Genomic DNA, 57,671 nt, shown 5'->3' with positions numbered 1-57,671 from the left:
AGGGAAAGTTACATCGATAACTTTCTCTTCGCCTTTCTTCATACCAACGATACCGTCTTCGAAGCCAGGGATCATACGACCAGAACCAAGAACGAGTTTAAAGTCTTCAGCAGCGCCGCCTTCAAACTTCTCGCCATCAACAGTACCTTCAAAGTCGAAAGTTACTTGCATGTCTTTTTTAGCCATGCCTTTAGTTTCAACCCATGAAGCGCGTTGTTTTTGAAGATTTTCAATCATCTTCTCAACGTCTTTGTCGTCAACTGAAGTTGCTTTACGTTCAACTTCTAGGCCTTCGAACTTAACTTCAACTTCTGGATAAACTTCTACAGTTGCTTCATAAACTAAAGCATCATCTTTCATTTCAGTTTTTTCAATGTTTGGCATACCAACAGCATTGATTTTTTCTTGTTGGATCGCTTCGAATACTGTGTCACGAATGATGTCGTTTACAACTTCTTGATAGATACCAGCACCGTATTCACGACGAACAACGGTTACAGGTACTTTACCTGGACGGAAGCCGTTGATCTTCACAGTTTTGGCAGTGCGTTTCAAGCGAGCTTCAAACTGCTCGTTAATACGGCTCGTCGGTACAGATACATTTAAACGACGGGCAACGCCCGAAACCGCTTCAGAAGTTACTTGCATGGCTTCCTCGATAATTTGTTAGTTAAAACAGTTTTAAAAAAAAGTGCCACATTATATGACAACAATTAAAGATATACAAAAATGGATTATAACACTATAAATTCAGGCATGGATGCCCTTCTTATTTTTAGAATTTTTCAGCTTTTCTTGAATAAATATTGATTATTTTTTAATTCATCATTGCAAATGAGAAACTTTCTCACTATTATTCTTAATGCTACATTTTTTTAATTTATTTTCATATATTTATCTCGTCCATATTTGGAATTCTTTTATGAGTAATTTTAATCTCAATCCACTTTCCGCTGCTTTAATTGGGGCAATTGTAACCACTGCGAGTTTCACACATGCTGAAACGGCTGAATCTCAAGCTCAACAGATGGAGACCATTGTTGTTTCTGCAGCGGGCTTTGAACAAAAGATCAAGAATGCTCCTGCTTCAATCAGTGTTGTTACAAAAGCAGACATAGAAAAGAAAAATGCTTCTAGCATTGCAGATTTACTAGCTGACATTCCGGGCATTGATATTCGTGACGGTATTGGTAAAACATCCGGCTTAAACGTAAAAATGCGTGGTCTAGGTAATGACTATAGTTTGATTTTAATTGATGGACGTCGCCAAACAACATCTTCTGACGTAACTCCAAATGGTTTCGGTGAATCATCAAATGGTTACTTACCACCTCTTGCTGCTATTGAGCGTATTGAGGTCATTCGTGGTCCTATGGCTACTCGCTATGGCTCAGAGGCAATGGGTGGTGTAATCAACATTATTACTAAAAAAGTGTCTGATACATGGACTGGTAACGTTACTGTAAGTGGCAACCTCATGGAACATAATGGGGAAGCCGACTCAGCAAAAACTAGTTTTGTTTTAAATGGCCCTCTTATAAGCGAACGCTTAGGGATGCAGCTACGCGGTTCTTATTTAGACCGTCAAAAATCTGAACGTATTCCAGGTACATCTGGCCGTGACCCACGCCCAAGTGAAGCAGATAATTTTGATTTTGGTGGTAAATTATCCTTTAACTTAGATGATAAAAATAGTTTCTGGTTAGATGGCTTCCATTCAAGTCAAAACTATAAAAATGATGATGATCGACTGGGCACTCAAGACACACCGAGCCGTGCTAATGGTTATAAAGATGAACTAGAATTTAACCGTGATCAAATTTCTGCTGGACATGAAGGTAACTATGATTTTGGTAAATGGTCGTCTTACGTAAGCCATACAACCACTGAAACCGTAGGCCGGACTATTCCACGAAACACATTCCCATTAAATGCATTTGCAGGTACAGATCGTACATTAGAAAACACTGACTTTGTTGCTGATACACATATCGTCATGCCTATTGCAGATCATAAAATCACAGTAGGTGCCGAATATAAAGAAGCAGAAATTGCCGACGATATTGCGGGAATGGGCTCAAAATTCAAAAAAGACTCATTATCTTTCTACGCTGAAGATGAATGGCGCCTTTTAGATTCAGTTGCTTTAACTTTAGGTGGACGTTATGAAGATCATTCAGGTTTTGGTGGTCACTTCAGCCCACGAGCATATTTAGTTTGGAATACTAATGAAAATCTAACACTGAAAGGTGGCGTAAGTACGGGTTACAAAGCACCTTCTGCAAAGGCATTACACAATGGCGTGATTAGTGTTAGTGGTCAAGGTGCAGCTTTTGGTGTCGGCTCTCCTAATCTTAAACCTGAAGAATCCACTAACTATGAATTAGGCTTTAATTACAACAAAGGTAGCTTTGACTTAACGACAACGGCATTCTTTAATAAAATTGAAGACCTGATAACTGATGGAGCTGACCTTTGGAACTGTTACTCTGAAACAAATCCAAACCAAGCAGGTTGTGTAAGCTACGGTTCACATATCACTCAAGATAGTTTTTCACAAAGTATTAATGCCAATGAAGCAGAAACTAAGGGCGTTGAAGTTAGCTTGAAATATAGCATTATCCCTGAATGGGATATTAAAGCTGCATATACCTATATGGAAAGTGAGATCACAAAAGGTGAAAATAAAGGCTCGTACCTAAATAACGTACCCAAAAATGCCTTTAATATGACATCTACTTGGCATATTAATCCTTCACTCGATGTTTGGTTACAACATGAGTATAAATCTGATCGTAAACGCTATAGTACAGTCCAAACTGCTGGTGATGCTGGCATCATTTACGCTGCAACAGGTAATAAGTTGAAGGGGTATAATTTATTTAACCTCGGTACAAGTTATAGCCTTAATGACAATATTCGTATCAATGGTTCTGTAAATAACTTATTAGATAAAGACTTCACAAGCAATGGAACTTATATCAATAGCCAAAATGTAGAGGCGTCTTACTATGACTACATGACTATAGGTTCTTCAATGGCTGGAACTTACTTAGCTGGTCGCAACTACTGGTTATCCATTTCTTATGATTTCTAACTTTTAGTACTTATAAAAGACAAAACTAAAAAACCTGCTTCGGCAGGTTTTTTTGCATCAACACTTTACGATTTATTCTTATTTAATTCACAATCATGTCTATATTTATAATCTCAATTAAACATAAAAAAACAATACATTTTATCAATAACTAATAAAAACATGGTCTTAATTAATACTTGTTATATCATTACATTAAATAGGGCTATCACGATACGATTATTTATCGTCATTTACAATTACATAAAGATGTAAGAACAAATAAGAATCATTATTATTCGCATACAAACTCACTACTCCGAATCGGGTTCGAAATGGCCTTCATTAAAACACGTAAGAAAATTGTTTCTACAGCGATAGCTTCATCACTTTCAATCATTGCAGGCAATGTAATGGCTGAAGAAAAAGCAGTCCAACTTGAGACGATTAATCAAACTGTAAACAAAGAGAACTATAAAGTAGAAAAAGCGTCATCAGATAAGTTTACGCAATCTCAACTAAATACGACTCAGACCATGGCCATTATCCCTGAGAAAGTATTAAAAGAACAAAATGCTACGACCCTAACAGAAGCACTACGAAACGTACCTGGTGTAGGCACATTCTCCCTAGGTGAGAACGGACGAATGAATACTGGTGATGCTGTTACCATGCGTGGATTTGATACAGCAAATAGTATCTTCATCGATGGAGTACGTGACTTAGGTAACGTTACTCGAGACATGTTCAATTACGAACAAATTGAAGTGTTTAAAGGCCCTGCTGGTACTGATAATGGCCGTACTGCCGCTTCAGGTTCAATTAATTTATCAACAAAAGAAGCAAAACTTCAAGACGCTAACAATGCAACTCTTGGTTTCGGCTCAGATGAATATTACCGAGCGACTGCTGATATCAATAAAGCAATAAACGATACAACTGCCATCCGTTTTAATGCCATGGGTGAAAACTCAGACGGTATTGGTCGTGACGGTGTTGAAAATGAAAAATGGGCTGCTGCACTTTCAGCAGGCTTTGGTTTAGGCACAGATCTTCGCTTTTTCTTAGACTATCTACATATTGAACAAGACAATGTCTTGGATGGTGGTATCCCAACTGTAGGTTTACCAGGGTTTGATGCAAATAAAAGTACGAATGCAAGTATTAAAAGTCTTGCGCCATATCTAAATAGCCATAAAGTTGATACTTCAAATTATTATGGTGCACCTGAAGATTTTGATGATGTCACTGCGGACATGGCAACTGCTCGTTTAGAGTATGATTTATCAGAAAATACGAAAATCAAAAATACTTCTCGTTGGGGCAAAACAGAGCATCAATATTTAACGACATTCTCAGGTAATGCCTTCACTACAACGTCAACTGACCTGAATGATCCTACTGCGATGCGCGTTTCAGGCAGTGCAAATAATAGTGATACTGAAAATGAAATTATAACTAACCAAACTAGCTTGGTTACAAGTTTCAATACAGGTCGCTTAAAACATGATGTCAGTACAGGGGTTGAATTTACACGTGAAGAAATGAAAACGCGTGGTTGGACTGCTACAGTTACCGGTACAAGTTCACTTTATAATCCACAAGGCACTGTACATACAGCTTTAGTCAGAAATACCAATGGTAAGGATGATTCTGAAGCGCAAATGGATACTTACTCTATCTTTGCCTTCGATACTATTGAAATTTCACCACAATTTTCTGTGAATGGTGGCGTCCGCCTAGACCGCTATAAACTTGATGCTGATACATTTGTAAATCAGGGTACATCAAGTCAACCAGACTATGTTGCTCAAAATTTTAAAGATGACGGCAACCTATTCAACTGGAAAGTTGGGGCACTATATAAACCAACTGAAAACGGTAGCTTGTATGCTAACTACGCCATCCAACAACAAGCACCGGGTACTATTACAGGTGGTGACGGTATTGGTAATGCCAATGCATTTGCCCCATCTGGTTCAGCAAGCAGTAACAATAACTTAGATCTTGATCCTCAAGAAATTGAAACCATTGAAGTTGGTGCTAAATGGGAATTTTTTGACAACCGTTTACTCTTAACAGGTGCACTTTTCCAAACTGAACTCACAAATGAGTTGGAAAAAGATGGTGAAGAATACTACCAAACTGGTGAAAAATCAGTTAAAGGTGTTGAACTTGGCGTGATTGGTAACTTAAATGACAATTGGCAAGTTATTGCTGGTTATACACATCAAAAAACAGACATTAAAAATGTAACCCAAGCTGCGAGTAACCAGCAAGTTTCAGCAGATGGTTCAAGTAATATGCCATTTACGCCTTCTGATGCATTCACATTGTGGACGACCTACAATATGGATAAATGGAGCATTGGTAGCGGCGCGCGTTACAATGGTGAAATGACTAAAAACAAAGATGGCAATCAGGTCGGTCCTGCTGTCATCCCTGACTACTGGGTATTTGACTCAATGGTTAGTTACCAAGCAACACCAAATGTAGGGATTCAATTCAACATCAACAATTTATTTGATGAAGACTACATTAACAGCATCAACCGTGGTGGATTACGTTACATCGCAGGTGCTGAACGTAACTATCGCTTAACATTTAATTTTAAGTTCTAAATTAAATATTCTAAAAAAAGCCTTAATCTTGTATTAAGGCTTTTTTATTTATGCTTATCTTATGTAGATTTGATTAAAATTAGATTAAGGTTAAATTATGCTTCTTCATGTCCCTCATGTCCTTTCAAAGCAACACGTTCAAAGCATCAGACAAGCGATGAACCAAGATAATCAGTGGGTTGCAGGAAAAAGTTCGGCCGGAGCACAAGCTCAAAACATCAAAAAAAATTTACAAATCAATTCAAACAGTCAGCTCTATCAGCAGTTAAGTCAGCAAGTATTACCGCAAATTAAAGAAAGTCTGCTCATTCAATCTTTTGCATTACCTAAAGAAATCTTGCCTCCGCTTTTCAATTGCTACCAAGATACCGGTCACTACGGTAATCATGTCGATAATGCAATCCATTACTATCATGAAAAAAATATAACTGTGCGTACAGATGTCTCAATGACCATTTTTTTATCAGAACCCGATGAATATGAAGGTGGTGAACTGATCATTGAGGATACTTATGGTGAACATGAAGTTAAGTTAGATGCTGGCGATGCAATTATTTATCCAGCGACCAGTCTACATCGTGTTGAACCTGTGACTTCAGGCTCCCGTATAGCAGCTTGTACTTGGGTACAAAGCATGGTCAAAGATGATTGGCAAAGAAGCATGCTTTTTAATTTAGATCAGACCATTATGCAATTACGACAAAATTTAGGCGATAGCAAAGAAATATTACAACTGACGAATCACTACCATAATCTTTTACGTCAATGGGCAGTTCTATGAGTCAACATTCTCCATTGCAACCACTGACTCAGATTCCTGCTCATTTACAAACCATTGCCGATTACGAAAAACAGGCTGAACTGCACCTGTCACACATGGTGTGGCAATACCTACAAGGTGGTTCTATGGATGAACACAGTGTACGTGGCAATTTGTCTCAGTTTGAACAGATACAACTTCTACCACGTATGCTCAGAGATCTGACCCAAGGTCATACCCAAATCGAAATCTTAGGGCAACGTTTCCCGCACCCTATTTTTGTTGCCCCGATCGGACATCAACAACAATTTCATCCTGATGCTGAAGCTGCAACAGCCCTCGCCGCCGAAGTCCTTGGCAGCAATATGATCCTCAGTACGTTTACCAATACAGATATGCGTGAGTTAAAGCAGGGCAATCCATTCAAATGGTTCCAATTGTATTGGCAAGGTGAGCGCGAAAAGTCATTATCACTGGTCAAAATGGCAGAAGCACATGGTTTTAAAGCGATTGTGGTGACCGTTGATTCTCCACATTCAGGAATTCGTGACCGAGAGAGACATGCGTTTTTTGAACTTCCTAAGTATGAACCGCAGCCTCATCATTTTATTCAACAACCTCAAAGCAAGCAAAATGAACACCCATTATTTCAAGGTCTGATGAAAATCGCGCCGACATGGGCGGATATCCTTTGGCTCAGTCAAAACACCTCATTACCGATTATTTTAAAGGGCATTGTTAGTCCACATGATGCTGAACTTGCCCTGCAACACGGCGTACAGGGCATTATTGTGTCGAATCATGGTGGTCGAGTACTGGATGGTTGCATTCCCCCACTCATCGCCTTAGAACTGATTAAAAAAGTTGTGCCTCAGGATTTCCCAGTTTTATATGATGGTGGTATTCGTCGAGGTTCAGATGTGTTTAAAGCGATAGCCTTGGGTGCATCTGCCGTATTAGTTGGACGTCCTTGCATTTATGGTTTAGCGACTGCGGGGGCTTTAGGCGTTGCCCATGTACTCAAAATATTGAAAGAAGAATTTGAGATTACGATGGCATTGATGGGAACAGCCACCGTCGATGAGATCAATAAAGATTATATTTTTCAAAAAAGCTAATTTTATAGAAAAATATTTTCCAGTAATGGCATCTTGACGCAAAAATAGGAAATTATTTCCGGAATATATGGACTAATATTTAGTTATACATTTACGAGCTTACGGTAAAGCTAAGTCATGTGAATCTTTACAGATTTATTTCGACTTTCGACTAAAGACTCCGATATTAAACTTGTAAATTGCTAGAATAGACACAATCTATATAAGTAGTACCTTGCCGTTTATCCACGACATTTATCCACGGTGCTATAAGGAGTTTTCACATGATGTTGGCAGATCCAAGCAAAAAATACCGTCGCATGTACCAACGTGTAGACTTACCAGACCGTCAATGGCCAAATAACGAAATCAATAAAGCGCCGATCTGGATGAGTACCGACCTTCGTGACGGTAACCAAGCGATCTTCGAGCCAATGAACATTGAACAAAAGTTCAAAATGTTCCAAATGCTTGTGAAAATTGGTTTCAAACACATTGAAATCGGCTTCCCTTCTGCATCACAAATCGACTTTGATTTCACGCGTTTGTTGATCGAAGGCGGTCATATTCCTGATGATGTGTACATCGAAGTTTTGGTTCAAGCACGTGATCATTTGATTCAACGTACATTTGAATCATTACAAGGTGCGAAACGTGCCATCGTGCATATCTACAACTCAAACTCTCCAACTTTCCGCAATAAAGTGTTGAATGTTGATGTTGCTGGTGCAAAACAATTAGCAATTAACGCCGCAACGAAAGTCAAAGAATACGCTGCAAAACAGCCTGAAACTGAATTTGTATTCCAATACAGTCCAGAGTGTTTTACTGCAACAGAATTAGAAGTTGCTAAAGATGTCTGTGATGCGGTCACTGAAATTTGGGAAGCATCTCCAGAGAACAAAGTGATTTTAAACTTGCCTGCAACGGTTGAAGTTTCAGGTCCGAACGTCTATGCAGACCAAGTGGAATGGATGCACCGCAACATTCAACGCCGTGACGGTGTGATTATTTCTGTACACTGTCATAACGACCGTGGCTGTGGTATTGCCGCTTCTGAGTTGGCGATTATGGCTGGTGCTGACCGTGTCGAAGGTTGTGTGTTTGGTAACGGTGAACGTACAGGTAACGTGGACGTTGCAGCGATTGCATTGAACATGTATACCCAAGGTGTTGCACCAAACTTAGATTTCTCAAACATTAACGAAATCATTTCAATCATTGAAGAATGCACAGGCTTGCCGGTACACCCTCGTCATCCGTATGCTGGTGATTTGGTCTTCACCGCGTTCTCTGGCTCACACCAAGATGCCATTAAAAAAGGTTTCGAGTTCCAAAAGAACGAAGAAATGTGGGATATGCCTTATTTGCCAATCGACCCGAAAGACTTGGGCCGCGACTATGATGCCGTGATTCGTGTCAACTCACAGTCTGGTAAAGGCGGTATTGCGTACTTGTTAGAATCAAATTACAACGTGGTGTTGCCTCGTCGTATTCAAATTGAGTTCTCGCAAATCGTACAGCAAAAAACAGATGAAGACGGTACTGAGATTTCTGCGCAAGCGATCTGGTCATTGTTTAAAGACACTTATGTGGCTGCCAAAGATACGCATTATGCGGCGAAAAACTACCGCTTACATGATGAAAATGGCAAACAAGTCATTGAGCTTGATGTCGAAGTGAACGGTGAGATCCAGCAATTACGTGGTGAAGGCAACGGCCCAATTTCTGCTATCTTAAATGCATTGCAGTTGCCGATTGATGTCTTGAACTATGAAGAACGTAGTATCAGTTCTGGTGCGCATGCCAAAGCATTAGCTTTAATTGAACTTCAAGTGAAAGGTACAGGTAAGTCTGCATTCGGCGCAGGTGTACATGACAACATCGTGACTGCATCCATCGAAGCGATTATTGCCAGCACTAACCGTTTAATTGAACAAGGTGTTTTAAGTACTGAACAAGTGATTGCTGCTGCAGTCTAATTCAATGCTATAAATATCAAATAGCAATAAAATGACTTTAGAAGGATACCCTCAAGTGGTATCCTTTTATTATTCATACTAAAGATTTAAGGCGAATTATTCCTGTGTCTTTTCCAGCTGACTCAGTGGGCTTAGTTACCCCACAAAAGTTTATTTTTGAAGAGCCGTTAGAGCTCGAATGCGATCGCATACTCCCACGTTTTGAGCTCATGGTTGAAACTTATGGCGAACTGAATGCAGACAAATCTAATGCAATTTTGATTTGTCATGCACTGTCAGGCCATCACCATGCTGCAGGTTATCATCATGAAGATGACCGTAAACCGGGTTGGTGGGACGCATGTATTGGACCAGGCAAAGCCATTGATACGTCAAAATTCTTTGTCGTAGCATTAAATAATATTGGCGGCTGTAGCGGTTCTACTGGACCGACCTCTCCAAATCCTGAAAATGACAATCGCCCTTATGGTCCTGATTTCCCATTAGTGACTGTCCGTGACTGGGTCAAAACCCAAGCCATGTTGTCTGATCGTTTAGAAATTCAGCAGTGGTATGCGGTGATTGGCGGCTCTTTAGGCGGTATGCAAGCTCTACAATGGTCTGTGGACTATCCAGATCGTTTACAAAAGTGCGTGATTATTGCCAGTACACCAAAACTGTCTGCGCAAAACATTGCCTTTAACGAAGTGGCGCGTCAGTCGATTTTGTCTGACCCTGATTTCCATGATGGTCGCTATTTAGAAAATGATAGTTATCCTAAGCGAGGTTTGATCTTGGCCCGTATGGTCGGTCATATCACTTACCTCTCTGAAGAAGCCATGAAACAAAAATTTGGCCGTGACTTAAAGTCAGGTAAATTTATGTATGGCTTTGACGTCGAATTCCAAGTCGAAAGTTATTTGCGTTATCAAGGTGAGCAATTTAGCCGTAACTTTGATGCCAATACCTATTTGATCATGACCAAGGCTTTAGATTATTTCGATCCATCACGTGAATATGAGCAATCATTAAAAACCGCGATGTCTAAAACCAAGTGTCAATTTTTAGTTGTTTCGTTTACAACGGACTGGCGTTTTGCCCCTGCTCGTTCGCAAGAAATTGTAGATGCATTAATTAGCAATCATAAGCCTGTGAGCTATGTCGATATTGATGCTGAACAAGGTCATGACTCTTTCTTGTTCCCGATTCCGTTATATGTGAAAAGCTTACGTGCATTCCTTGGTGGTGTAAAACACCTGCAAGAAACACCGAAGGAGACCAACTAATGCGTATTGATCATCAACTGGCTGAACGTTGGATTAAACCAAATTCAAGCGTGCTCGATTTAGGGTGTGGTGACGGTGAACTGCTTGCACATATGAGCAAAAAGCACAATATTCGTGCATATGGCTTAGAAATTGATCAAGAAAAGATTGCAATTGCAGTCAGTCGCGGGTTAAATATCATCCAACAGGACTTGAACTTAGGTTTAAGTCGCTTTGCCGACCAGTCTTTTGACTATGTGGTTATGGCACAAGCCTTGCAAGCTGTAGATGCACCAGATGTTCTCTTAAGAGACATGGTGCGTGTGGGGAAACAGGCTATTATTACCTTTCCAAACTTTGCACATTGGAAGACCCGTTCTTTCCTTGCATTAAAAGGAATGATGCCCGTTTCAGACGCGTTACCCTATATGTGGTATAACACGCCCAATATTCATTTATGTACTTTCCGTGATTTTGAAGCGCTGTGTGCTGAAAATAACATCCGGATTATTAACCGACTTGCCGTGAATGGGGATCAACAAGACAGTTTACTCAGTAAACGTCTCCCAAATCTATTTGGTGAAGTCGCAATTTATCGAGTGAGCGCTCTATGAAAAAATTATTATTAAGCACGACGCTACTGATTGGACTTTTTAGCATACAAGCCCATGCGGATTATGTTGCTCCATCATCTTCAGTTTCTAGCCAAGCTGCTCAATATTCAATTATGGATATTCACAGCTTAAGTAAAGCTGCTAAAGCAGGTCAGCCCGGTGCTCAGTTTTACTTAGGCACTAAATATCAACAAGGTAAAGACGTTGCCAAAGATGAACGTCAAGCTTTTGCATGGTATAAGGCTGCTGCTGATCAAGGTTTATCTGCAGCACAGCTTAATGTAGGTCGTATGCTCGCTGATGGCATTGGGACTAAAAAAGATGAAGCGCTTGCTCGTCAATATTTCGAAAAAGCAGCCAGCCGTGGTGATAACCGCGCAAGCTTTAACTTAGCCATGATGGAAGAGCAAAAGAAAAACTACATGGGTGCATACCAATGGTATGAGCTTTCTACTCGTGATGGCATGCTCGACAACAAAGTGATTAGCTTGTCTGAAGGTAAGAAAACCGCTTTGGCAGCCAACTTAAGCCAAGACCAAATTCGTCAAGCACGTGACCGTGCAGACAAATGGATTCAAGCGCAATAAGTTTTTTGAATCTTAAAAAGCACCTTCGGGTGCTTTTTTATTGCCTGTCAACCACAGCATCTTGTTAAAATAGCCTCAAATCTTGTTTTATGGTGAATATTCACATGGCTTCAACTGATTGGTTATCTCAAGGCACTTTGGTGCTTGCAAGTAATAACAAAGGCAAAATTGCAGAATTTGAAAAAATGTTTGCCGAGCTTAATCTTCCTGTTGAAGTGATTCCACAAGGTCAGTTGAACATTGAAGATGCCATCGAAGACGGCCTAAGCTTTGTTGAAAATGCCATTATCAAAGCGCGTCACGCATCGAAAATTTCAGGCAAGCCAGCCATTGCAGATGATTCTGGCATTTGCGTTCCTGTACTCGGTGGCGCACCAGGGATTTACTCTGCGCGCTATGCAGGTGAACATGGCAATGATGCCGCTAACAATGCCAAGTTGCTTGCTGACCTCAAACCACTCCGTAAAGAGGGTGAAGCCATCGAAGGGATGTTTGTATGTGTCTTGGCTTTGGTCCAACATGCAGAAGACCCACTCCCACAAATTTTCCAAGGGATTTGGCGCGGTGAAGTGATGGAAGCAGCACGTGGTGAAAATGGCTTTGGCTATGACCCACTGTTTTGGCTGCCTGAACTAAACGTTTCTAGCGCTGAATTATCAAAAGAAGAAAAAAATAAAATCAGCCATCGTGGTCAGGCGATGAAATTATTTAAAGCAAGTTTGAAATAATTCGAATTGGAGTTAATCTTAATGCCAAAGATTAACTCCAATCCCTGAATAAAAATAGAATAATTATGGCACTTCAACCGATACAGATCATATGCAACGCTTGCCATCATACTTCAACTGAAATCCCAACACGCTCATTTCTTGGTTTTCAAAAACTAAGCTGCCCTCATTGCCATGCGCAACTAACCTACCCGCTCACCTCAGGCTTTCGTACCACTTACGTTATTTTTGCAGTGTTGATCGTACTGTCGATCATGCTTAATCTGTCGCAAGGTCAGGTTGGATTTCCAGGCCTGATAGGTATCGCGATGATATATGCCCTCGTGCGAGATTGGCAGATTCGAAAACAGCTCAAGTAATCACTGTTTTGGGCATTTATAATTAACTTTTCATTTTAAAGCGAAAAAAGATGCAAAATTAACCCATAAAAACTGACGACGATGCAGCTCATAATCGTGCCTGAAGCAATATAACGTGCCGAAGTGCCTGTTCCTTGATAATGTGTTTCTAAAGCCACAATATTGGCTGCAGGGGGTAAGCAGAACAGCATGAACATCACCCCAATATATTTCTCGATCTGAGGAATCGGTAGAAAGGCATAACTCAAACTACAGATCACCGCGCCAACGGTGAGTTTCATCGCATAAATACGACTACTGTTAATCAGATCACGCCACTGTACCTTAGTTTGGCGCAGCCACATGCCTAAGACACACATTCCTGTGAAACTCATTCCAATTTTTGCAGCCTGATACAGCCAATCTAAGATCTGATGTTCTTCTAAATGTTGTAATCCAACTATTCGACAGACACCTGCAATCATCAAGGCAAATACAGGCGGTGACATCGCCACTTTTTGAATCACGCTCGACCATGGTAGTTGGGCTGAACTGACGGCTGTAACAGCCCACATATTGCCAAAGATAGAACCACCGACATACAAAGCCACCATCGCTGCACTAATTTCAGGGCCGAACAATGCTAATGCAAAAGGAAAACCCAGCCAAGCCAAGTTCAAATAACTGACACACAAGGCACGTAAACTATCTTTTAACAGCCAGCGAAATAAATAAAACATCAGCACGGCAACACTAAAGCTAAAGAGCATCAGCGCTAAACTGCCTGCTTGATAGAACACCATGTTGTAGATGATTACGGCTGGAATAAAACAGCGTGCAAGTAAGCTAGAAAAAATCGATTTGAGCGATGCGGTTCCTGATAATGATGCCAATCCGAGGCCACTTAAAAAACCCAATATCGGAAGAAGAAACGCCACTACACCACCCTCACTGCTCAATCCATGCATAGTAACACTGAACATAAGCTTCGCGGTTGTCTTTAAACTGCAACATCTTGGTCACTTCACTGTCATCTACAACTGCTGAAATGTTGTGCAAACCAACAAGAGGATAACAAGATGGCTGGACTATCGATTTGGCATGTACTGATTTTTGCAATTGTGGTGATTTTACTCTTTGGTACCTCTAAGCTAAAAAACTTGGGTAAAGATGTCGGCGGCGCGGTCAAAGATTTCAAAAAATCGATGCGTGATGAAGACGCAGCAAATACGCAGCTTAATGAGCCTCGCACGCTAGAGCATGAAGCTCAAAATAAAACCAACTCCTCAGTTCAAAGCTAAGGAGTTGTCATAATGCTTAATATTGGTATTAGCGAATTACTGGTGTTCAGCATTATTGCGCTGATCGTACTCGGCCCAGAAAAACTGCCTGAAGGTATCCGCTTTGCAGGTAAATGGTACGGGAAAGTTAAACGACTGATCAGTAACGTGCAAACAGATATTGACCGTGAACTTCGCATGTCCGAACTTCGTGAAGAAATGCAAAAAGAAATGCAACGTATTCAACAGCTCGAAGCGCGTATGCAGGCGCAGATGAATGAATTGCAACAAACGCAACACCCCATAGAACAGACTGCGCAAAAACAACAAGAAGCCGTCCTACCTGACAATAAAAATTTATCCCCACGTTATCAGTACATCGAACGTGGTCAGAGCACGATCTTTGCCGTGGCTACACCCCAAATGAAAAAAAAGCACGAGATTAAAACAGACCAAGCTCCTACATTAAGTTCGACCGATGCATTAGCAGAATATCAGGTGGCCGTATGACAGATCTTTCACTGAATAATTCACAGAACACTGTGCCTGATTTGGAAGAAATGCCAATCACCAAACATTTGGTGATTTTGCGTCGGCATTTGATCAAAATTACAGGACTCATTTTGATTCTGTTCTTTTGTTTATTGCCCTTTGCCAATCAAAGCTATCAATTGATGTCAGAGCCTCTGCGTGCGCAGTTGCCGATGACCTCATCCATGATCGCAACGGATGTGACCGCCACGTTTATGGCGCCGTTTAAGCTGAATTTCTTTGTCGCGCTAATGCTCGCGATGCCCTTCGTGATTTATCAACTTTGGGCCTTCATCAAACCTGCACTGTATGAAAAAGAGCGGTATTTAGCGATGCCCTTATTATTCGGCAGCATCGTCCTCTTCTATGTCGGTATTGCCTTTGCCTATTGGGTTGCCCTGCCGTCCATCCTACATTTTTTTATGAGTGTTTCGCCTGAAACGGTCGCCCCGATGACGGACATCAATAGTTATTTAAGTTTTTGCTTAAAGCTTTTTTTGGTGTTTGGATTGACCTTTGAAATTCCGATCATCACATTAATTTTGATTTTGATCGGGGTGGTGTCTACTCAAACCTTGGTGGAGAAGCGTCGTTTTATTATCGTTGGCTGTTTTTTTGTCGCCATGTTTGCCACGCCACCCGATGCACTTTCGATGATCATGTTGGCCATACCCATGTGGATGCTGTTTGAACTAGGTTTATTTTTTGGCAAGCTGATTGAAAAACGACGTACATCTGCAACTTAAATAGACATATGTTTCGACAATTTTGGTGAGTTTTACACCTAAGAGGCTGAGATAGCCTCTTTTTTTATGCGCCCATTTAATGTTTTGCAATTTTCAAGCAGCGAAATCTAAACACCTATTTCATCAGTTTGCAACATTAGCTTCAAAGCACTGTCATATTTTATCGATAGTTTTATGTGATCAACTTTTACCCAGCACACCTTTGCCAGGATTTAAATTCATGACAAACATGCCATATAACGAAGATCAAGAACTTGATAACAACACTTCGGATAACCTTCATTTTCGTGACATTTTAGAACAACGCATCAGCCGTCGTAGCTTGATTACCAAGACTGCGAGTGGTGCAGTCGCACTTGCATTGGCATCTTCATTAACGGGGTGTAATGATGACAATGACTCAGATTCAAATAGCAATACCAAACCACCAGTTACCGATCCAAATCAAAAACCGACTAAATTCAATTTCACACCAGTGAAAAAGAATTTAGACGATATCGTGACCGTTCCTGAAGGCTATCAAGCGCATGTGCTATATGCGATGGGTGACTCGATTAACCCTGCATACCCAGCGTGGGATGATAACAATGTTCCTTCTGGCCCGAGCTTCCAATTCCGCTCTGGTGACTGCCATGACGGTATGAGCTTCTTTGGTTTAAATACCACCTCTGGACGTTATGATGCCAAGCAGTCTGACCAAGGTTTGTTGGTGATGAACCATGAATACATCAATCCGACCTTCTTGCACCCGCAAGGCCCAACCAAAGTAGAAGGTCGTCGCCCTGAAGATGAAGTCATCCGTGAAGTCAATGCACACGGTGTTTCTATCATTCAAATTGAAAAAGACAGTAAGACTCAAGCTGTCAAACTGGTACAAAACTCACCTTTCAACCGTCGTATCACAGCATCGACCGTAATGGACTTTAAAGGCCCTGTTGCAGGCTCAAGCTTAGTTAGTACGAAATTTTCAACCAATAGCCAGCAAACCCGTGGTACACACAACAACTGTGGTAATGGTTATACCCCTTGGGGCACTTACCTGACGACAGAAGAAAACTTCATTGGTTACTTCGCTCGTGCAAAAGAAGATGATGCCAAACGTAGTCCTGCTGAAATTGTGGCACTCAACCGTTATGGCCTAAAAGCGGGTGCAAACTCACGCTATGGTTGGGAAACAGCGATTGGAAGTAATGAGTCTCAAGATTTATATGACCGTTGGTCAGCGAATGTTACCGGTACTCAGGCAGCAGAAGATTATCGTAATGGTCCAAACACCTTTGGTTGGATTGTCGAAATTGATCCATTTGACCGCCGTGAAAACCCCGTAAAACGTACTGCACTGGGTCGCTTTGCACATGAAGACTGCCGTGCAAGTCGCTTACGTGAAGATGATAACCTTGCGTTTTATATGGGTGATGACTCACGCGGCGAATACATCTATAAATTTGTATCCGACCAAAAATGGAATAAAAAAGATGTCAACGGTGGCTATGCTGCAGGTGACAAATACATGAACAACGGTAAGTTATACGTTGCCAAATTTAACAATGACGGCAAAGGTCAATGGATTGAATTGAGCTATAACGTCAATGGTTTAAACCAAAGCAACAGCGTGTATCCGTTTAGTTCACAAGCAGATGTTCTGACCTTCGCACGTCTTGCTGCAGATGCTGTCGGTGCCACCAAAATGGACCGTCCTGAATGGGTCGCTGTGCATCCAGACAATGGTGAAGTCTATGTGACCCTCACCAATAACTCGAACCGTGGTACGACGCATGCACTAGATGCTGCCAACCCACGTAACTACACTGACCCTGAAGGTGGTAAAGGCAACGTCAACGGTCATATTATCCGTTTCCGTGAAGATGGTGATACAACCACAGCACTCAGCTTTACTTGGGATATTTACCTGTTTGGTGCTGAAGCAAAAATGGCGAGCAACATTAACTTATCAGGTCTCAATGACAACAACGACTTGTCTTCACCCGATGGGATGTGGTTCGACCCACGTGGTGTGTTATGGATTCAAACCGATGACGGTGCTTATACCGATACCACCAACTGTATGATGCTTGCTGCGCTACCAGGTCAAGTTGGTGATGGCACAAAAGCCACGACATCATCGGGTCAAGAAACCATTGTGGGTGCAAAACTGAATGATGAAAACTTACGTCGCTTCCTGACTGGGCCTAAAGAGTGTGAAATCACAGGTGTGACGATGACACCTGACTACAAAGCGATTTTTATCAATGTGCAACATCCCGGCGAAGATTCAGCATCCTATGCTGAACCGACCAGCCACTGGCCTGCATCACAAACCAATGCTGCAGCGACCTCACGCCCACGTTCTGCAACCGTTGTCATCACCCGTAAAGATGGTGGTGTGATAGCTGGCGAAGCGGTAGAACAAGCTCAGCCAACGCAAAAAACCGCATAAAAAAACTCTAAAAAATAAGCCGACGAATCGTCGGCTTTTTTTATTGCTTTAAATGCACTTCTATCTGTGTGATCTGTCCTTGTTGCTCACCCTGCTGCTGTTTTTCCTGCCAATGCCACTGTGAATCCCGCATACACAATAAATTTGAACAACGTGTGCCATACACCGGACTTTGAATAAAGGTTGAAGACAGCAAATGTTCCATTTCTGTCTGAATCCCAGTATTGGGTAACAGCGCTGGAATGATTTTTCGCTCATCTTCCAAAATATCCCACGCAGCAGCGTCTATGTCCGCCTGTGGTTGCTGGCTTTGTAGCATCGGCAAAAATTCTTGAGTGAACCGTTTACGTAAATGTCGGGTCTTTTCCCAATGTTCAGTCATTAAACCATTAGATGTGACATACACCCCTTTAGCTAAGACTTGTGGCGCTTCACCGCGATTACTCATATAAACGGCTTGAGTGGCGTCGCCAACGAATAAATTAAAGCCGGCATAATTACATTGGACTTGTTCAAGTGCTTGCGCAAAACGAATGGGTGTTTGCTCTGATTCTAAAAATTGCTGAATCAAAGCGCCGCGTGAAGTGGGATATGTGGTCTGATCACGGCCATCACGAAAATTGGTCACAATCGCCCAACGCCCTTGAGCGGTTATCCCCATCCATGTTCCACCAGACTGTAAGTCCTGCCCTGCAATAATCGGACTATCTACCCATTGCTTTAGGCCTGCCGTCGGTCGATGATAAAACTCATCACGATTCGAAATCAGGCAGAGTGGCATGTCATCCAAGACCTGCCAAGCAAAAGCCACAATGCACATATTCAACTCTCAATATCTTTACACATTGAATGTACAACATTTTTCAGCGCATTCAGCTAAAATCTGTGCAAAACATAATGACAAGGAACAGCAATGCTGACATATCCAAATATCGACCCTGTGGCGATATCACTGGGGCCACTACAAGTTCACTGGTATGGTCTGATGTATTTATTGGCCTTTTTATTTGCATGGGGCTTGGCAACCTACCGTGCAAAACAACGTGACGGCTGGAACGCAGAAATGGTCTCTGACCTGATTTTCTACGGTGCATTGGGTGTCGTGATTGGTGGACGCTTTGGCTACGTCTTCTTTTATGGTTTCGATCAATTCCTTGCCAACCCACTGTGGCTATTCCAAGTTTGGACAGGTGGCATGAGCTTCCATGGCGGTTTCCTTGGGGTCATGATTGCCATGTTACTGTGGTGCAAGAAATATAAAATGACCTGGTTCCAGACCCTCGACTTTATTGCACCCTGCGTTCCGACAGGCTTGATGTTTGGTCGTATTGGTAACTTTATTGGTGGCGAACTGTATGGTCGTGCAGTGACCGATCCTAATTTTGCTTTCGGCATGATCTTCCCGACCGATCCACTTCAGTTGGTGCGCCATCCGTCGCAACTCTATCAAGCCCTCTGTGAAGGTTTAATTCTGTTTATCGTGCTGTGGTGGTTTAGTTCAAAACCTCGTCCACGTTATGCCGTTTCAGCCTTGTTCCTCATCGGATATGGAATCGCACGCTTCACCGTTGAATTCTTCCGTGAGCCGGACAATGGTCAACTGTTCATCGGATGGATGAGTAAAGGTCAGTTCCTGACAGTTCCGATGATTCTGATTGGACTATGGATGATGTGGTATGCCTACCAGAAAAAAATCTATGACTGGGGTCCACAAAAAAATCATTAATATTTTATAATTGTCTTTAAGCAAGCGAGGTCTAAGCCTCGCTTTTTTATGCGCTGAAATTTATCCCTTCATACGTATTTACTGCACATGAAGTGACTGAATTAGACAACTGATCTGTGCTAAAGTTTATTCAGCTTATTTTTAAACTATCGATCCATGCTTGAATTTTGGTTTAACCCCAGCGTTTCTGTACTTAAAAAAATCTTGTTTTTTATTGCGATGGTCGTACTGACCAGTGTTCTGTATTGGATGGAACCCCTAACACTTCAAGCCATTCTAATGTTCATGGGTACAGGCGTCATTTTCCTGATTTGTCGTTATTGCAAGATTCATTTTGCAGCAAAAAACCCAACAGGTTTGCTCTATCGTTTATTGACCTGGATACCGATTGCACTGCTGTTAGCATTGGTTTTTATCAACATGAATAAGGGTGAAATTTTGATTCCGGGTGCTCAAGGCATTGGCTTTATGGCTTTGGCGATCTGCCTGCTCTCCCCGATTTCTCTACTGAATAAAAACGAGAAAACTTCACCCCAAGGTAAAGTTTAAATGCTGACGTTTTGGTACTCTGAGCGCTGTAACCGACAAATCAAGCTCTTCATTTGTATCAGTACCTGTGTGCTTATTTTTCTATGCGCTGAACAAAAACAACTTGATCCCCGCTTTGCGGGCATAAGTTTAGCCATTGGTTTGATGATTGATCTGCTTTATAAGCTCAGACAAGACAAACTAAAAACACTGTCTCCGTCATTAAAATGGGGTTTGGCTAGTTTGCCAATTTTATGTTTAGTGTGCTTAATTTATTTTCTACCCAATGAGCAACGCTGGATTTTAGCGCTGCAATGTATGGGCTTTGCGGCAATTGGATTATTTATCGTCTCGATCTACAGTCAGCGTGCAAAAAGGTTTGAAGACTAACCTTTTTGCAGCCATGGGCTGTTAATCCGCTAAGCGGTAATAGCTGTATTTCACATTTGGAGTTCGATAGACCGCATAACCCGCTTGACGATAATCAGACACCCAATCCTTACCTGAATATGCTGCGATATGACCATAACGGCTACTTTGATTGCGGTCGATAATATAAATATCGCCTTTCTTTGGTCGATCAAACGCTAAATTAATTTTTTGATAACCAATTTTTTGTAATGTGCTGCCCCAATCTGCTGCGGCAACGGGGTGACCGTTAAAACGTGCCCCTGCGGACTCAAGTGCTAAACGAACACTGCGGGCACATTTCTGAGTACTTCTTTGGCGGGTAATGCCTTGTAAAAATCCAGTCAAACGATCGATATCGATACGCTGACCATTGCGGGATACCACATTTTTAGTCGCTGCTTTTTGAGTGGTATTGGACTTGCCCGTATTTTTACTCGCCTGAGAACGAATTATGATATTTGCCTGAACTGGAGCATGCACTTCACTCAAGTTTACATTGTGATCATAAGCCATTCTTTAACCCACACTCCCGCCTGTATTTAGGCATTCAAAAATTTTAACGAGGGTGATAGTACCGCGTAAATTATGTTTTTTCATGTAAAAAATGTAAGATTTCTTAAACAAATCTTCACATTTAAATACGATCGTCTATTTTTAATTCAATTGGATTTATTTTTGATATCAAACTCTTAATCAAAAATAGCAGCCCAAAACCACCTCTTTAAAATGAGAAAAATCACGTGTATTTTTTTAATCAAACTTATCTGTATTTTTTTCAACGCTGCGAATGTAACATCGCTCAATATATAAACAATAGAGCTTAAGTTTTCTAATTTCATTCTTGATTTAACAGACATATTGTCTCGTTAACACTTGATGTAATTGTTATAAATAGGCGTCTTCAGCCCAGACAACTCAGCGCTTGTTGCCTGCAAAATTTGGTCATCACCCAATAAACACCGTATGTTTTGGATTTTTTAAACCTGACTATATTCAAGCGCCCATCACAGTTCCTTCCACACGCAAAACAAGCTAATATGTGCCACAAGAAATTTAGCAAATTATGAGAGAGACATGCGCCAGTATTTAGACCTTTTACAACACATTCTCGACAACGGCGGCGACAAGGGCGACCGTACGGGTACGGGAACACGTTCTGTATTTGGTCATCAAATGCGCTTCGATCTTTCTCAAGGTTTCCCTTTACTCACCACCAAGAAAGTTCATTTCCGCTCTATCGTGATTGAACTGTTGTGGTTCCTTAAAGGCGATACCAATGTTCAATATTTGCAAGACAACAAAGTCTCGATTTGGGATGAATGGTCTACAGCAGAACAAACTGCGCGTTTTGGTCGTCCTGCTGGCGAATTAGGTCCTGTTTACGGTCATCAATGGCGTAATTTCGGTGCAACCAAAAAAGCCGATGGCCTATATGAACAAGATGGTTTTGACCAAATTAAATGGTTGGTCAATGAAATCAAAACCAATCCTAACTCTCGTCGTCTAATCGTGTCGGGTTGGAACCCAAATGAGGCAGGTAATGTTGCATTGCCACCATGCCATACCTTGTTCCAATTTTTTGTCCAAAACGGAAAATTATCCTGCCAATTATATCAACGCAGTGCTGACGTTTTTTTGGGTGTGCCGTTTAACATTGCCAGCTATGCCCTGTTAACACACATGATTGCGCAAGTTTGTGGTCTAGGTGTAGGCGACTTCGTTTGGACCGGTGGGGATACACATTTATATGCCAACCATTTCGAACAAGCGCAGTTGCAATTGACACGTGAACCAATGGGTCTGTGCCAATTAAAACTCAATCCTGAAATTACCGATCTTTTCGATTTTAAATTTGAAGATATTGAAATCGTAGGTTATGAATCACATCCTGCGATTAAAGCCCCTGTTGCGGTTTAATTTCAGAAATCCCAAGTGAAAAGCAAAATCCCGCTTTACCTCAAGCGGGATTTTGCATTCTAATAGACGACAAATAATTCGGCTATTTGAGTTCAAACTATGGCATTTCAAAATTTAGAAATCGTGCACGTTGTCGCTATGGATCAGCAGCGCTGCATTGGTAAAGGTAATGATTTGCCGTGGCATATTTCTGCCGATTTACAGCACTTTAAAGCCATCACCCAAGGCGGTGTGGTGGTCATGGGACGCAAAACCTTAGAGTCTATGGGACGTACCCTACCAAAACGTGTCAATTGGGTCATTACACGAGATAACACTTGGTCATTTGAAGGTACTAAAGTCGCATATAGTATCGATGAGGCGTTAACGCAAGCAGTTGCTGATGTCGCAAGTTCCGAAAAACCAACGAGTTTGTTTATTATTGGTGGTGGTGAAATTTTTAAGCAAACCATCGGCATCGCAGACCGTTTAGAACTCACGCATGTTGAACTGGATGTTCAAGGTGATGCGCATTATCCTGAAATTCCTGCGGACTTTCAAAAAGTGGCGTCAGAACAACATATCGACGACAAAACTGGGATTGCTTTTGAGTTCGCAACTTACCGAAAATAAAGAAAAATCTTAAGCTAAAAGAAAAATATGCAACAGAGTGACCAACAAGCAATGTTCAAAAAAATAGGGCGAAGTATTCTTCATGCTCTATTTAGTGTGTTTGTCCTCTGTTCTTCGATTTGGCTCTGTGCCGCCTTGTGGATACAGCAACCGGCAGGCTGGTTAGGCAGCCGCATTATCATTGGAATCTGGATTGCTTTTGCCCTGAGCATTTTAGGCATCTATATTACCCAACACTTTTTTAGCCGTCGTAAAGATGTCTTGATTTATATTGTGGGCTTTATCTGTGGTCTATTTTGGTATTTTGGCATGGAAGCGCGTCAAGATCGTGAATGGAATCCTGAAGTAGCTGAAATTCTACATTATGAAAAGCAAGGTAATCTCGTCACCTTACACAATGTGCGTAATTTCGACTGGCATACCGATGGTAGCTTTACCCCGCGTTGGGAAACTCGCCAATATGACCTGAGTCAAATCAATGGCGTCAACATCATTACCTCGTATTGGATGGGGCCGCAAATTGCCCATACACTGGTCACTTTTGATTTTGCTGACCGACCACCGCTGACGTTTTCGATTGAAATTCGCAAAGAGAAAAATGAAGAATTCTCTGCGATTGGTGGTTTTTTCCGTAAATATGAACTGAGCCTCATTGCATCAGATGAAAAAGATATTATCTATACCCGCAGCAATACACGCGGAGAACAGGTCTATTTCTTCCCCGTAAACATGCCAAAATCTGAAATGCAGGCGCTGTTTATTGAATATCTACATAAAGCCGATGAACTGCAGACTCAACCCAAATGGTACAACACACTCACTAGTAATTGTACAACACTGGTGTTTGACATGATTCAAGCGGTTTCCAAACATCAACTTCCAACCGATTACCGCTTATTTGCATCCGGTTATTTGCCGAATTATTTGCACGACCTCCATGCCATAGACCAAAATTGGGATATGAAAACATGGTATCAAAAAGCCCATGTTAACCCCCGCGTCTCTCAAATTAAGCAACTGAGCAGTGAACAATATTCGAAGTTAATCCGACAAGGTTTGCCGCATTCACAGTCTAATCCAAGCGCCAATCAATTGTAATTCTTAAATATTGATACAAATATGGCTAGCTTATCTGTGCGATATTTGCTTAGATAGTTGAAATGCCTCCACGGGGAAATTCCGATGCTAAAACAAATATTTGTTGCTGCAACTTTGGTTTCAACTTTAGTGGTGACAGGCTGTGAAACAATGCCTGCACAAGACAACACCATAACTGAAAATTTAAACCTATTACAAAACCGTACTTGGATTGCCACTCAAATTGGTAACACCCCAATTAAAACATCACCCAATGCGCATAATATTCCAAGCATTCAATTCGATGCGGCTTCAAAACGTGTCTCAGGTGCAGACGGCTGTAATCGTATAATGGGCGGCTATAATGCTGGCAAAGACACCATAACGTTTGGCCCGATTGCAGCGACACAGATGGCTTGTCTCAATAACAATGGGCTAGACCGACAGTACCATGCAGCACTCGAAAAGGTAACGCATTATCAAGTTTTTGGAAAAACTTTGAAATTACTAGACCGTCATGGCAATTTATTAATTCAATATGAAAGCGCCGTTCAACCGCGTTAAATCATTTTAAAAGTCTGCTTCGGCAGACTTTTTTATTCACTGTTCAGTCATGCCAGAGACATTTAATGCACATAAACTTGTGATTAATATACAGACGTACATTGCAGTTTTTAGCTATAACCCCATATTAAACATCAGGGAACAAGATAGGATTTCACTATGCAACAAGCGGTATTTGGTGGTGGATGCTTTTGGTGTGTAGAAGCAGTTTTTCTACAACTTCAGGGCGTGCAAACAGTTGTCAGTGGTTATGCAGGGGGAATTACTCAGCATCCAAGCTATGAGCAAATCTGTGAGGGAAATACCCAACATGCAGAAGTCATTCAGATCAATTTTGATGACAGCCAAATCAGTTTTAGCCAATTGCTGGATGTATTTTTCGCAACCCACGATCCCACTACGCTGAACCGTCAAGGCAATGATGTCGGTACACAGTATCGCTCAGTGATTTTCTATCAAGACGAATCACAAAAGCAAATCGCTGAACAACGTATTGAAGAATTAAAAGCTGAAGGCATCAATATCGTGACTGAACTCAGTCCAATGCCGACCTTCTACCCTGCCGAAGAATATCATCAGAACTTCTTTGCGCGTAACCCAAACCAAGGCTACTGTAATTTTTCAATACCACCTAAACTCATGAAATTACGTAGCAAATTTCAAGACCTACTCAAATCTGAGTGATCTATTTGTACGACATTTTTTCAAAATAGAGACATAAAAAAAGCGACATTTCAGTCGCTTTTTTTAGTTATCTTTGCTCAATGCTTAGTTATCACTGGCAAAGGCGATATCGCTGAGTCCGGCTCCACTCGCACGCGACATCACTTGCGCAACTGTGTCATAACGTGATTCTTTATCGGCTTTTAATACCAATGCAGGCTTACGTTCTTGCTGACCAGCTGTATTAAGACGACTTTCTAAATCTTCGAGCGTGACAATATCACCATTCCAAGCGATATCACCCGCTGAGTTAATACTGATGGTTACGCTTTCAGGCGGCAGATCAATCACTTCTGCAGTCGTTTGTGGCAAGGTTAATGGAATTGATGGGTTGGCAACAGTCGCAGTCACCAAGAAGATGATCATCAATACCAACATAATATCGATGAGCGGAATGAGGTTCATCTCATTCATGCCAGCATCGTTGTCTTCACCCAATTGAAAAGCCATTAAGCTTGACCTCCAGCTAAACTTTGCTGTGCAGTTTTCACGTCTTCTTTCTTCGCTGCAGATTCTTGTTGCAACATAGTATCAATCAATAAACCATGCGCTTGATCTTGCAATTCATTCGACAGTGTACGGTTAAAACGAACACAGATGTTATAAGCCAAAACCGCAGGAATCGCCACAGCCAAACCAAGACCGGTCATGATCAAAGCTTCACCGACTGGAGTTGCCACTTGCGCTAAACCCGCTTGACCGCTTTTACCCACTGCTACAAGGGCATGGAAAATACCCCATACTGTACCGAACAAACCTACGAACGGTGCAATTGAAGCAATCGTACCCAATACAGATACGCCTTTTTCAGCATTAGCTTTTTCTACCGAAATTTGACGTAGTAATGCTTGTTCTGCCACAGCCTTACGTTGTTCAAAAGCCAAAGGAGCAAATTTCGCTTTCAGTTTGCTTAGTGCATCTGCAAGGTGGTTATACGCCACTTGTTTGAGCTGACGTGTGCCCATAATACGAAGAACGAAGATCGTCCAAGTCGCAATCGACATTGCAAGTAACACGAAATACAGTGTTTTGCTGACTGCATCTGCATGTTGCCAATAAACTGAAAAGTTCATATTCGAACTCCTAATGGGTTAGCCGGAATCTTAATTAAGTTTAAAGTTGAATGGTTGATCAACTCGCGTCGGAGTTGCCACACCATTATCAATATATTTGGATAAACGTGCACGTTTCACTGCATCAGTCACTTTACGGTTTACAGCAGCGCCACAAGTCGAGTTTTTAATCGTTGCTGATTCGACTTTACCTTCAGCACTTGCAGCAATCGCAACTTCAACTGTACACGACGCTTTTAATTCACCATTTTCAAATTGAACATTCGGTTTCTTAATCCAACTGACACCATTACCAATGCTCACAGTTTTAGGTGTCGGTGGCGCAGGTGGTGCTGGAGGCGCAGGTGGTGGTGCAACAGGTGCCGGAGGTGTTGGTTCAACACGAACGACTTTCGTTTCAGAAACCACAGTTGAAACAACAGGTGTTGGTGGTACGTTTTTGACCGCTTCAACAGTTGGTTTCGGCGCATCTTTCTTTTTCACCTGTTCCACTTTTTCCACTTTCTTCGGTGGAGGTGGTAAAGGCTTATCTACAATTTTAACTTCTTTTGGCTTTGGTGGCTCTTTCTTCGGTTCTGGTTTTGGCTTTGGAGGTTCAGGTTTTTTCTCTTCAACAATCTTCACAAAGCGAACTTTAATCGGATCTTTTTCGATCGGTTTAAGTTCTGGTGCTTTCATATTGCTGACCGCCCACAATACCCCCATATGCCCTACCACAACAGCGAGAAGCGCAGTAATGATTTTCTTTTTCATCGGGTTAGGTGATTGCATCATTGGAGCGGGAGATTGACTCATTAAACTCAGTTACCTTGAAGAAGCGATTGCATTTATTTTGTCAAAAATACAATCATGTTCATCGGTTAGCACAATTAAAGTACGGCAATAATAAATGAGAAGTGTTTTCATTTGCAACTATTAATTCGTCAGTTTTAATGACTTTTTTTAATCATAATATAAAAAAGGCATACCTAAAGTATGCCCTTTTATTCAAAAATTCATCTCGTTTTATTGAAATACAACAGTTTTATTACCATCGACAATAATACGATCTTCAAGATGCCATTTGACTGCACGTGCGAGCACATTACGTTCTACGTCCTGACCTAACTCACGCAATTGTTCAACAGTAAAGTCGTGGCTTACACGCTCTACGTCTTGCTCAATAATCGGCCCTTGGTCAAGATCAGCAGTCACATAATGCGCTGTCGCACCAATCAACTTCACACCTTTTTCATGCGCTTGCTTATATGGGTTCGCACCAACAAAGGCTGGGAGGAATGAATGGTGAATGTTGATCACTTTCATTTCCCATTTTTGAACAAATTCTTCGTCTAAAATTTGCATATAACGAGCAAGAACCAATAAATCATTGCCTTGCATCAATTGATCAATTTGCTCATAAGCTTCACGTTTGTTTTCTTTGTTCACGGGAACCACTTCAAACGGAATACCGAAATTTTCTACAGATTCACGTAAAGCATCGTGATTAGACACGACTTTGGTGATTTCACATGGCAAACCACCACGTGCATGACGCCATAACAGCTCAAGCAATGCATGGTCAACTTTAGATACCAAGATACCGACTTTCTTCACATCACTGACTAAAGCTAAACGCCAGTGCATGTTGTAACGCTCAGCAACATTGCTCGCAAATGTTTGAGTTAGACTTTCTTTACGGCTTTGTAAATTGTCCAATTCGAACTCAACACGCATGAAGTATCGCCCCCCTTGAGCTTCAGTCGCGTATTGATCAAGTGCGGTAATATTTGCTCCCTGATGATACAAAAAGCTCGATACAGCTTGCACAATCCCCGGTTTATCTTCACAGGTAATGAGTAAGCGTGCTGTGTTAGCGGTCGACATATTCATGTTGGTTTATATCACTAATCAGTTAAATTGAAAAAAGAGCCGAGTATTCTAACGCTTTTTAAAGCCAGACTAAATAGTCTTATTCAGTAACCTGATGCTTTGCGTTTGAAAGACTTGCAAATAAGTCCGACGGCCCTAAAGTTTCGAGCAATCGCTCATAGGTTTCACGGCTTTCACCACGTAGATATGCACCTTCTAAGAACACCATTTGTCGTAGTGCTTGCCACACCCACTTTTCTTCCAAAGTGTTTGAGTCAGTAATATGGCCAGACATATAAAGGAAGTTGGTCCAGTTGGTCAGCACGATCCACAAGTTAATGGTTAAGGCCTCAATTTCAGAATCGGTCATCTGCATTAAGCCTGCGTCAACAAAGGCACGATAAATTTTCTGCCCTTGTTGCATGACTTGACCGGCAAAACGTGGATACATTTTGCGGAAATCTTCATTATTTTCGACCAAGTGATAAACATCACGATGTAAAAAGCGATAAGCCCATAATTGGCTACTTAACACTTGGAAATAGCGAATTTTATCATTGGCATCAAGCTGACGATCATCAGGAAGCGCTAACATTTCTAGCGTTTCATGCTGATATTGCTCCATTAATTCCTTAATAATTTCACTTTTATTTCGGAAATGGTAATACAAGTTACCTGGGCTCATTCCCAGTTCAGCAGCAATATGATTGGTTGTCACTGAACGCTCGCTACGCTCATTAAACAACTGCAAACTCAGCTGCAAAATACGTTCTTTCGTTTTTAAGGTTTTGGTGTGAGACATCCTAAAACAACCATTTATTTCAAAGCATTAGAACACTAACACATAAAGTAACTTGACTATTTAGAGTATTTACTCTAAAAATTAATTAATCGCTAATTTGGATATGGTCGTGCGACATGAATAGTCAGACAAAAACAACTTCAATGACACCACATTCTTTTGATCACCAGCATCTCAACAATATGTTGGAACAGCAGAAACAAGCGTATTTACGTTACCCATTGCCTACAGCGAAGGAACGTATTGATCGTTTGGCTCGGCTTAAGCGTATCTTAGTTAAGTATCAAGATCAATTTGCTGATGCAATTAATCAAGACTATGGTAACCGTTCTATTGGTGAAACCAAGATTGGTGAGTTACTTACATGTCTTGAACACATTAAATATTATAGCAAGCATTTGACAGACTGGATGAAACCATCCAAACGCCATGTCGGAATTATTCACCAACCTGCAAAAGCATGGGTGCAATATCAACCGCTTGGTGTCGTCGGCATTATTACGCCATGGAACTACCCACTGCTTCTTTCTATAGGCCCACTGATTTGTGCTTTGGCTGCGGGCAACCATGCCATGATCAAAATTTCGAGTGCCTCTGCGGCATTCGGTGATGTGCTAGAAAAAGCTCTCGCAGAAGCATTTCCTCAAGAATTGGTCGCAGTCGTCAACGGTGGTGGCCCAATTTCAGATGCGTTTAGTCACCTTGCCTTCGACAAAATGATTTTTACTGGCTCGACCAATGTCGGTAAAACCGTCATGGCGGCAGCGTCTGAAAACTTAGTTCCGGTGATTTTAGAATTAGGCGGAAAGTCACCTGTATTGGTTCATCCGTCTATTGACCTTGCAGATGTCGCACAGCGTCTTGCGGTTGGTAAACTTTGGAATGCAGGTCAAACTTGTGTTGCACCTGACTATGTGTTCTTACCTCGTGGTAAAACAGCTGAATTTTTAGATCACTATAAAGTGTGCGTTGAAGCCATGTACCCAAGTATTGCCCAAAATCAGGACTACACCTCGATTATTAATGACAAGCAGTACAACCGCCTACAAGGTTATTTAGAAGATGCGCGTGATCAAGGCGCACAAATCATCAGTTTTAACCCACAAAATGAAGATGTGGACGCTGTACGTAAAATTGCACCGACTGTTTTAACGGGTGTCACTCCAGACATGCAAATTATGCAGCATGAAATCTTCGGTCCGATCCTTCCGATCATGGAATATGATCAAATTGACGAGGTTATTGCTTTTATTAATAGCCGTCCTCGTCCACTTGCTTTATACTATTTCGACTTTGATCAGGCACGTGCCGACTATGTCGCAACACGTACCCATTCAGGACATTTCGGACAAAACACGGTATTAACCCATGTTGCTCAAGATGACCTGCCGTTTGGCGGTGTGGGGGCTTCGGGTATGGGGAAATATCATGGTCCAGAAGGTTTCTTCAGTTTGTCGCATGAACGCTCGGTGATGTCGAATCCAAAACTCTATAGTTTGAAATTCATTCTTCCACCGTTCAATAAGCCGATCCACAAACTGATTTCGAAGACACTTCTTCGATAAACGATCAAGGCATGAACGATCACACTAGGTGATCGTTCGTTTTATGCAAAATCGCTTGTCTTTTAAGCGCATTTTTGATATAAAACGCCCCTTGAATGAATTCAATGTTTTTTTTGACTGGCCATACAGATTTGCTGTTGGCTAAATCAATGGAGTTACACCATGTCTAAGGTTTGCCAAGTTACCGGCAAGCGTCCAGTCGTTGGTAACAACGTCTCACACGCCAACAACAAAACTAAACGCCGGTTCGAGCCGAACCTGCATCACCACCGTTTTTGGTTAGAAAGCGAAAAACGTTTCGTACGTCTTCGTCTAACTACTAAAGGTATGCGTATTATCGACAAATTGGGCATCGAAAAGGTTGTTGCTGACCTACGTGCTCAAGGTCAAAAGATCTAAGGAGCTACGAACATGCGTGATAAAATTCGCCTAGTTTCTTCTGCTGGTACAGGTTATTTCTACACTACCACTAAGAACAAACGTACTATGCCGGAAAAAATGGAAATCAAAAAATTTGATCCAAAAATCCGTCAACACGTAATCTTCAAAGAAGCTAAAATCAAATAATTTTAGTTTTTTGAAAAAAACGACCTGCTTAGGTCGTTTTTTTTTGCATTTTTTTTATTCGAATTGCTAAACTTTCAAAATGCTTTTTGGCACTTTTTGTGCTTGTCTTTTTTACCCTTAACTTAGGCTTAAGGAGTTTTTAGTGCCTCATGATGTAGAACTCATAATATTACTTGCTGTTGGCTTTGGTTTTGCCTTAATTTTTGGCTATATTGCTGCACGCCTGCGACTTCCTCCCCTCATCGGCTATCTAATTGCCGGTATTATTATTAGCCCAAACACACCTGGGGTAGTTGGCGATATCCATCTCGCTAACCAGCTGGCCGAACTCGGTGTCATGTTCCTGATGTTTGGCGTGGGTATGCACTTTTCACTCAATGATTTGATGCAAGTCCGTCGTATTGCCCTGCCCGGTGCCATTTTACAAATTGCAGTGGCGACCTTACTCGGTATGGGAATTTCCATGCTTTGGGGCTGGAGCATGGGCTCAGCCTTAGTGTTTGGCTTAAGTTTGTCGTGTGCAAGTACTGTCGTTCTACTCAAAGCCTTAGGTGATCGCGGTTTACTCAACTCCGTCAATGGTAAAATTGCCGTGGGTTGGCTCTTGGTTGAAGACTTGGTGATGGTTTTGGTCCTGGTCCTTCTGCCTGCTACTGCCGTACTGCTTGGCGGCCAACCGCTCACAGAAAGCAGTGCTGATGAAAATATTTGGCTCACCCTTGGTATTACCTTACTCAAAGTGGCAGGTTTTATTGCCTTCATGCTGATCATTGGTAAACGCTTAGTGCCAATGATTATGCAAGTGGTTGCGCGCTTAGGCTCACGTGAATTATTCACGCTCACCGTGGTTGCAGCAGCCGTGTCTATTGCCTTTGGTGCCTACAAGGTATTTGGTGTATCCATGGCACTGGGCGCATTTTTTGCTGGGATGGTAGTCAAAGAATCGGACTTTAGTCACCGTGCAGAAGAAGAAACCCTTCCGCTTCGTGAAATTTTTTCGATTCTGTTTTTCGTCTCCGTCGGCATGCTGTTTGATCCACGGATCTTGATTGAACAACCGCTTCATGTCTTAGCTGTGGTCGGTATTATCATGATTGGTAAGACCATCGCTGCAATGGCATTGGTATTGTTCTTCCGCTACCCCATCAATACCGCATTAACCGTTGGGGCGAGTTTGGCGCAGATTGGTGAGTTCTCATTTATTTTGGCAACCTTAGGTGTATCTCTAAATCTCCTTTCAATGGAAGGTCAAAATCTGATACTGGCAGGCGCTTTAATCTCGATTACGCTGAATTCATTTATATTTTCTGCAATCGAGCCTATGCAGCGACTCATCCGTGAGCGCTCGAATTTGGCCCGTTTACTGGAACGTAGTAGTGACCCATTGGCCATGTTGCCGGATGAGGTCTCACAGGATTATCTGCGTGATCAGGTGGTGCTGATTGGTCATGGTGAAGTCGGTCGCCGTATTACCCGCGAATTAATGAATGAAAACATTAAAGTGGTTATTGCTGAAGAAAACCGTGAAATCGTGGAAAACTTGCGGGAAAAAGGCATCGCTGCGGTATCTGGTGTGGCAACAGAACCCGGCGTTTTAATTCAAGCCCATATTCAACACGCACGCCTTTTGGTCATTTCCCCCATGGATATTTTAGATATTCATAAAATTGTCGACATTGCCAAAATGCTGAATCCATCCATCCAAGTATTGGTGTGTGCGGAAAGCAAAGAAGAAGCTGAAGTCATTCGTCGCGACAATGTCGGTGAGGTTTATTATGCCAAAGAGGAAATGGCGAAAAATATGAGCAATCATATTTTAAATCAAATCCAAATTGCCCATCACCAAACACCGACACACTAAGTGCCTAAATAAAGCGCTTAGGATGGCTACCAAAAAGGCGGTGCATTTAAGCATCGCCTTTTTTTAAACAGATAAAATTCCGTAATATTAAAATCACAAATAATTGAATTTAAAAAATATATTGATAAAATTAGCACCAAACAAAGCATCATTTTAAAAACTTCAAACAAGATACGAGATAAACATGTTCATTCTCTATTTAGGCTTTGCCATTATTTTAATTGGCGGTCTGGGCTTTCTCATCGCTGCATTTAAAACCAGTATTTTATGGGGACTGGGCTGTCTATTGTTTTATCCCATTTCCATCGTCTTTCTAATTCTGTATTGGCAAGATGCCAAAAATCCATTTTTCTTACAGCTCATCGGGGTCTTCATTGTATTTTTAGGTTCGATACTGATCTCACCTGCTGAATTGGGCAAAGTCTAAGTGCCATTTTTGGTATAAAAAAACGCACCAAAAGGTGCGTTTTCATCATGATCTAAAAATCAGTGCCTATATGATTAGCTCATATATTTAGGCTTTTCATCGACCACTTCGGCATGCCATTCATCCACTTGTTTTTCTAACAAACCAAACAGTGCAGCCTGAATCATTTGCTGAGCGATCACATTCATTTGATCGCCCAAAATATTGCGCAATTCTTCATTGAATTGGATAGTCACCAAAGGTTCTTTTTCTGAGCCTGCATTACGCAATGCCAACTCACCACCTTCCAATTGAACCAGCTCTAAAATCGCTTCCTGGTTCCCAAAGAGTTCTTTCAACTGTTCTATAGACATATATCCCTCCATGCGCAACATGGTGACAAAGGCATCTGCACTTTGTATTACTTAGATAATCTTATATCGGGTTAAATGAATTTATTTCAAGTACCAATAGTCCGATTAGAACTCCACCATCTCGTTACGAAATCCATCAATCAATTGGGTTAGATCACGATGCCATTCACGCAAAATAGCGGTATCTGGCAACCATGCTTGCGGTGTTTGAGTGACTTTAATAATTAAATTTGAAGATGTTTCACCTTCTGGCTCTGGTGCAGATGGTTCAGGTGCATACTGACACATACGATGTGCACGTTTCAGCTCTGCAATAAAACCCTGCTTGGCCAATTGCTGCATAACAGTCACTTCAGGTGATACCTGACCTTTTTCAGCCATCAGTGTTTCAATCGACTTTAACGTGGGTGCAGGATCATTTAAACGATAGTAACGCACCAACTCTTGTAAAAACGCAAGTACTGCACCATGTAAATGAAAAACCGCTGCTTCGCGATAAGCCTGAGCTTGTTGAACATGATCGGTCTGCTCGGCTTGCTGACATGCAAGACGGCTAAAATATAACTTTTGATTGGTACGATCAGCATGAAAGCGAGCAACACGAGACATGAACAATTCCCTAAATTTTGGCGTTTTTCTACATGAATAAGCTTAAACGGATTTTTAGGAAATTCACAATAAATATTATGGATGATCGATTTCAATTAAATAAATGTCACGCTTTGCAGGAACAGGCATATCCCAATCAATCATCCTGATATTTTCCAGACGCCAAGCCCAGTACCCTGCGGCCCAATAGGTCGCCTGCGCTTGCTCTACCTCTGTTTCAGTCCATGCATGAACGTCATAGACATCGACCATCGCCACTGCACGTCCAATATCTTCATCTCCGCTTTCATGTAAGTAGCGTTGATTTTCCACGATCACTAAATCTTTTAAAGGCAAATGTTCGGGCTGCCATGAGCGGACTCCAAGCGTTTTAAGCCCACACGCAATGTTCGAACTAGATGGCGCAACAATGGACAAAGCCGAGTAGCGTTTTTTCATAGATCACCGATAAAAAAAGGAGCGTTACGCTCCTTTTTGAATTTATGCTTTAGGCTTATCTTCAGCCGCTTTTACTCGAATACCTGCACCTTTGACTTTCAAAGTATTCAGGCCTTTAATTGCTTTCACAGCTTCACGACCATTTGGCATTTCGACAAAACCAAACCCTTTCGATTTACCTGTGCTTGCATCCATAACAACAACAGCAGACTCTACTGCGCCAAATGGTTTAAACAGTTCAACCAATTCTGCTTCAGTAACTGAACGCTCTAAGTTACGTACTAAAATTTTCATTCAATCTTCCAAATAGACAGCATCATCAAAAAGCATTTGTCTATTTTGCTTTTTAACTCGCGTGTAAATCACGTCAAAAATCTATTTTAATCGAGATCGATACCAAAATCTAAATTAATCGATTTTCTTTCGATTAACGCACTTTTTACAGTCTGTTGACGGGTTTTATAGTGTGTTTCCAAACTACATAAATTTCGAGTTAAATCATTCATAAAGTAACTTTCTACTTTACGCCCTTGCTCATCGACAGTTTCACGTGCCCAGTGGTTCAAGTTTTGCTTGGTCAAAATCAATTCATTTTGCGCACGTGTCAGCGCCACATATAACACGCGGCGCTCTTCTTCCACTTCATCGAAATTGCCTTGGGCACGTGCATGCGGGTATTGCCCTGGTGTGACATTCGCCACATAACAGACTTTTTGCTCCGTTCCTTTTGCCGAATGAATGGTAATTAAGGTCACGACATCACTATCAGATTGGCGTTCAATTTCAGAAATGGAAACTGGGTCAAGCACATATTCTTCTAAGAATTCACTCAACTGCGTATGTTTGGATGCCAGTTGTTTCACCAGATCAAAATCCCCGACACGGCGGTTCCAATCTTTTTTATAGTTTTCTTCCAGCTGCTCAGAAATCGCTTGAACAGCCAAGCTTACACATTCTTTGACCTGATCTTTCAACACCGACATTTGCTTCATCATCAGAATTGCTTGGTCAGGTACTTTGCCAAATTTTTCCAACTTGGTTGCAATGGCTTGCATTTCTGGCTCAAGTAAAATCTGCTGCGATAACTTACTCGCACCGACATCACCCACACCATTCCACAAGGTTAAAAAGCGCATCCACGCGATATCATCTAAAGGATTGGCCACTACACGCAGCACACTGAGCAAGTCTTTTACATGGGCTGTTTCAAGTAATTTCATTCCGCCGATAAAGCGATACGGCACGTTTGCGGCAATACAGGCTGCTTCAATATGACGAGCGGCAAAGCTTGAACGCACAAGCACCATATGATCCGACCATTTGCTGCCTTCGAGGTAATGACGCTCTTTGATATCAATGGCAATCCATTTGGCTTCATCAAACTCATTCGGGAAAATATGCATTTTCGGCTTAATACCTTCACCACGATAGGCATCTAGGCGTTTGTCATATTTAATTTCGCTTTCATCCAACAACCAATTTGACAGATCTAAAATTTCTTGGGTTGAACGATAATTTTTTTCGAGTTTGAAAATCTGTACGTCGGGTACACGCTCTTTGAAATGATGAATATTTTCAAAGTCTGCACCACGGAAGCCGTAAATGGACTGTGCATCATCGCCGACACAGAACAAGCTGGCACGGTCCTTTAGTGGCTCAAGTAACGCCCATTGCAGCGGATTGGTATCCTGCATTTCATCAACCAACATGTGGCGACAAATCGAAGCAACATAATCGACCAGTCCATCTGATTCTGCCAAGGCTTTCGCCACAATCGCCAAGATATCGTCATAATCTAAAAAACTACGCGCACGTTTACGGGCTTCGTATTCTTTCATGATATCCGCGATTTGATCTTTCAACGCAAAGTACTCTGGCATTTGCTTTTCCATGGCAATGCTAAGTTTTTGGCGCGTATTCCGCGCAAAGGAATACAGATCACAGAGTTCTTTCGGCTTGGGCAAGTGATTGGGGTTTTTCTTATCATCACGGCCACGAATCAGGCGGAACATCATGAGCTGATCATCACGATCAATAATCGAAAACTGTTCTAGACCAAAAGCTTTTGGAATGCGGCGCAATAGGTACATACAAAAGGTATGAAAGGTTGATGCACGTAGCCCTTTAGCTTGCTCACCCAGAGCCAACTCCACACGAGCGACAATTTCACTGGCCGCACGGCGAGTAAAAGTCAAAATTTGAATTTGATTAGCAGGCACGCCTTGATCAATTAAATAAGCTGCACGCGCCACGATGGTTTTGGTTTTACCACAACCTGCTCCTGCCAAAACCAAGCTATGCTGTGCTTCTGTTGTTGCGGCTTGTTTTTGTTGAGGATTTAATTCATCAATCAGGTTGGCTAAACTCATATGTACTCATCATTTCATGGATAGGTATAGTTTAGCAGATTGAAAAAAAATACATGCTAATGTAGGATCAAAATTACAACTAGAAAAAGATAAGTTTATGAAAAATTTTAAGCTAATTAGCCATTTCCTTCAGCCAGTTTTATTACTTTTAATATTTACAAATCATCCATCTTACGCAAAAAAAATTGACTCAAACTGAATTTGATCACTTGATAAGTAAAAATAATCAGAAAGGAATTCAACTCCATGATGATCTAGCTGTAGCTCTAATTTCTGGCAATCATAAGCTTATATCCGATAATTTATGTGCAACTTATAAAATGAGTAAAGCACAATATGAAATTGCTTCAGAGAATTCTGAATTATTAAAAGCGAAACGGGCAAAAGAAAATGCAATAGAAAATATAAAAAACATTGAAAATATAATTCCAAAAAATCAAAAACCAATGGAAAAATATTGCAAAGATTCTCAACCAAATTAATCATATTTTCTAACTATGATTATCTTAAAACTCGCTAAATGCATTCATAAATTTTACCTTGATTTTTATTTCAAACATCTCATCACATTTCGACAGCAATGTTCCAAATTTAGTTCCGCATTTTTTAATGCATCTTCCAACTTACAATCTGGTGGATTAATCCCAACAATCTGTGTGAAACCTAAATCATAGAGTTCTGCTATCCCCTCACCCACTAGACCAGTAAAGGCGATCACAGGTTTATTAAACTTTTTTGCAACTTGCGCCACACCAAATGGCGTTTTACCGAACTTAGTTTGATGATCAATTTTCCCTTCACCTGTCAGCACATAATCTGCCTGTGCTATTTTTTCATTCAACTGACATTGTTCAATGACCAATTCCACACCTGATTGCATCGATGCACCCGCAAAAGCCATCAACCCAAAACCTAATCCACCTGCAGCACCTGCACCTGCGACATCACGTAAAGTACAACCCAGTGTCGCTTCAACGACATTGGCATAATGATTGAGGTTCCGATCTAACTGACGCACCATCTCCTGCGTTGCTCCTTTTTGCGGGCCAAAAATATGGGATGCGCCATTTTCACCACATAATGGATTCATGACGTCGCTAGCAATGATGATCTCTGTGTGCGTTAAACGTGAGTCGAGCTGCGTCAAATCAAGACTGTTAATTTGATCCAGACAACCACCACAAACTGCTATTTCCAAGCCATTTTCATCTAAAAATTGTGCCCCCAAGGCCTGCGCCATACCTGCACCGCCATCATTGGTCACACTCCCGCCCAAGCCAATAATAATTTTACTTACTCCGAAGTCTAGAGCAGCCTGGATCATTTCGCCCGTACCATAAGTTGACGTCAGTAAAGGATTTCGCTGAGCAATATCGACAAGATGAATTCCATTGGCTTTTGCCATTTCAATCACCGCAGTTTTTCCACCGTCGATCAAACCGAAATACGTCGTCACAGCTTGATTGGGCAAAGGACCTGTAAGCGCTATCGTCACTTTTTGGCCGTCGCAAGCACTGAGTAACGCATCTACAGTTCCCTCACCACCATCTGCTATTGGCACAGCGATGACATTGGCGTCAGGTATGAGCTTTAAAATTGCACGCTGCATCGCGTCACAGGCTTGTTGAGCACTCATACTTTCTTTAAATGAATCTGGCGCAAGAACAAAAGTGGTCATCTAAATGCTCAAAATAAAATTTATCCTCAACCATAACGGTTTTAAAATAGCAGGTATATCTAAAAACATCAGAAAGGTTCGAAATGTCACGAATCAACCTAGGTCAGTCTGCACCTGAGCTATATAAAAAAGTTGCAGAACTTGATGCACTGGCAATGCAAAAAATAAATGAAGCTGGCCTAAGTGAAGGATTAGCTCATTTACTCAAATTACGTGCATCCCAAATCAACGAATGTGCCTTCTATATTCGTATGCATGCACACGATGCACTGAAAACAGGTGAAAGCATTGAACGTATTAGCCTACTGAATGCATGGCGTGAAACTGCGTACTACGATGAAAAAGAACGTGCAGCTTTGAGCTTGATCGAAGCGATCACGTTAATTGCTGAAGGCCAAGTTCCCGATGCAGTTTATGAAGATGCTTTGCCCTTTTTAACAGATGAACAAATCAGTGCGATTGAGTGGCTCGCGATTGTCATCAACACATGGAACCGAATTGCAATTAGTAGCCGCTATAGCGTTAAACCTTAACGGGTTGTACACATTAAAAGTGAATAAAAAAAGAGTACCTCAGCACTCTTTTTTTATTTATCGGAGACGCAAGCAGCTTACTGCTCTGCCGAGCTTTTCGGCACTTCACGTCGAATATAAGAAGCCAAAGTAAGGTAGTTGACCCCTTGGAATAAAATATCAACCGCCAAGAATAATCCTAATACCCAAAATGGCGCATCAGGCGACATCAAAATGATCACACCCGTAATCAAGGTCAATAGACCTGAAAATAGCGTCCATCCCCAGCCTTGAAATGCTCGAAATAGCACAGCATTAAAGATACGGATGACTCCTGCAATGATCAAAATAATCGCCAATAAATTGGTCAGGACAATGGCCGTTTTGACAGGCGTTGAAAATGCATAATAGCCTGCGACCAAATACAGCACACCAAATAGTGCCCAGAACCAGCGGTAACCGCCTTCAAAAATTTTAAATGCTGCAATGAAATGGATTACGCCACCTAACATCATCAGCACACCAAAAATATAAATCACCGTAAGTGTCGCAAATGGCAAAGCTGCCAAAAGGACCAATCCGAAGACCACCAATAAAGCACCTAAACCGAGATACCACTTACGGTTTTCATGGAGCTGACTGCGAATTAAATCGTTGCCTACTGTTCTCATGTTTTTTCTCAAGTTATTCGTTATTCAATGGATTATGCAACTTCATGATGAAGAAAAATGAAAGAAAAGTCCAAATCTTATCCACACTGCCAATTGAAACTGTGGATAAAATACGCTTTATCCACATTATTTTTTCCATCCCACTTCAATCGCTGTGACGTCATTCACCACAGTATCAGCTAAATCTTCAGGCATTTTACTTTGCGTCTGTGAGGTAGGAATATGCCCTGCCATCAGTTCAGCTTTGCTTTGCGGAAACAAAGGCTGCCTTTGGGGTTCTGCATAACCGACAGGGAAGATTGGCTGACCTGTAGCCAAATCATACTTATCAGTTGCACCAAAAGCGTGTAATAACTCATGGGCTAAAACGATTTTGTTCTGCGCTGTCTGTTTATTCGATGCAAATAAATTCACCGATCCAATTCGACCATTTTCCAAGGCTGTGGAATGTTTAAGTTCTTTGGTTTGGGTCGGATCGTAATAATTTAAAAATAGCGTGACACTCGAAACACCATCTACATTTTCATGCTGCTGCCAAGCATAGTAGCGGAATTTCAAACTCCATAAGATAACGTCCAACATGCCAGCATCATTAGGTACTTTGGGAGGTAAAACTTTCAACTCGCGGCCTAACTTAAAATACACATAAGTCGGTTGCCCTCGGTATTTCTGTGCTGTCGCTTGTAAATATTGTTGAACATCGTTTAAATCATTGACAGAGAGCTGCTGTATATAAGCTTGTGTGCTCTCTCGACCATCTGCATTAATTGGATGTAACAATACAAAGATCGGTTTACTCCAGTCTTGATTTTTGTCTTTATAGGCATTGACTGCAACAACCAATAAAATCAGCAATAAGCACAGTACCCGAATTTTTTTCCACATTCCCCAAGATCTCAATTAATTTTTAGCGTTTATTTTCAGAATTAAAACAGAACATTCGTAGAATGTCTTGGTCAATTTAAAAGCTCAATCGATTACTTACTTTAAAAAAAGCCTTGATCAAAAGACATAAAAAATGCCGACCGAAGTCAGCATTTTATTGGTTTTAAAGCTTAAGCCTCAACCCACTTACCGTCTTGGTACACCAAAGACCATTTGGTTTGTTTGCCTTCAGCATTTTCAGAACCAATATATTGCGCTTGGTTTTTACGGCTGAATTTCACCAATGTTGGGTTTCCTTCAGGATCGACATCCGGCGCTTGTAAGATGAACTGATATTTCGCATCCAATTGATCTGCGACAGAACGTAGTTCCGCGACTTTAGGCGCACGAGTTTCACGTACTTTCGGGAACTTACTTGCAGCTAAGAATAAACCTGCTGCGCCATCACGAAGGACAAAGAAGTCATCATGTTTGGTTGAACGTAAGTGTTCCATTTTAATTGGATCTACACGTGGAGGTGCCGGCTGACCGTTCTTCAACACTTTACGTGTATTGTCACAGCTATTACATGCAAAGTAAGGACCGAAACGGCCTGTCTTCAATTGCATTTCGCCATCACATTTGTCGCAAGGAATGGTTGGGCCATCATAACCTTTGATTTTGAACTCACCTTCTTCAAGCTCAAAACCAGCGCAGTCTGGGTTATTACCACAGATATGCAACTTACGCCCACCATCAATCACATAGCTATCCATGGCTGTTTCACAGATTGGACAACGTTTTTTCGACATCAAATCTGCTGTTTCTGCCGAGTCATCGTCAGACAGTGCAGCCAATGATTCTACAGGTGTCAGGTTTAAAGTTCCCTTACAACGCTCTTTTGGCGGTAAGTTATAACCTGAACAACCCAAGAACACGCCTGTAGTCCCTGTACGAATTTGCATCGGACGGTCACATTCTTTACAGTGCACAGCATCCACTTCTACAGGTAAATTACGGCGCATGCCATTTTCACCCTGAGCTGTGGTTAAGCGTGTTTTAAAATCACCGTAGAAGCTATTGAGTAACTCTTTCCAATTACGATCACCATCCGCGACTTTATCTAGCTGACCTTCAAGGTCTGCGGTAAATGCATAGTTCATCAAGTTATTGAAGTTTTCATCGAGACGGTCTGTCACGATTTCACCCATTTTCTCGGCGAACAACCGACGGTTATCGAGCTTCACATAACCACGGTCTTGAATGGTTGAGATAATCGCAGCATACGTCGATGGACGACCAATACCTTTTTTCTCAAGCTCTTTGACCAATGATGCTTCAGTGAAGCGCGCAGGTGGTTTGGTAAAGTGTTGAGATGGATCTAATTTTTCAAGCTTCAGTACTTCACCGACTTTTACAGCAGGTAGCAGTACATCATCATCCGATTTGTTTTGACCACGAACTTTGGTAAAACCATCAAAGACCAATGTACGGCCCTTAGCTTTAAGTTCTACACCATTGGCATTGACTAAAATCGTTGATGATAAATATTCTGCAGGTGTCATTTGACATGCCACAAACTGACGCCAGATCAAGTCATAAAGACGCTGTGCATCACGCTCTACACCCACCAAACTATCGCCTTTTAACGCGACATTCGATGGACGAATCGCTTCATGGGCTTCTTGCGCACCGGCTTTATTGCCATAACGATTTGGTTTAGCTGGTAAATATTTTTGACCAAACTCAGTTTCGATATGACCACGAACCATATTCACAGCGTCATCACTCAAGAATGTTGAGTCTGTACGCATGTAGGTAATAAAGCCGGCTTCATATAAACGCTGTGCCAACATCATGGTTTTCTTCACAGAAAAACCTAAACGTGTACTTGCTGCTTGTTGCAATGTAGACGTGATGTATGGCGCACTTGGATTAACCTTGGTGGGTTTGTCTTCACGTGCTGAAACTGTGTAGTCGGCATCTTTAATCAGGTTCAGTAAAGCATCCGTTTCAGCTTTATTGTGCAGTTTTAAAGTCTTGCCATTTTGCTTCACTGCTTCTAAGCGGATATCGTCTTTCTTCGACTTGGTATCTGCAAAAACTTGCCAAAATTCTTCTGGAATGAAGGCACGAATTTCACGTTCACGCTCAACCACAAGTTTAACAGCCACAGATTGCACACGACCTGCCGATAAACCACGGGCGATTTTTTCCCATAAGAGTGGCGAGATCATAAAGCCCACAATACGGTCGAGGAAACGACGGGCTTGTTGAGCATTAACTTTATCTGTATCGAGGCGAGAAGGATGTTTAAACGCTTCTTGGATGGCATTTTTGGTAATTTCGTTGAACACCACACGTTGATAACGTGAGTCGTCACCGCCAATGACTTCTTTTAAATGCCAAGCAATTGCTTCTCCTTCCCTATCCATATCCGTTGCGAGATAGACCTCGTCAACTTGCGATGCAAGCTTTTTCAGTTCCGCAACAACATGTTCTTTGCCCGGTAGGACTTCGTACTGTGCCTTCCAGTCATTTTCAGGGTCTACACCCATACGATTAACCAAAGCTTTTTGTGCTTTTTTGGCTTTTTCAGCTTCAGTTAATTTTGCACGAGTTACTGGCTTTTTCTCTGCTGTTTTACTCGAGCCGCCTGTAGGTAAATCACGGACATGACCCACCGATGATTTCACGATGTAATCAGAGCCCAAATATTTATTGATTGTTTTCGCTTTTGCAGGCGATTCCACAATCACTAACGCACGCTTTTTCCCAGCATCGGCAGATTTTGCTGTGGTACTTTTAGATGTGGACCGAGGAGCGTTCGCCATAGTTAACCATCATTCCTGTTTAATAGGTTTTTTAAAATTTAAAGTTCAGCCAATGAATGTAAAAATGCTTTCATATCATCAAGCTGTGTGGCCCTTAAGTCAGATTCTTCGTTCCAATAGAGTCCTACACAGTTTGCCTGCATATCAATAGCATAAATGCCCTTTAATGTAATGGCTAAATCCTTGAACTTGTCATCACCATGTACCAGTTCAAGTTTGTCATCGACCACTAAAGCACGCATTAAAGGCAAACGCGCATCTGGAATCAGCACACTGTAATACGCCACCATACTGGCACGTTTTTCAGAAGCCATTGGAATCTTGGTCCAAGCAGGTGCAGCCACTAAACGTGGATGCAGCCCCATCTTACGCGCCTTCTCGCGCATAATGCCCAAGGCTTTTTCTCTAGGATTTACTCGAAGTCCAAAAATCGACCCAAGTACAAAGACCACAATAAAAACGGTAACCCAGATTCCAGTATTTTCCATAGCACAACCTTTATATTCCTTTATTAGAGTTGCATAAGCGCAATATAAAACGCAAGTTCACTCGATAAAATTAATTCAGGAACATCTCGTGGCTATACAGCACTTCGTGACCATTCCAATAGATATATCCTTTTTCGATCAACTCTTTAAGTAATAGTCGAACATCAGATTGTGGGAACATTTGCTCCAATAAATCACGTAAGGCGTAGATATCTTTTGGTTTATCTGACTTTAATTCATGCAATTTTCGGATCACTTCCATTTGCACAGGGTCAATTTTATTAAAATTTTTAAATAAGCCTTGCTGTGCAGCCTGAATCATCGATGCCGTATCATCAGTATTTGAGGTTTGATCTTCAAGTGAAGCACTAAATGCATTCAGGTCTGTTTTGATGGGCAATGCTGTTTCAGCAGTCGCATTTAAATCTAGCTGCACCCATTGTTTGAGTACTTTTTTTCGAATCGAAATTTGCTCATCAAAGCGTTTGACGATTTTTAGATTGATCAACATACCGACCAAATGCTGAGCTTTTTCGCTAGAGACTTGCAAAATATTCATCAGCGAGTTTTTCAGTTTATCCAAACTGTTTGGCTTGCCACTGAGTTTTTCCAGACCATCACAATAGTGTTTAATCAGTAATAAATCAGGTTTATTCCGAATGGTTTCTAGGTCAGGAATTTTATACTTAACTTTATGTGAAACTTCTTGTTCTGATTGAATTTGAATAAGATGTGCGCTGAGTCCAGAGCCGTTCAATTGTTCCATCAATAATTCAATATCAGGCATTGCTGAAATCACTTCAATATGCGCATCTGGATCCATCAAGGCCATCAGTTGCCCCACAATCACCGCATATTCAAATTCTTTTTGCGGCGTTTCTGGAATATCCAAAACCACCAATTGGCCACTCGCGATCCACCCTGCAATTTCAGTCAAATCTTCAAGTGCATATTCAAATTTTCCATTGCAGCTAAACACATACAAAGTACTGTAATGTTCAATGATATTGCGCAATAGATTTGCTGTAGGCGGGTTATTTTCCAAATCTAGCAGGACAACTTTTTGACTCATGAGATGAAATAATGGGTTTCGATCAGCAGATGCGGTGCATTAGACCTGTCACGCTGCAAAAGGTCAAATAAATTTACACCAATCCACAGCTTTGGCGCTGATTCGTCATCTGCCTGTCATTCAATAGTGACATTAATAATGCGGTGGGCGGTTGGTCATTGGGTCAAATGCCGCAATACCTTCAGATAAATCTGCCGATTCAATACGACGATACAACATCTGCATTTGTTTCTTTAAATCAGCGATTTCGGCGTTTTGACGCGCAACTTGATCATTCAGTTGATCAACTAAATCATCTAAAAATGCAATTCGGACTTGCAAATCTTCAATGGGTGCGGAAAATGACGCCTGTTCATCAAGATTTTGTTGTGTAGTCAATTTACACTCCTCATATAAGATTTCAGGAAACATTATGGCCTATATTACTTTAAGGGACGTCCAGCTTGCATTTGGCGGACCTTCCCTACTCGACGGCGCGAACTTCAGTTTAGAACGTGGCGAGCGAGTGTGTCTAATCGGTCGTAATGGTGAAGGTAAGTCTACTTTACTTAAACTGATTGAGGGAACTTTATTGCCAGACGGCGGTGAAGTTTCATTACAAAATGGCATTACGATTTCAATGCTTGCGCAAGATGTCCCCATGGATTCGGGCAAAGTTGCTGATATTGTAGCCGATGGTGCAGGTGAAGCTGCTACTGTACTGCGTGCTTATCATGAAGCCAGCGAAGCCTGCGTACTCGGCGATATGGACGCCTGTGAGCGCATGGGTAACCTACAACATCAGATGGATCAAATGGATGGCTGGTCACTTGAAACCAAAGTAAATGCTATCCTCAGTAAAATGGGCCTAGACCCAGAAGCTGACCTTGCAGATTTGTCTGGTGGTCGTAAGCGTCGTGTTCTATTGGCACGTGCTCTCTTAACGCAGCCCGATGTATTGCTACTCGACGAACCAACCAACCATTTGGACGTTGAAAGTATTGAATGGCTCGAAAAATTCTTACTCGATCAAAACAACTTAACCCTGTTGTTTATTTCGCATGACCGTTCATTTGTCGACAATATTGCGACTCGTATTGTGGAACTTGACCGCGGCATTTTGCGTAGCTATGAAGGCAACTATTCACGTTACCTCGAACTCAAAGCTCAGCAAATGGAAGCGGAAGAGAAACAAAATGCGCTATTCGATAAAAAACTCGCTGAAGAAGAAATGTGGATTCGTCAGGGCATTAAAGCGCGTCGTACCCGTAACGAAGGTCGTGTTCGTGCCTTAAAAGCGTTGCGTGAAGAGTCTAAAGCACGTCGTTCACAACAAGGTAAAGTGAGCATGGCAACGCAAGATGCGCAGCGCTCAGGTAAAGTGGTCTTTGAAATTGAAAACTTAGCTGTGCAATTTGGCAACAGTGCTCCAATCATCAAAGACTTCTCGGCGCTGGTATTACGTGGTGACCGTATCGGTTTAGTCGGTGACAACGGTGTGGGTAAAACCACCCTCATTAAAGCTATTTTGGGTGAGCAAGAACATACTGGTACAGTAAAAACAGGTACACAGCTTGAAGTTGCTTACTTTGATCAGCTTCGAAATGCACTTGATCTTGAAAAATCAGTGAAAGATAACGTCTCTGAAGGCTCAGACCATGTCGATGTAAACGGTAGCCGTCGTCACATCTACAGTTATTTACAAGACTTTTTATTCTCTCCAGAACGCGCACGTACACCAGTTAAAGCACTGTCTGGGGGTGAGCGTAACCGTATTCTGTTGGCGAAACTGCTACTGAAACCATCGAACCTGATTGTGATGGACGAACCGACCAACGACTTGGATATGGTGACGCTTGAACTGTTAGAAGAAATGCTCAGCGCGTACAAAGGCACACTGTTACTGATTTCGCATGACCGTGCCTTTATGGACAACGTGGTGACGTCGACTTGGGTCTTTGATGGTAAAGGTCAAATCGATGAATACATCGGTGGTTACCAAGACTATTTGGAACAGCGTCCTGACCAAACTGTCGTGGATCAAAAAAGCGATGTGAAAAAAGCCATGGCTAAAGCCGAAGCCGCGGCTGCCGCTGCCGTGCCTAAAAAAGTCAAGCTCAGCTATAAAGACCAACGTGCCCTAGAACAACTACCGACTGAAATTGAAGCATTAGAACAAGAGCAAGCTGAATTGTCTGAAAAATTAGCCGACGGTTCTTGGTTCATGACTGACGCCGATGCTGCCACTAAAGCATCACAGCGTCTTGCTGAAATTGATGACGAAATGCTAGAAAAAATGGAACGTTTAGATGAGCTAGAAATGCTCGCTAAAGGCTAAGTCCACAAATATTCCACACAGAAAAAGCCGTATTTCGATACGGCTTTTTTTATCTCGTATGACTCGACTGAATTATTAGATCGGATGACTCAGTTTCAAATTGGAGCATGCAGCGTCTGTAAAGACGATTCCGCTAATGTGAAAAGCTTGCTATGGTGACACTCAACATTAGATTGGGTCACGAACATGCAAATTTCAGATCAAATTGTCTTAGTTACAGGAGGCGCACGTGGCCTCGGTTTGGCAATTAGCCAAACTTTAATAGCTGAAGGCGCACGCGTGGTCGTGAACTATCTATCCAGTCAAACTGCAGCAGAACAATTGACTACCGAATTTCCTCAGCAAGTGTTTGCCTATCAAGCAGATGTCACTGATAAAGCTCAAGTAGAACAGCTTTTTGCCGCAGCAAGAGCACATTTTGGTGCCTCAATCACCTCTGTCGTGAATAATGCCCTCATCCATTTTCAATTTAATGGCGATGCCCGTCCTAAAATGGAAGAACTGACTGCACAGCACTTACAGCAACAATTTGATGGAGCAGTCGTCGCTGCACTCAACACCACTCAAGCGGCGCTTCCCAAGATGAAAGCACAGGGTTTTGGTCGCATTGTGAATATTGGTACCAACCTGGTACAAAACCCTGTCGTGCCTTACCACGACTACACTGCAGCAAAGGCAGCGCTGTTGGCCTTCACCCGCACAGCGGCGCATGAACTGGGTGAGTTTGGGATTAACGTCAATATGCTTTCTGGTGGCTTATTACAAAGCACCGATGCCAGTAAAGCGACACCCGATGCCGTGTTTGATTTAATCGCGGCATCGACACCTTTACGCACAGTGACCACGCCTGAAGAATTTGCTGCGGCCATCATGATGTTCTTGTCCCCTTACTCACGTGCGGTCACCGGGCAGAATTTGATTGTCGATGGCGGTTTAGTCAAAGGTTAAGTCAAAGGTTAAGTCTGATGCAGCATGAGGTTGAACTTTCTCTTTCAATTCAGCTTCATGCTAAACTGAACCCTATTTTTTAATCTTTGATTTAGCCCTATGAGTCAAAAGCCAACATATCAACCCGGAAAATTCCAATGGTCTTTCTTACTTCCTCAGTATTGGGGAATTTGGATAGGGATTGTATTTCTTATGATTTTGGCGATTCTTCCGTGGGCAATTCAGTATCGACTTGGGCAATTCCTCGGTTCTGTCGCATTTAATAATCTCAAATCACGTCGTAAAACCACGATTCGCAACTTGGAAGTTTGCTTTCCTGAATGGACAGCAGAACAGGTTGAGGCCAATGCACGACAGGTTTTTATCGACCAAATGATTGGCATTTTTGAAACTTTAAATGCATGGTACAGTCCGCAGTGGTTCAAAAATCGGGTGCAAATTGAAGGCTTAGAACATATTCAAAATGCACAAGCTGAAGGCAAAGGTATTTTACTCCTCGGCACACATTCTACCCTGCTCGATGCTGGTGGCTATTTATGCGCACAGTTCTTTGAGCCGGATGTGGTTTATCGTCCGCAAAATAATCCGCTGTTGGATATGTTGATTGTGCGTTGCCGTGCCACCATCTATGCCAACCAAATCGACCATGATGATATGCGTGGCTTGATTCGCAATCTGAAAAATGCCCATGCCATTTGGTACAGTCCCGATCAGGACTTTGGTTTAAAACAAGGGGTCATGGCACCATTTTTTGGTACTCCCGCAGCCACTGTTACTGCGCATCGTCGCTTATTAAAAATTGCTAAAGCCGTGGCGATCCCATTGTATTTTTATCGAGATGGCGACATCAGCAACCCTCAATATCATGTGCTGATTGAACCTGCTTTGAATAATTTTCCGAGTGAAGATGAAGTTTCGGATGCTATTCGAACCAATAAAATTATTGAAAATCAGCTACGAATCGCACCGATGCAATACATGTGGTTCCATCGCCGCTTTAAAACCCGCCCTCAAGGCTATGACAAAATCTATTGAGTTCAACTCAGCACATAAAAAAGAGAAATGCTATGAAAGTAATGCAGCTTTTACCTGAATTGAACAGTGGTGGTGTCGAGCGAGGAACCTTAGAAATAGCTCGTGCTTTAGTGACCGCCGGTCATGAGTCCTTAGTGGTTTCAAATGGTGGTCGCATGGTAACTCAATTGGAAGCTGAAGGTTCAACTCACCTCACGCTCGCAATCCATAAAAAAGCCTTATCAAGCTTATGGCAAATTCGTCCTCTACGTAAACTGATTGAGCAACATCAACCAGACATCGTGCATGTGCGCTCACGTGTCCCTGCGTGGCTCACGCATTTTGCCCTCAAAGGGATTCCTGCAAACAAGCGACCTCACCTGATTTCAACTGTACATGGTTTTTATTCGATTAATCGCTATAGTCAAATCATGACGCAGGCTGAAAAAGTCATTGCGGTCTCGGATAGTGTTGTCAAATACATCACGGACAACTACAAAAACTGTCCTACCAAGGACATTGTGCGTATTTATCGTGGCATTGACCCCGCTGCTTTTCCACATGGTTATCAACCCTCAGCACAGTGGCTCAATCAAACCCTAAAAGATTTCCCTGAACTAGAAAATAAGCGTCTGATTTGCTTACCAGGCCGTATCACCCGTTTGAAAGGTCATGAAACCCTGATCCATTTAATGGAACAGCTACAAACACAGTATCCCGACGTACATGCCGTGGTGGTCGGTGGTGCTGATCCGAAAAAAGCGGCTTATTTACAAGAAATGCAAGACAGTATTGCGGCTAAAGGGCTGAGTGATCGGATTACTTTTGTCGGTCATCGTTCAGATATCCGTGAATGGTTAGCTTTTAGCGATTTGGTTTTATCTTTGTCGAGCCAAGCGGAAACCTTTGGACGGACTGTACTCGAAGCACTGTCTGTAGGTACACCTGTGATCGGTTGGAACCGTGGTGGCGTAGCTGAAATTTTATCGAATGTCTATCCGCAAGGTTTAGTCACTGTCGATGATGAAACCCAATTACTCGAAACCTTAAAGTTGCATTTAGACCAACCACAACACGTGCAGCCTATCAGCATGTTTAGTTTAAAAGAGATGTGTGATCAGACTTTGGAGTTGTATACGCAAGTAGCCTCTCAGCATTCAGCTTAATTGACTACACACCATAGATATTTGCTGTGCAGGATAGCGCTCGGAAAATTTTTTTAATTAAGCACCTAGATCAGCATCTAGAAAGGATATTGTGAATTTCACAATATCTTTTTTTCTATTAGGATTTTTTAACTGGCGATTTAATCCTTCCATTTAGCCCTTCAATTTCGGGCTTCCACTTAGCCCTTCCATACACGGTATCGGCACATCAACCAAAGAATTAGCGGCAACAACATGACATTTAGAATATGTTTCAAACTTTGCCCTATACGCCAAAAGCCTCTATCTAAAATATCATGGCGTGCATTAAACAATTCCAATCCCACTGCGACGACCACAACAGTCCAAATCGCATAAGGTGATTTCAATTGGCGGTGATGGCAAAAGGCCACAAAAAAGAACAGTATTAAGCCAAGGTAAATGGAAAGTGCATCGGTGGATAAGTGTGTAATCTGCAATATTTTTTGGTGCCATTCGTACAGCATAGAACGTCTCATACCTATATTTTTATTGGAAATTCATCGTTTTTTTCTTGGCACACTGTATAAAGAAATTGATCAAAAGAAAAGCAAAAAATTCTATATCACAAAAGCAAAACCCGAGTTCTGCATCCTGCAAAACTCGGGTCTATGAGGTTGTGCTTTCACAAGTATTCTTTTTATTTTTTATTGGCTTTCCTTTCCTGCATCCGTTCCGTGATGCTTCCATCGGCTTCGTCTTCCTTAGTGGGATGTTCCGTTCCCAGTTCCATGTGCCGATGAACAAAGAATAAGTCAATACACTTGACCTGACCATTCGTCAGAAGCCGAAAGCTGTGTAAGCTATTTCTTACACTTTTCTCTTAAATCAAACAAAATCAAGGTGCCTTCGTACCATCCTTATAATCACGGGCGATTTCATCAGTCACAATCTTCTCCTCTTCCTCAGCTTTTTCTATACCCTCCTGAATTGCCTCTTGCGCTTCTTGTTCATCTTCATCTGTTTGCTCTAATTCTTCTTGGATTTGCTCAAATACCCTGCATGTTTGCAGCACCACATAGACTGGAAAATGGTCTGAACCGATATTGGGCAAGCGTTCCATATGTACCAATGCAAAATCTGTACTATGAAAAATATGGTCGAGCGACCAACGCAGCAGTGGATAATTGGCATGAAAGGTATTCACGAAATGCCGCCCAACTCGTGGGTCTAAAAGCCCACTGATCCGTTGAAAGAGTCGTGTGGTCCGTGACCATGCCACATCATTCAGGTCCCCCATAACAATGCAACTTTCATCTAAATCTTTGATCTGATCGCCGACAATCAGCAATTCTGCATCGCGTAAAGTTGAATCTTTAGCTTCCGTTGGACTTGGCGGTTTGGGATGTAAACAATACAGTTGTACCTGATTTCCTGATGCTAAGGTGACTTGGGTATGAATCGAAGGAATTTCATCACTGAGAATAAATTTAACTTCAGTTTCAGTGAGTTCTAACTTGCTATACAAATGCATCCCATACAAATTATCCAAAGGTACGGGTACGCGATAAGGATAATCAGCTTCAATCACTGCCAATTCATTTTGCCAAGTTTGATCGGTTTCTAGCGTGAGGACCAAGTCCGGTTGATGCTTCTGTATTTGCGCCAATAACAAGTGATATTGGGTATTTGGCGTGAGTACATTGGAGACAATGATTGAAATCTGTTTTTGTGTATCTAACTGGTCTGATCGGACTTGTTTGACTTGTTTTTTCCACAGAAACGTATAAGGCAATACCATTTTCAATTGATATGCCAAGGCGGCAATCAGCCCAATTAGAATGATTTCACGCGCCAAGTCCCATTCCGCATTCCATAAAATTAAGCCCATGAAAGCAAATATACCCAAAGCCAAGATTTGCAGGCGCGGAAAATCTGCACCACGAAACCACCATTCATCTCGTGGGATCAGTGACCAAAATGTCAACCAAATGACGAAGCCCGCCAGTATTTCAATCCAAATCATTACGCCTCCCTTATATTCTTTATTTTTTATTGATTCATAAATTTATATCAGTTTTGCATGTAACATAAACAAGATATATTGCACAATATTATTGGTGTTTTCATTATGTAGCGCTTGCAGTTATGCGCCCTTTTGGTACACTCGAACCCCCTTTTTATTTTTTTAACGCACCGAGGCAAAGTGACATGAAAGTAGGTCTGGTCGGTTGGCGCGGGATGGTTGGTTCCGTCCTTATGCAACGTATGGTTGAAGAAAACGATTTCGCTCATTTCGAACCGTTTTACTTTTCTACCAGTAATGCAGGTGGTGAAGCCCCTGCGTTTGGTGGTAAGACTGCCCCAGCACTTATGGATGCAACGGACATTGATAGTCTGAAGCAAATGGATGTCATTATCACCTGCCAAGGTGGCGATTATACGACTGAAGTTTTCCCTAAGCTGAAAGCTGAAAACTGGAATGGTTACTGGATCGATGCTGCATCGACTTTACGTATGGATGATGAAGCGATCATCGTACTTGACCCAGTAAACATGAACGTAATCAAAGACGGCTTAGTGAAAGGCACAAAAACATTCGTGGGCGGTAACTGTACCGTTTCACTTATGCTGATGGGTTTAGGCGGTCTATTCCAAAATAATTTAGTGGAATGGGCAACCTCAATGACTTATCAAGCAGCTTCTGGTGCAGGCGCGCAAAACATGCGTGAACTGATTTCAGGTATGGGCTACTTGTACAACAATACCAAAGATTTACTAGATGACCCACGTTCACCAATTTTAGATATCGATTCTAAAATTGCAGCCCTACAACGCGGTGAAGGTTTCCCATCTGCAAACTTCGGTGTGCCTTTAGCGGGTTCTCTCATTCCTTATATCGACAAACAGCTTGAAAGCGGTCAGTCGAAAGAAGAGTGGAAAGGTCAAGTTGAAACCAACAAGATCTTAGGCAACCAGCAAATCGTTCCAATCGATGGCCACTGTGTCCGTATCGGTGCGATGCGTTGTCACTCACAAGCATTGACTTTAAAACTTCGTAAAGATGTTCCACTGGATGAAATCGAAGATATCATCGCTAGTGCCAACGATTGGTCTAAAGTGGTGCCAAATACGCGTGAAGCTTCAATGACTGATCTGACTCCTGTTGCTGTAACTGGCACCTTGTCTGTTCCAGTTGGTCGTCTACGTAAGCTCAACATGGGTAAAGAATACCTAGGCGCATTCACTGTGGGTGACCAATTGCTTTGGGGTGCTGCTGAACCTTTACGTCGTATGCTAAGAATTCTCATTGATTATAAAAATGCTTAAGCATTTTTAAGTCTCTGAACAAGAAGCCGATCACAATTGATCGGTTTTTTTATGTAACTGTCGTGTAAATATTTTACAATTCTTCGACAACTCGCTAATCTATAATTTTCGCCATGCGACATATATTCGAGCTAAAGATTAAGATGACCGTATATAACAAATTAAAGATCGCCATTTTAGCCGTTATTGCATCTCAAAACATTCAAGCGATCAGCATTGATCCTGTACAAGTCCAGTCAGCACCCGGGGAATTGCTGTACGCTGAGATTCATTTTCGCCACTCAAATACATCTGTGCCGCTCAATGCAAGTTTAGCCACGGCAGAGGATTTATTGAGTATGGGTACAGGGCATCAACCACCGGGGCATTTAAACTTCTTCACGCGTCGTGATGGTGCAGGCAATGGGGTAATTACCATTACCTCTTCGCGTCCAGTGACCGATGCTGAGCTTAATTTTATTGTCAATATTAAAGAAGGTAATGCTTCACGCCTGCAACAAATTCGCACTCCATTAAAACGCAATCCAGCGCCGTCGAATGCGACTCAAACCCGTGCCAATGAACGTGCTTTAGCACCTGTCGTGATCGTAAATGAAAAAGAAATTGCCTTAAATTTACCTGTTAGCACCCTCTACACCGCAAAAGCACCTGTAGCTGCAGAACAACCCTTATTACTCAGCACCAAAACACCGCCGAAGTTAGCACAATTAGCAACGTCAACGCCTGTTGCGATTGAACCTGTCACGCATGTGCAAAATTATAGCGTTGCACCTGCGGAGCAAAATAGCGCAAGTACTTCATCAGGTTCTGAAACATCAATTTCGCAAGTTACAAAAACCAATTCGACCGGCTCTGTCAGTTCAGAAATGCAAGCCACACAAACTGCAACAGCATCAACTGCAAGATCTAAAGACCCATTGGCACAAAAATTTGCTGCTGAGCAGGCAGCGCTAAAACGTGAAAATCCAACAACGACAGCTCAAACTGCATCTACACCAAAACCACCAAGTGCTGCGGCTTCATCGACAGCAACACCAGCGGCAAAATATGTGGTTCGCTCAAATGAAAGCCTTTGGGGAATTGCCTCACGTATTGCGACAGAACAAAACCGCCCTGTTTCTGAAGTCATGCAACAAATTAAAAACAGCAACGAACATGCATTCATTCAAGGCGATGTAAACCGTCTGCGCCGTGGTGCTGCCTTAAATCTGCATGGTATGCAGCAAGCAAAACAGCCTGTCAAAGTCTCTGCTGCAGAACTTGCCAAAGTACCTTCGAAGCAGTCAGGTAAAACCAAATACCGCTTGAATCAAGCTGAAATGAGTCTGGTTGCAGAGAAAGCGCAAGATTCGGCACAATCTTCTGCCAACAGTGCGGCAGAAAAGAATAAAACTTCGAAAGAGTTGTCATTAAAAGTTATGACATCTCGTGAAAAAACCGTTAAATTACAGAGAAACGTAACTCAATTAGAATTGGCGCTAAATCAAAAGGATCACAGAATTCAATTATTAAATGCTCGTCTTGCTCAACTGCAACAACAGTTGAAAGCTCAACAAGCAGATAAAAGAAGCCAATAAACTAAAACGTTACCAATCAAGATTTTATAGGGATGAGTGCAACTGTATATCGCTCTATCTCCAAGGGGTTAAAACATGCTGATTTATGTGATTCCATTAGTGATCTTAGTGATCGTATTGGTTTTTTTAAACAAACGCCAAAAAGGTCAAGAATCAGATAAAGCCAAACCAACATCCACTAAAACCAAGAAATCGGGTGTTTCAGCCAAAGCGACTCCGAAGAAAACTCAAGTGGTTGAAAGCAGTGTCATTGAAAAAAAATCAATGACGCCGTTAACGACCGATGCTCGTGGTAAAATTGAAAAATTAATTGCGGAACGTAATTTCTTTTCTGCTGAAGCGCAAATTAATCAATCATTAAAACGTGACAACTCACAACATGAGTTGTATCTATATCTATTAGATATTCACATTTTACAAAAAGACGAATTTGCCATCAGCCAATTGCTGAGCCATATTCGTTCACTTGAACTTGATGAAATTTTAGAACAAGCTGAAGCAAAAAAAGTAGAGTTTGAAAATTCTCAAAATGTGAAAGATGATGCCATTAACTTTGTATCACCGATCACTGAAGAGGCTCCCTCAAAAGCCCAAAATACCTCTGATTTTGATGCTTTAATGCAAAGTTCAACTGCTGCACCTGTTGAGCCCAAAGCAGCCGAAATTAAACCACTAGATTTTAATTTCACCACTGAAACGCCTGCAAAAGCAGACATTTCTACCCCAGTTGAAAGTGCGCCTGCTGAAAAAATACAGCCGCTTGAATTTGACACGCTTTCAATTTCACCAGAACCTGCACTTGAAGCAACACTGAAAACCGAAGAGATTGCTCAGCCATCTCCTGCCGTTGAAGAAATCAAACCAATTGATTTTGCAATGGACTTTGCCCCAAGCACTGAAGCTGCGGCTGAAACTAAAACAGAAACTGTAGAAGAAAAAATCGAGCCTTTAGATTTTTCATTTACAACAGAAACACCAGTTGTAGAAGAAAACAAAGTTGAAGCTCCAACCTTAAACTTTGACTTAGGTGCTTTTGAAACAGCAAAAACAGAAGAAGCCGTTGTCGCTCCTGCAACAGAGTTTAACTTAGAGTCTACGCCTAAAGAGAAACCTGCCGTACCTGCATCAAGTGGTGTGAGTTTTGACATTAGCGGTTTAGGCACACCGTCAACCCCATCTGCTACAGACCAAAACGATCCATTGGTTCAATCTTTCCCTGAACTGGTTGAAGTCAATGAAATTGAATTGAATCTTGAATTGGCAGCGCAATACATCAAACTAGGTGCTTATGACGCTGCACGTGAAATTTTGACTGAAAAAGAAGCTGAGTTTTCTTCAGCTCAACGTCAACAAGCAGATCAGTTACTGAATCAAATCGCATCTTAAGCAAAAGCGATTTAAACTAAAGCAGTCTTTCAAGGCTGCTTTTTTTATGATGAAAAAAATTGCTCTTATTTATATGGGTGGTACCTTCGGTTGTATCGGTGAACCGTTAAGCCCCATGCCAGCGAATGCGTTTTTACCTAAATTACAGCATGTGCTGCCACTACACCTAAACATTGAATGTTTTGTTGCACCTGTCATTCGTGACAGTAGTGCTTGTACTGCGCCCGACTGGCTGGCGCTGATTCAACAAATTCAAAGCTTACAATTACAACAATTTCAGCATTTCGTAATTATTCATGGTACAGACACGCTTAGCTATGCCAGTGCAGTGCTTGCACACTT

General features: G+C 41.8%; 59 protein-coding genes (2 of these 59 cut by a window edge). 36 read left to right on the top strand and 23 right to left on the bottom strand.

Annotated elements, in window-relative coordinates; all coding sequences use genetic code 11:
• Positions 1-648, bottom strand: the 5' portion of a protein-coding gene (tig, locus tag FTT77_RS05115; RefSeq protein WP_180040534.1) for a trigger factor. The gene continues 684 nt to the left of window position 1, outside the view; 648 of the gene's 1,332 nt are visible here — the first part of the coding sequence; the start codon lies at positions 646-648; its stop codon lies off the left edge, out of view.
• A gap of 274 nt (positions 649-922) precedes the next feature.
• On the opposite strand from tig, the gene FTT77_RS05110 reads away from it, so the two are divergent.
• The 9 genes from FTT77_RS05110 to rdgB all read left to right on the top strand — a co-directional run bounded on the left by FTT77_RS05110 (position 923) and on the right by rdgB (position 12,709).
• Entirely contained in the window at positions 923-3,097 is a 2,175-nt protein-coding gene (locus FTT77_RS05110; protein WP_180109016.1) for a TonB-dependent receptor domain-containing protein, read from the top strand.
• 314 nt (positions 3,098-3,411) lie between these two features.
• Positions 3,412-5,697 carry a catecholate siderophore receptor Fiu gene (locus FTT77_RS05105; RefSeq protein ID WP_180007182.1) on the top strand — a complete coding sequence of 762 codons (2,286 nt, stop codon included), beginning with the start codon at positions 3,412-3,414 and terminating at the stop codon, positions 5,695-5,697.
• Positions 5,698-5,794: 97 nt separating this feature from the next.
• Complete coding sequence (locus tag FTT77_RS05100) at positions 5,795-6,478, top strand: Fe2+-dependent dioxygenase (protein WP_180109017.1); 684 nt, start codon at positions 5,795-5,797, stop codon at positions 6,476-6,478.
• Positions 6,475-7,575 (top strand): alpha-hydroxy acid oxidase, encoded by a 1,101-nt coding sequence (locus FTT77_RS05095; protein WP_180109018.1) that lies wholly within the window; start codon positions 6,475-6,477, stop codon positions 7,573-7,575. Before FTT77_RS05100 ends, FTT77_RS05095 begins: the two co-directional genes overlap by 4 nt.
• A 263-nt stretch (positions 7,576-7,838) precedes the next feature.
• Positions 7,839-9,536 (top strand): 2-isopropylmalate synthase, encoded by a 1,698-nt coding sequence (gene leuA, locus FTT77_RS05090; RefSeq protein ID WP_111884051.1) that lies wholly within the window; start codon positions 7,839-7,841, stop codon positions 9,534-9,536.
• Positions 9,537-9,640: 104 nt separating this feature from the next.
• Positions 9,641-10,801, top strand: a complete 1,161-nt coding sequence (locus tag FTT77_RS05085) for a homoserine O-acetyltransferase (protein ID WP_078192713.1) — start codon at positions 9,641-9,643, stop codon at positions 10,799-10,801.
• Positions 10,801-11,394 carry a methionine biosynthesis protein MetW gene (gene metW, locus FTT77_RS05080; RefSeq protein ID WP_180109019.1) on the top strand — a complete coding sequence of 198 codons (594 nt, stop codon included), beginning with the start codon at positions 10,801-10,803 and terminating at the stop codon, positions 11,392-11,394. The genes FTT77_RS05085 and metW overlap by 1 nt, the downstream gene beginning before the upstream one ends.
• Positions 11,391-11,981: a tetratricopeptide repeat protein gene (locus FTT77_RS05075; protein WP_078189669.1), complete on the top strand. Its 591-nt coding sequence runs from the start codon at positions 11,391-11,393 to the stop codon at positions 11,979-11,981. The genes metW and FTT77_RS05075 overlap by 4 nt, the downstream gene beginning before the upstream one ends.
• A gap of 104 nt (positions 11,982-12,085) precedes the next feature.
• Positions 12,086-12,709 carry an RdgB/HAM1 family non-canonical purine NTP pyrophosphatase gene (rdgB, locus tag FTT77_RS05070; protein WP_078192870.1) on the top strand — a complete coding sequence of 208 codons (624 nt, stop codon included), beginning with the start codon at positions 12,086-12,088 and terminating at the stop codon, positions 12,707-12,709.
• Positions 12,710-13,103: 394 nt separating this feature from the next.
• Here the strand turns inward: rdgB and FTT77_RS05065 are convergent, their stop codons facing one another.
• Positions 13,104-13,985, bottom strand: a complete 882-nt coding sequence (locus FTT77_RS05065) for a permease (RefSeq protein ID WP_180109056.1) — start codon at positions 13,983-13,985, stop codon at positions 13,104-13,106.
• A gap of 141 nt (positions 13,986-14,126) precedes the next feature.
• Here FTT77_RS05065 and tatA point away from each other — a divergent pair, with 141 nt between their 5' ends.
• From tatA to FTT77_RS05045, 4 genes are all read left to right on the top strand, one after another.
• Positions 14,127-14,348, top strand: coding sequence for a Sec-independent protein translocase subunit TatA (gene tatA, locus FTT77_RS05060; protein WP_078189673.1), 222 nt, complete (start codon positions 14,127-14,129; stop codon positions 14,346-14,348).
• 12 nt (positions 14,349-14,360) lie between these two features.
• The gene (gene tatB / locus FTT77_RS05055) at positions 14,361-14,837 is read left to right on the top strand and encodes a Sec-independent protein translocase protein TatB (protein ID WP_078189674.1); all 477 of its coding nucleotides are present in this window, start codon (positions 14,361-14,363) and stop codon (positions 14,835-14,837) included.
• Complete coding sequence (gene tatC, locus FTT77_RS05050; RefSeq protein ID WP_180021085.1) at positions 14,834-15,604, top strand: twin-arginine translocase subunit TatC; 771 nt, start codon at positions 14,834-14,836, stop codon at positions 15,602-15,604. The genes tatB and tatC overlap by 4 nt, the downstream gene beginning before the upstream one ends.
• Before the next feature lie 220 nt (positions 15,605-15,824).
• Positions 15,825-18,041 carry a PhoX family phosphatase gene (locus tag FTT77_RS05045; protein WP_180109020.1) on the top strand — a complete coding sequence of 739 codons (2,217 nt, stop codon included), beginning with the start codon at positions 15,825-15,827 and terminating at the stop codon, positions 18,039-18,041.
• A 40-nt stretch (positions 18,042-18,081) separates the two neighbouring features.
• On the opposite strand, the gene FTT77_RS05040 is transcribed toward FTT77_RS05045, so the two are convergent.
• The gene (locus FTT77_RS05040) at positions 18,082-18,861 is read right to left on the bottom strand and encodes an NRDE family protein (protein ID WP_180109021.1); all 780 of its coding nucleotides are present in this window, start codon (positions 18,859-18,861) and stop codon (positions 18,082-18,084) included.
• A 93-nt stretch (positions 18,862-18,954) separates the two neighbouring features.
• Here FTT77_RS05040 and lgt point away from each other — a divergent pair, with 93 nt between their 5' ends.
• The 3 genes from lgt (at position 18,955) to FTT77_RS05025 (ending at position 20,685) form a co-directional block, all read left to right on the top strand.
• Complete coding sequence (gene lgt, locus FTT77_RS05035) at positions 18,955-19,767, top strand: prolipoprotein diacylglyceryl transferase (RefSeq protein ID WP_078189677.1); 813 nt, start codon at positions 18,955-18,957, stop codon at positions 19,765-19,767.
• 156 nt (positions 19,768-19,923) lie between these two features.
• Entirely contained in the window at positions 19,924-20,316 is a 393-nt protein-coding gene (locus FTT77_RS05030; protein ID WP_180004560.1) for a hypothetical protein, read from the top strand.
• Positions 20,317-20,685 (top strand): hypothetical protein, encoded by a 369-nt coding sequence (locus FTT77_RS05025; protein WP_180010198.1) that lies wholly within the window; start codon positions 20,317-20,319, stop codon positions 20,683-20,685.
• A gap of 21 nt (positions 20,686-20,706) precedes the next feature.
• Here the strand turns inward: FTT77_RS05025 and FTT77_RS05020 are convergent, their stop codons facing one another.
• Complete coding sequence (locus FTT77_RS05020; protein ID WP_168377881.1) at positions 20,707-21,219, bottom strand: peptidoglycan amidohydrolase family protein; 513 nt, start codon at positions 21,217-21,219, stop codon at positions 20,707-20,709.
• 561 nt (positions 21,220-21,780) lie between these two features.
• On the opposite strand from FTT77_RS05020, the gene thyA reads away from it, so the two are divergent.
• The 5 genes from thyA (at position 21,781) to msrA (ending at position 25,560) form a co-directional block, all read left to right on the top strand.
• Entirely contained in the window at positions 21,781-22,623 is an 843-nt protein-coding gene (gene thyA / locus FTT77_RS05015; protein ID WP_078189681.1) for a thymidylate synthase, read from the top strand.
• Positions 22,624-22,722: 99 nt separating this feature from the next.
• Entirely contained in the window at positions 22,723-23,235 is a 513-nt protein-coding gene (locus FTT77_RS05010; RefSeq protein ID WP_180010197.1) for a dihydrofolate reductase, read from the top strand.
• A 27-nt stretch (positions 23,236-23,262) separates the two neighbouring features.
• Positions 23,263-24,333, top strand: coding sequence for a DUF4105 domain-containing protein (locus FTT77_RS05005; RefSeq protein WP_180109022.1), 1,071 nt, complete (start codon positions 23,263-23,265; stop codon positions 24,331-24,333).
• 84 nt (positions 24,334-24,417) lie between these two features.
• Positions 24,418-24,876: an META domain-containing protein gene (locus tag FTT77_RS05000; RefSeq protein WP_180073297.1), complete on the top strand. Its 459-nt coding sequence runs from the start codon at positions 24,418-24,420 to the stop codon at positions 24,874-24,876.
• Between the two features lie 159 nt (positions 24,877-25,035).
• Positions 25,036-25,560, top strand: coding sequence for a peptide-methionine (S)-S-oxide reductase MsrA (msrA, locus tag FTT77_RS04995; protein WP_180010195.1), 525 nt, complete (start codon positions 25,036-25,038; stop codon positions 25,558-25,560).
• Between the two features lie 84 nt (positions 25,561-25,644).
• Here msrA and FTT77_RS04990 read toward each other — a convergent pair whose 3' ends face one another.
• The 5 genes from FTT77_RS04990 to FTT77_RS04970 all read right to left on the bottom strand — a co-directional run bounded on the left by FTT77_RS04990 (position 25,645) and on the right by FTT77_RS04970 (position 29,325).
• Positions 25,645-26,049, bottom strand: coding sequence for a biopolymer transporter ExbD (locus FTT77_RS04990; RefSeq protein WP_078189686.1), 405 nt, complete (start codon positions 26,047-26,049; stop codon positions 25,645-25,647).
• On the bottom strand, positions 26,049-26,672 hold the full coding sequence (locus FTT77_RS04985) for a MotA/TolQ/ExbB proton channel family protein (RefSeq protein WP_078192725.1): 624 nt from the start codon (positions 26,670-26,672) through the stop codon (positions 26,049-26,051). The genes FTT77_RS04990 and FTT77_RS04985 overlap by 1 nt, the downstream gene beginning before the upstream one ends.
• A 30-nt stretch (positions 26,673-26,702) precedes the next feature.
• Complete coding sequence (locus FTT77_RS04980; protein ID WP_180109023.1) at positions 26,703-27,467, bottom strand: TonB family protein; 765 nt, start codon at positions 27,465-27,467, stop codon at positions 26,703-26,705.
• 210 nt (positions 27,468-27,677) lie between these two features.
• Positions 27,678-28,544 (bottom strand): formyltetrahydrofolate deformylase, encoded by an 867-nt coding sequence (gene purU, locus FTT77_RS04975; protein ID WP_078192727.1) that lies wholly within the window; start codon positions 28,542-28,544, stop codon positions 27,678-27,680.
• A 79-nt stretch (positions 28,545-28,623) separates the two neighbouring features.
• Positions 28,624-29,325, bottom strand: a complete 702-nt coding sequence (locus FTT77_RS04970) for a TetR/AcrR family transcriptional regulator (RefSeq protein ID WP_168377888.1) — start codon at positions 29,323-29,325, stop codon at positions 28,624-28,626.
• A 116-nt stretch (positions 29,326-29,441) separates the two neighbouring features.
• Here FTT77_RS04970 and FTT77_RS04965 point away from each other — a divergent pair, with 116 nt between their 5' ends.
• The 5 genes from FTT77_RS04965 to FTT77_RS04945 all read left to right on the top strand — a co-directional run bounded on the left by FTT77_RS04965 (position 29,442) and on the right by FTT77_RS04945 (position 33,745).
• Complete coding sequence (locus tag FTT77_RS04965; protein ID WP_180007171.1) at positions 29,442-30,890, top strand: coniferyl aldehyde dehydrogenase; 1,449 nt, start codon at positions 29,442-29,444, stop codon at positions 30,888-30,890.
• Positions 30,891-31,052: 162 nt separating this feature from the next.
• Positions 31,053-31,289, top strand: coding sequence for a 50S ribosomal protein L28 (gene rpmB, locus FTT77_RS04960; RefSeq protein WP_000048256.1), 237 nt, complete (start codon positions 31,053-31,055; stop codon positions 31,287-31,289).
• A gap of 12 nt (positions 31,290-31,301) precedes the next feature.
• Entirely contained in the window at positions 31,302-31,457 is a 156-nt protein-coding gene (gene rpmG, locus FTT77_RS04955) for a 50S ribosomal protein L33 (RefSeq protein ID WP_001205031.1), read from the top strand.
• A gap of 142 nt (positions 31,458-31,599) precedes the next feature.
• On the top strand, positions 31,600-33,318 hold the full coding sequence (locus FTT77_RS04950) for a cation:proton antiporter (RefSeq protein ID WP_078192730.1): 1,719 nt from the start codon (positions 31,600-31,602) through the stop codon (positions 33,316-33,318).
• A 184-nt stretch (positions 33,319-33,502) separates the two neighbouring features.
• A complete protein-coding gene (locus FTT77_RS04945) occupies positions 33,503-33,745 on the top strand; it encodes a hypothetical protein (RefSeq protein WP_180109024.1) in 243 nt (80 codons plus the stop codon).
• 74 nt (positions 33,746-33,819) lie between these two features.
• Here the strand turns inward: FTT77_RS04945 and FTT77_RS04940 are convergent, their stop codons facing one another.
• The 5 genes from FTT77_RS04940 to FTT77_RS04920 all read right to left on the bottom strand — a co-directional run bounded on the left by FTT77_RS04940 (position 33,820) and on the right by FTT77_RS04920 (position 37,514).
• Positions 33,820-34,098: a hypothetical protein gene (locus FTT77_RS04940; RefSeq protein WP_078189694.1), complete on the bottom strand. Its 279-nt coding sequence runs from the start codon at positions 34,096-34,098 to the stop codon at positions 33,820-33,822.
• A gap of 105 nt (positions 34,099-34,203) precedes the next feature.
• Positions 34,204-34,707: a DUF6586 family protein gene (locus FTT77_RS04935; protein WP_180109025.1), complete on the bottom strand. Its 504-nt coding sequence runs from the start codon at positions 34,705-34,707 to the stop codon at positions 34,204-34,206.
• A gap of 75 nt (positions 34,708-34,782) precedes the next feature.
• A complete protein-coding gene (locus FTT77_RS04930; RefSeq protein WP_180109026.1) occupies positions 34,783-35,145 on the bottom strand; it encodes an ASCH domain-containing protein in 363 nt (120 codons plus the stop codon).
• 42 nt (positions 35,146-35,187) lie between these two features.
• Positions 35,188-35,439, bottom strand: a complete 252-nt coding sequence (locus FTT77_RS04925; protein ID WP_078189697.1) for an RNA-binding protein — start codon at positions 35,437-35,439, stop codon at positions 35,188-35,190.
• A gap of 86 nt (positions 35,440-35,525) precedes the next feature.
• Positions 35,526-37,514, bottom strand: coding sequence for an ATP-dependent helicase (locus tag FTT77_RS04920; RefSeq protein WP_180109027.1), 1,989 nt, complete (start codon positions 37,512-37,514; stop codon positions 35,526-35,528).
• Between the two features lie 185 nt (positions 37,515-37,699).
• Here FTT77_RS04920 and FTT77_RS04915 point away from each other — a divergent pair, with 185 nt between their 5' ends.
• The gene (locus FTT77_RS04915) at positions 37,700-37,996 is read left to right on the top strand and encodes a hypothetical protein (RefSeq protein ID WP_180062924.1); all 297 of its coding nucleotides are present in this window, start codon (positions 37,700-37,702) and stop codon (positions 37,994-37,996) included.
• A gap of 65 nt (positions 37,997-38,061) precedes the next feature.
• On the opposite strand, the gene FTT77_RS04910 is transcribed toward FTT77_RS04915, so the two are convergent.
• Positions 38,062-39,192 carry a glycerate kinase gene (locus tag FTT77_RS04910; RefSeq protein ID WP_180109028.1) on the bottom strand — a complete coding sequence of 377 codons (1,131 nt, stop codon included), beginning with the start codon at positions 39,190-39,192 and terminating at the stop codon, positions 38,062-38,064.
• Positions 39,193-39,275: 83 nt separating this feature from the next.
• Between FTT77_RS04910 and FTT77_RS04905 the strand changes: the two genes are divergently transcribed.
• Complete coding sequence (locus FTT77_RS04905; RefSeq protein WP_180073302.1) at positions 39,276-39,725, top strand: carboxymuconolactone decarboxylase family protein; 450 nt, start codon at positions 39,276-39,278, stop codon at positions 39,723-39,725.
• 77 nt (positions 39,726-39,802) lie between these two features.
• On the opposite strand, the gene FTT77_RS04900 is transcribed toward FTT77_RS04905, so the two are convergent.
• The 6 genes from FTT77_RS04900 to FTT77_RS04875 all read right to left on the bottom strand — a co-directional run bounded on the left by FTT77_RS04900 (position 39,803) and on the right by FTT77_RS04875 (position 46,011).
• Entirely contained in the window at positions 39,803-40,375 is a 573-nt protein-coding gene (locus FTT77_RS04900) for an HdeD family acid-resistance protein (RefSeq protein WP_180010185.1), read from the bottom strand.
• A 126-nt stretch (positions 40,376-40,501) separates the two neighbouring features.
• Complete coding sequence (locus tag FTT77_RS04895) at positions 40,502-41,260, bottom strand: hypothetical protein (protein WP_180007163.1); 759 nt, start codon at positions 41,258-41,260, stop codon at positions 40,502-40,504.
• A gap of 170 nt (positions 41,261-41,430) precedes the next feature.
• The gene (gene topA / locus FTT77_RS04890; RefSeq protein ID WP_180109029.1) at positions 41,431-44,073 is read right to left on the bottom strand and encodes a type I DNA topoisomerase; all 2,643 of its coding nucleotides are present in this window, start codon (positions 44,071-44,073) and stop codon (positions 41,431-41,433) included.
• Positions 44,074-44,111: 38 nt separating this feature from the next.
• Positions 44,112-44,561: a hypothetical protein gene (locus FTT77_RS04885; protein ID WP_078189705.1), complete on the bottom strand. Its 450-nt coding sequence runs from the start codon at positions 44,559-44,561 to the stop codon at positions 44,112-44,114.
• A 70-nt stretch (positions 44,562-44,631) separates the two neighbouring features.
• Positions 44,632-45,633 (bottom strand): hypothetical protein, encoded by a 1,002-nt coding sequence (locus FTT77_RS04880; protein ID WP_180109030.1) that lies wholly within the window; start codon positions 45,631-45,633, stop codon positions 44,632-44,634.
• Positions 45,634-45,765: 132 nt separating this feature from the next.
• The gene (locus FTT77_RS04875) at positions 45,766-46,011 is read right to left on the bottom strand and encodes a SlyX family protein (protein WP_078189840.1); all 246 of its coding nucleotides are present in this window, start codon (positions 46,009-46,011) and stop codon (positions 45,766-45,768) included.
• A 34-nt stretch (positions 46,012-46,045) separates the two neighbouring features.
• Between FTT77_RS04875 and FTT77_RS04870 the strand changes: the two genes are divergently transcribed.
• The 4 genes from FTT77_RS04870 (at position 46,046) to FTT77_RS04855 (ending at position 51,078) form a co-directional block, all read left to right on the top strand.
• The gene (locus FTT77_RS04870; RefSeq protein ID WP_180073312.1) at positions 46,046-47,950 is read left to right on the top strand and encodes an ATP-binding cassette domain-containing protein; all 1,905 of its coding nucleotides are present in this window, start codon (positions 46,046-46,048) and stop codon (positions 47,948-47,950) included.
• A gap of 186 nt (positions 47,951-48,136) precedes the next feature.
• Positions 48,137-48,898 carry a 3-oxoacyl-ACP reductase gene (locus FTT77_RS04865; RefSeq protein WP_180066295.1) on the top strand — a complete coding sequence of 254 codons (762 nt, stop codon included), beginning with the start codon at positions 48,137-48,139 and terminating at the stop codon, positions 48,896-48,898.
• A 99-nt stretch (positions 48,899-48,997) separates the two neighbouring features.
• Entirely contained in the window at positions 48,998-49,933 is a 936-nt protein-coding gene (locus FTT77_RS04860) for a lauroyl acyltransferase (protein WP_180109031.1), read from the top strand.
• A 32-nt stretch (positions 49,934-49,965) separates the two neighbouring features.
• Positions 49,966-51,078, top strand: coding sequence for a glycosyltransferase family 4 protein (locus tag FTT77_RS04855; RefSeq protein ID WP_180007156.1), 1,113 nt, complete (start codon positions 49,966-49,968; stop codon positions 51,076-51,078).
• A gap of 179 nt (positions 51,079-51,257) precedes the next feature.
• Here the strand turns inward: FTT77_RS04855 and FTT77_RS04850 are convergent, their stop codons facing one another.
• Together FTT77_RS04850 and FTT77_RS04845 are read right to left on the bottom strand one after the other, a co-directional pair.
• Positions 51,258-51,563, bottom strand: a complete 306-nt coding sequence (locus FTT77_RS04850) for a hypothetical protein (protein ID WP_257220972.1) — start codon at positions 51,561-51,563, stop codon at positions 51,258-51,260.
• Between the two features lie 371 nt (positions 51,564-51,934).
• The gene (locus FTT77_RS04845; protein ID WP_180109032.1) at positions 51,935-53,062 is read right to left on the bottom strand and encodes an endonuclease/exonuclease/phosphatase family protein; all 1,128 of its coding nucleotides are present in this window, start codon (positions 53,060-53,062) and stop codon (positions 51,935-51,937) included.
• A gap of 185 nt (positions 53,063-53,247) precedes the next feature.
• On the opposite strand from FTT77_RS04845, the gene asd reads away from it, so the two are divergent.
• The 4 genes from asd to FTT77_RS04825 all read left to right on the top strand — a co-directional run.
• Positions 53,248-54,366 (top strand): aspartate-semialdehyde dehydrogenase, encoded by a 1,119-nt coding sequence (asd, locus tag FTT77_RS04840; protein ID WP_180101434.1) that lies wholly within the window; start codon positions 53,248-53,250, stop codon positions 54,364-54,366.
• A gap of 143 nt (positions 54,367-54,509) precedes the next feature.
• Positions 54,510-55,943 carry a hypothetical protein gene (locus FTT77_RS04835; RefSeq protein WP_180109033.1) on the top strand — a complete coding sequence of 478 codons (1,434 nt, stop codon included), beginning with the start codon at positions 54,510-54,512 and terminating at the stop codon, positions 55,941-55,943.
• 75 nt (positions 55,944-56,018) lie between these two features.
• Entirely contained in the window at positions 56,019-57,329 is a 1,311-nt protein-coding gene (locus FTT77_RS04830) for a fimbrial protein FimV (protein ID WP_180007152.1), read from the top strand.
• Between the two features lie 49 nt (positions 57,330-57,378).
• Positions 57,379-57,671, top strand: the 5' end (the start) of a protein-coding gene (locus tag FTT77_RS04825) for an asparaginase domain-containing protein (RefSeq protein ID WP_180007259.1). The gene runs 670 nt beyond the window's last position; the window shows 293 of its 963 coding nt (coding positions 1-293); its start codon is at positions 57,379-57,381; its stop codon lies beyond the right edge, outside the window.

Source organism: Acinetobacter sp. YH01010 (assembly GCF_013420775.1).
GTDB lineage: Bacteria > Pseudomonadota > Gammaproteobacteria > Pseudomonadales > Moraxellaceae > Acinetobacter > Acinetobacter amyesii.
The sequence above is the reverse complement of the archived record's forward strand: the minus strand, read 5'-3'. Positions and strand labels throughout refer to the sequence as shown.

Coding starts and splice junctions, on each gene's coding strand:
- FTT77_RS05110 (WP_180109016.1), top strand. CDS start 923: ATGAGTAATTTTAATCTCAATCCACTTTCCGCTGCTTTAATTGGGGCA.
- FTT77_RS05105 (WP_180007182.1), top strand. CDS start 3,412: ATGGCCTTCATTAAAACACGTAAGAAAATTGTTTCTACAGCGATAGCT.
- FTT77_RS05100 (WP_180109017.1), top strand. CDS start 5,795: ATGCTTCTTCATGTCCCTCATGTCCTTTCAAAGCAACACGTTCAAAGC.
- FTT77_RS05095 (WP_180109018.1), top strand. CDS start 6,475: ATGAGTCAACATTCTCCATTGCAACCACTGACTCAGATTCCTGCTCAT.
- leuA (WP_111884051.1), top strand. CDS start 7,839: ATGATGTTGGCAGATCCAAGCAAAAAATACCGTCGCATGTACCAACGT.
- metW (WP_180109019.1), top strand. CDS start 10,801: ATGCGTATTGATCATCAACTGGCTGAACGTTGGATTAAACCAAATTCA.
- FTT77_RS05075 (WP_078189669.1), top strand. CDS start 11,391: ATGAAAAAATTATTATTAAGCACGACGCTACTGATTGGACTTTTTAGC.
- rdgB (WP_078192870.1), top strand. CDS start 12,086: ATGGCTTCAACTGATTGGTTATCTCAAGGCACTTTGGTGCTTGCAAGT.
- tatA (WP_078189673.1), top strand. CDS start 14,127: ATGGCTGGACTATCGATTTGGCATGTACTGATTTTTGCAATTGTGGTG.
- tatB (WP_078189674.1), top strand. CDS start 14,361: ATGCTTAATATTGGTATTAGCGAATTACTGGTGTTCAGCATTATTGCG.
- tatC (WP_180021085.1), top strand. CDS start 14,834: ATGACAGATCTTTCACTGAATAATTCACAGAACACTGTGCCTGATTTG.
- FTT77_RS05045 (WP_180109020.1), top strand. CDS start 15,825: ATGACAAACATGCCATATAACGAAGATCAAGAACTTGATAACAACACT.
- FTT77_RS05040 (WP_180109021.1), bottom strand. CDS start 18,861: ATGTGCATTGTGGCTTTTGCTTGGCAGGTCTTGGATGACATGCCACTC.
- lgt (WP_078189677.1), top strand. CDS start 18,955: ATGCTGACATATCCAAATATCGACCCTGTGGCGATATCACTGGGGCCA.
- FTT77_RS05030 (WP_180004560.1), top strand. CDS start 19,924: ATGCTTGAATTTTGGTTTAACCCCAGCGTTTCTGTACTTAAAAAAATC.
- FTT77_RS05025 (WP_180010198.1), top strand. CDS start 20,317: ATGCTGACGTTTTGGTACTCTGAGCGCTGTAACCGACAAATCAAGCTC.
- FTT77_RS05020 (WP_168377881.1), bottom strand. CDS start 21,219: ATGGCTTATGATCACAATGTAAACTTGAGTGAAGTGCATGCTCCAGTT.
- thyA (WP_078189681.1), top strand. CDS start 21,781: ATGCGCCAGTATTTAGACCTTTTACAACACATTCTCGACAACGGCGGC.
- FTT77_RS05010 (WP_180010197.1), top strand. CDS start 22,723: ATGGCATTTCAAAATTTAGAAATCGTGCACGTTGTCGCTATGGATCAG.
- FTT77_RS05005 (WP_180109022.1), top strand. CDS start 23,263: ATGCAACAGAGTGACCAACAAGCAATGTTCAAAAAAATAGGGCGAAGT.
- FTT77_RS05000 (WP_180073297.1), top strand. CDS start 24,418: ATGCTAAAACAAATATTTGTTGCTGCAACTTTGGTTTCAACTTTAGTG.
- msrA (WP_180010195.1), top strand. CDS start 25,036: ATGCAACAAGCGGTATTTGGTGGTGGATGCTTTTGGTGTGTAGAAGCA.
- FTT77_RS04990 (WP_078189686.1), bottom strand. CDS start 26,049: ATGGCTTTTCAATTGGGTGAAGACAACGATGCTGGCATGAATGAGATG.
- FTT77_RS04985 (WP_078192725.1), bottom strand. CDS start 26,672: ATGAACTTTTCAGTTTATTGGCAACATGCAGATGCAGTCAGCAAAACA.
- FTT77_RS04980 (WP_180109023.1), bottom strand. CDS start 27,467: ATGAGTCAATCTCCCGCTCCAATGATGCAATCACCTAACCCGATGAAA.
- purU (WP_078192727.1), bottom strand. CDS start 28,544: ATGAATATGTCGACCGCTAACACAGCACGCTTACTCATTACCTGTGAA.
- FTT77_RS04970 (WP_168377888.1), bottom strand. CDS start 29,325: ATGTCTCACACCAAAACCTTAAAAACGAAAGAACGTATTTTGCAGCTG.
- FTT77_RS04965 (WP_180007171.1), top strand. CDS start 29,442: ATGAATAGTCAGACAAAAACAACTTCAATGACACCACATTCTTTTGAT.
- rpmB (WP_000048256.1), top strand. CDS start 31,053: ATGTCTAAGGTTTGCCAAGTTACCGGCAAGCGTCCAGTCGTTGGTAAC.
- rpmG (WP_001205031.1), top strand. CDS start 31,302: ATGCGTGATAAAATTCGCCTAGTTTCTTCTGCTGGTACAGGTTATTTC.
- FTT77_RS04945 (WP_180109024.1), top strand. CDS start 33,503: ATGTTCATTCTCTATTTAGGCTTTGCCATTATTTTAATTGGCGGTCTG.
- FTT77_RS04940 (WP_078189694.1), bottom strand. CDS start 34,098: ATGTCTATAGAACAGTTGAAAGAACTCTTTGGGAACCAGGAAGCGATT.
- FTT77_RS04935 (WP_180109025.1), bottom strand. CDS start 34,707: ATGTCTCGTGTTGCTCGCTTTCATGCTGATCGTACCAATCAAAAGTTA.
- FTT77_RS04930 (WP_180109026.1), bottom strand. CDS start 35,145: ATGAAAAAACGCTACTCGGCTTTGTCCATTGTTGCGCCATCTAGTTCG.
- FTT77_RS04925 (WP_078189697.1), bottom strand. CDS start 35,439: ATGAAAATTTTAGTACGTAACTTAGAGCGTTCAGTTACTGAAGCAGAA.
- FTT77_RS04920 (WP_180109027.1), bottom strand. CDS start 37,514: ATGAGTTTAGCCAACCTGATTGATGAATTAAATCCTCAACAAAAACAA.
- FTT77_RS04910 (WP_180109028.1), bottom strand. CDS start 39,192: ATGACCACTTTTGTTCTTGCGCCAGATTCATTTAAAGAAAGTATGAGT.
- FTT77_RS04905 (WP_180073302.1), top strand. CDS start 39,276: ATGTCACGAATCAACCTAGGTCAGTCTGCACCTGAGCTATATAAAAAA.
- FTT77_RS04900 (WP_180010185.1), bottom strand. CDS start 40,375: ATGAGAACAGTAGGCAACGATTTAATTCGCAGTCAGCTCCATGAAAAC.
- FTT77_RS04895 (WP_180007163.1), bottom strand. CDS start 41,260: ATGTGGAAAAAAATTCGGGTACTGTGCTTATTGCTGATTTTATTGGTT.
- topA (WP_180109029.1), bottom strand. CDS start 44,073: ATGGCGAACGCTCCTCGGTCCACATCTAAAAGTACCACAGCAAAATCT.
- FTT77_RS04885 (WP_078189705.1), bottom strand. CDS start 44,561: ATGGAAAATACTGGAATCTGGGTTACCGTTTTTATTGTGGTCTTTGTA.
- FTT77_RS04880 (WP_180109030.1), bottom strand. CDS start 45,633: ATGAGTCAAAAAGTTGTCCTGCTAGATTTGGAAAATAACCCGCCTACA.
- FTT77_RS04870 (WP_180073312.1), top strand. CDS start 46,046: ATGGCCTATATTACTTTAAGGGACGTCCAGCTTGCATTTGGCGGACCT.
- FTT77_RS04865 (WP_180066295.1), top strand. CDS start 48,137: ATGCAAATTTCAGATCAAATTGTCTTAGTTACAGGAGGCGCACGTGGC.
- FTT77_RS04860 (WP_180109031.1), top strand. CDS start 48,998: ATGAGTCAAAAGCCAACATATCAACCCGGAAAATTCCAATGGTCTTTC.
- FTT77_RS04855 (WP_180007156.1), top strand. CDS start 49,966: ATGAAAGTAATGCAGCTTTTACCTGAATTGAACAGTGGTGGTGTCGAG.
- FTT77_RS04850 (WP_257220972.1), bottom strand. CDS start 51,563: ATGCTGTACGAATGGCACCAAAAAATATTGCAGATTACACACTTATCC.
- FTT77_RS04845 (WP_180109032.1), bottom strand. CDS start 53,062: ATGATTTGGATTGAAATACTGGCGGGCTTCGTCATTTGGTTGACATTT.
- asd (WP_180101434.1), top strand. CDS start 53,248: ATGAAAGTAGGTCTGGTCGGTTGGCGCGGGATGGTTGGTTCCGTCCTT.
- FTT77_RS04835 (WP_180109033.1), top strand. CDS start 54,510: ATGACCGTATATAACAAATTAAAGATCGCCATTTTAGCCGTTATTGCA.
- FTT77_RS04830 (WP_180007152.1), top strand. CDS start 56,019: ATGCTGATTTATGTGATTCCATTAGTGATCTTAGTGATCGTATTGGTT.